This is a genomic window from Campylobacter sp. BCW_6873 (assembly GCF_001762365.1).
Classification (GTDB): Bacteria; Campylobacterota; Campylobacteria; order Campylobacterales; family Campylobacteraceae; genus Campylobacter_D; species Campylobacter_D jejuni.
The window spans coordinates 1-48,997 of sequence record NZ_MJWS01000080.1 but is presented as its reverse complement, the minus strand read 5'-3'; the positions used below and the strand labels follow the sequence as shown (position 1 = coordinate 48,997).

At 30.0% G+C, this 48,997-nt stretch carries 44 protein-coding genes and 6 pseudogenes; 24 read left to right on the top strand and 26 right to left on the bottom strand.

Annotated elements, in window-relative coordinates; genetic code table 11:
* A partial coding sequence (locus AJ932_RS08055; protein ID WP_261660108.1) for a cache domain-containing protein occupies positions 1 to 1,110 on the bottom strand: 1,110 nt, incomplete at its 3' end.
* A gap of 223 nt (positions 1,111 to 1,333) precedes the next feature.
* Between AJ932_RS08055 and AJ932_RS08050 the strand changes: the two genes are divergently transcribed.
* The 4 genes from AJ932_RS08050 (at position 1,334) to AJ932_RS08035 (ending at position 4,203) form a co-directional block, all read left to right on the top strand.
* On the top strand, positions 1,334 to 1,759 hold the full coding sequence (locus AJ932_RS08050) for a MerR family transcriptional regulator (RefSeq protein WP_070210380.1): 426 nt from the start codon (positions 1,334 to 1,336) through the stop codon (positions 1,757 to 1,759).
* A 126-nt stretch (positions 1,760 to 1,885) separates the two neighbouring features.
* Positions 1,886 to 2,863: an aldo/keto reductase gene (locus AJ932_RS08045; protein WP_070233908.1), complete on the top strand. Its 978-nt coding sequence runs from the start codon at positions 1,886 to 1,888 to the stop codon at positions 2,861 to 2,863.
* A gap of 58 nt (positions 2,864 to 2,921) precedes the next feature.
* Positions 2,922 to 3,341 (top strand): cupin domain-containing protein, encoded by a 420-nt coding sequence (locus AJ932_RS08040; RefSeq protein WP_070247970.1) that lies wholly within the window; start codon positions 2,922 to 2,924, stop codon positions 3,339 to 3,341.
* 106 nt (positions 3,342 to 3,447) lie between these two features.
* On the top strand, positions 3,448 to 4,203 hold the full coding sequence (locus AJ932_RS08035; protein ID WP_070278715.1) for a carboxymuconolactone decarboxylase family protein: 756 nt from the start codon (positions 3,448 to 3,450) through the stop codon (positions 4,201 to 4,203).
* 76 nt (positions 4,204 to 4,279) lie between these two features.
* Here the strand turns inward: AJ932_RS08035 and AJ932_RS08030 are convergent.
* The 10 genes and pseudogenes from AJ932_RS08030 to AJ932_RS08000 all read right to left on the bottom strand — a co-directional run bounded on the left by AJ932_RS08030 (position 4,280) and on the right by AJ932_RS08000 (position 13,096).
* A pseudogene (locus AJ932_RS08030) lies at positions 4,280 to 5,762 on the bottom strand (N-6 DNA methylase).
* Positions 5,762 to 6,832 (bottom strand): Fic family protein, encoded by a 1,071-nt coding sequence (locus AJ932_RS08025; protein ID WP_070278713.1) that lies wholly within the window; start codon positions 6,830 to 6,832, stop codon positions 5,762 to 5,764. Before AJ932_RS08025 ends, AJ932_RS08030 begins: the two are co-directional and overlap by 1 nt.
* A gap of 120 nt (positions 6,833 to 6,952) precedes the next feature.
* On the bottom strand, positions 6,953 to 7,204 hold the full coding sequence (locus tag AJ932_RS11050; RefSeq protein WP_096738697.1) for a restriction endonuclease subunit S: 252 nt from the start codon (positions 7,202 to 7,204) through the stop codon (positions 6,953 to 6,955).
* 90 nt (positions 7,205 to 7,294) lie between these two features.
* The gene (locus tag AJ932_RS11045) at positions 7,295 to 7,435 is read right to left on the bottom strand and encodes a hypothetical protein (protein WP_374220174.1); all 141 of its coding nucleotides are present in this window, start codon (positions 7,433 to 7,435) and stop codon (positions 7,295 to 7,297) included.
* An 88-nt stretch (positions 7,436 to 7,523) separates the two neighbouring features.
* Positions 7,524 to 7,850, bottom strand: a complete 327-nt coding sequence (locus AJ932_RS11040; protein ID WP_002862198.1) for a restriction endonuclease subunit S — start codon at positions 7,848 to 7,850, stop codon at positions 7,524 to 7,526.
* A gap of 9 nt (positions 7,851 to 7,859) precedes the next feature.
* On the bottom strand, positions 7,860 to 8,063 hold the full coding sequence (locus AJ932_RS10570; RefSeq protein ID WP_173403810.1) for a hypothetical protein: 204 nt from the start codon (positions 8,061 to 8,063) through the stop codon (positions 7,860 to 7,862).
* Positions 8,042 to 8,395, bottom strand: coding sequence for a restriction endonuclease subunit S (locus tag AJ932_RS08015; protein ID WP_214283696.1), 354 nt, complete (start codon positions 8,393 to 8,395; stop codon positions 8,042 to 8,044). Before AJ932_RS08015 ends, AJ932_RS10570 begins: the two co-directional genes overlap by 22 nt.
* Positions 8,396 to 8,397: 2 nt before the next feature.
* A complete protein-coding gene (locus AJ932_RS08010) occupies positions 8,398 to 9,816 on the bottom strand; it encodes a hypothetical protein (RefSeq protein WP_070233902.1) in 1,419 nt (472 codons plus the stop codon).
* Positions 9,817 to 9,852: 36 nt separating this feature from the next.
* Entirely contained in the window at positions 9,853 to 12,156 is a 2,304-nt protein-coding gene (gene hsdR / locus AJ932_RS08005) for an EcoAI/FtnUII family type I restriction enzme subunit R (protein WP_070278711.1), read from the bottom strand.
* Between the two features lie 61 nt (positions 12,157 to 12,217).
* Complete coding sequence (locus tag AJ932_RS08000; protein ID WP_070274150.1) at positions 12,218 to 13,096, bottom strand: aminoglycoside 6-adenylyltransferase; 879 nt, start codon at positions 13,094 to 13,096, stop codon at positions 12,218 to 12,220.
* A gap of 442 nt (positions 13,097 to 13,538) precedes the next feature.
* On the opposite strand from AJ932_RS08000, the gene AJ932_RS07995 reads away from it, so the two are divergent.
* Positions 13,539 to 14,615: an NAD(P)-dependent alcohol dehydrogenase gene (locus tag AJ932_RS07995; protein ID WP_053872489.1), complete on the top strand. Its 1,077-nt coding sequence runs from the start codon at positions 13,539 to 13,541 to the stop codon at positions 14,613 to 14,615.
* A 1-nt stretch (position 14,616) separates the two neighbouring features.
* Here the strand turns inward: AJ932_RS07995 and AJ932_RS07990 are convergent, their stop codons facing one another.
* Positions 14,617 to 15,066: a lipocalin family protein gene (locus AJ932_RS07990; RefSeq protein WP_070278710.1), complete on the bottom strand. Its 450-nt coding sequence runs from the start codon at positions 15,064 to 15,066 to the stop codon at positions 14,617 to 14,619.
* Positions 15,054 to 15,400 (bottom strand): annotated as a pseudogene (gene rrpA / locus AJ932_RS07985) (MarR family transcription factor RrpA). The gene AJ932_RS07990 and the pseudogene rrpA overlap by 13 nt, the downstream one beginning before the upstream one ends.
* A 99-nt stretch (positions 15,401 to 15,499) precedes the next feature.
* On the opposite strand from rrpA, the gene AJ932_RS07980 reads away from it, so the two are divergent.
* Positions 15,500 to 16,078 (top strand): NAD(P)H-dependent oxidoreductase, encoded by a 579-nt coding sequence (locus AJ932_RS07980; RefSeq protein ID WP_002867872.1) that lies wholly within the window; start codon positions 15,500 to 15,502, stop codon positions 16,076 to 16,078.
* 32 nt (positions 16,079 to 16,110) lie between these two features.
* A complete protein-coding gene (locus AJ932_RS07975) occupies positions 16,111 to 17,007 on the top strand; it encodes a DMT family transporter (protein ID WP_070278709.1) in 897 nt (298 codons plus the stop codon).
* Here the strand turns inward: AJ932_RS07975 and AJ932_RS10370 are convergent.
* The 4 genes and pseudogenes from AJ932_RS10370 to tupA form a co-directional block, all read right to left on the bottom strand.
* A pseudogene (locus AJ932_RS10370) lies at positions 16,993 to 17,815 on the bottom strand (biotin-dependent carboxyltransferase family protein); the annotation flags it as partial. The gene AJ932_RS07975 and the pseudogene AJ932_RS10370 sit on opposite strands and share 15 nt — an antisense overlap.
* A pseudogene (locus tag AJ932_RS10565) lies at positions 17,801 to 18,520 on the bottom strand (5-oxoprolinase subunit B family protein); the annotation flags it as partial. The pseudogenes AJ932_RS10565 and AJ932_RS10370, both read right to left, overlap by 15 nt.
* A 9-nt stretch (positions 18,521 to 18,529) precedes the next feature.
* Positions 18,530 to 19,093, bottom strand: a pseudogene (locus tag AJ932_RS07960) (5-oxoprolinase subunit PxpA).
* A gap of 139 nt (positions 19,094 to 19,232) precedes the next feature.
* Positions 19,233 to 20,042, bottom strand: coding sequence for a tungstate ABC transporter substrate-binding protein TupA (gene tupA / locus AJ932_RS07955; RefSeq protein ID WP_002862184.1), 810 nt, complete (start codon positions 20,040 to 20,042; stop codon positions 19,233 to 19,235).
* A gap of 78 nt (positions 20,043 to 20,120) precedes the next feature.
* On the opposite strand from tupA, the gene tupB reads away from it, so the two are divergent.
* From tupB to AJ932_RS07920, 7 genes are all read left to right on the top strand, one after another.
* A complete protein-coding gene (gene tupB, locus AJ932_RS07950; RefSeq protein ID WP_002871132.1) occupies positions 20,121 to 20,807 on the top strand; it encodes a tungstate ABC transporter permease TupB in 687 nt (228 codons plus the stop codon).
* A 1-nt stretch (position 20,808) separates the two neighbouring features.
* A complete protein-coding gene (gene tupC / locus AJ932_RS07945) occupies positions 20,809 to 21,804 on the top strand; it encodes a tungstate ABC transporter ATP-binding protein TupC (protein WP_044778913.1) in 996 nt (331 codons plus the stop codon).
* 137 nt (positions 21,805 to 21,941) lie between these two features.
* The gene (gene acs / locus AJ932_RS07940) at positions 21,942 to 23,915 is read left to right on the top strand and encodes an acetate--CoA ligase (protein WP_070278708.1); all 1,974 of its coding nucleotides are present in this window, start codon (positions 21,942 to 21,944) and stop codon (positions 23,913 to 23,915) included.
* Between the two features lie 81 nt (positions 23,916 to 23,996).
* Positions 23,997 to 24,821, top strand: coding sequence for a UTP--glucose-1-phosphate uridylyltransferase GalU (gene galU / locus AJ932_RS07935; protein WP_002871129.1), 825 nt, complete (start codon positions 23,997 to 23,999; stop codon positions 24,819 to 24,821).
* Positions 24,815 to 26,035 carry a glucose-6-phosphate isomerase gene (locus AJ932_RS07930; RefSeq protein WP_070278707.1) on the top strand — a complete coding sequence of 407 codons (1,221 nt, stop codon included), beginning with the start codon at positions 24,815 to 24,817 and terminating at the stop codon, positions 26,033 to 26,035. The genes galU and AJ932_RS07930 overlap by 7 nt, the downstream gene beginning before the upstream one ends.
* Before the next feature lie 127 nt (positions 26,036 to 26,162).
* Complete coding sequence (locus AJ932_RS07925; protein ID WP_070243204.1) at positions 26,163 to 26,612, top strand: Dps family protein; 450 nt, start codon at positions 26,163 to 26,165, stop codon at positions 26,610 to 26,612.
* A gap of 65 nt (positions 26,613 to 26,677) precedes the next feature.
* On the top strand, positions 26,678 to 27,715 hold the full coding sequence (locus tag AJ932_RS07920; protein ID WP_070278706.1) for a DUF4143 domain-containing protein: 1,038 nt from the start codon (positions 26,678 to 26,680) through the stop codon (positions 27,713 to 27,715).
* On the opposite strand, the gene AJ932_RS07915 is transcribed toward AJ932_RS07920, so the two are convergent.
* Genes AJ932_RS07915 through coaE form a run of 3 tightly spaced genes read right to left on the bottom strand, consistent with a single transcriptional unit; the run spans position 27,712 to position 29,772 of the window.
* Positions 27,712 to 28,446 carry a glucosaminidase domain-containing protein gene (locus tag AJ932_RS07915; RefSeq protein ID WP_070278705.1) on the bottom strand — a complete coding sequence of 245 codons (735 nt, stop codon included), beginning with the start codon at positions 28,444 to 28,446 and terminating at the stop codon, positions 27,712 to 27,714. The two genes, AJ932_RS07920 and AJ932_RS07915, sit on opposite strands and share 4 nt — an antisense overlap.
* On the bottom strand, positions 28,421 to 29,170 hold the full coding sequence (gene dapF, locus AJ932_RS07910) for a diaminopimelate epimerase (protein WP_070278704.1): 750 nt from the start codon (positions 29,168 to 29,170) through the stop codon (positions 28,421 to 28,423). The genes AJ932_RS07915 and dapF overlap by 26 nt, the downstream gene beginning before the upstream one ends.
* Positions 29,167 to 29,772, bottom strand: a complete 606-nt coding sequence (coaE, locus tag AJ932_RS07905; protein WP_002909035.1) for a dephospho-CoA kinase — start codon at positions 29,770 to 29,772, stop codon at positions 29,167 to 29,169. Before coaE ends, dapF begins: the two co-directional genes overlap by 4 nt.
* 60 nt (positions 29,773 to 29,832) lie before the next feature.
* Here coaE and purM point away from each other — a divergent pair, with 60 nt between their 5' ends.
* Positions 29,833 to 30,822: a phosphoribosylformylglycinamidine cyclo-ligase gene (gene purM, locus AJ932_RS07900; protein WP_002862173.1), complete on the top strand. Its 990-nt coding sequence runs from the start codon at positions 29,833 to 29,835 to the stop codon at positions 30,820 to 30,822.
* Between the two features lie 20 nt (positions 30,823 to 30,842).
* Here purM and dcuC read toward each other — a convergent pair whose 3' ends face one another.
* Positions 30,843 to 32,297, bottom strand: a complete 1,455-nt coding sequence (gene dcuC / locus AJ932_RS07895; RefSeq protein ID WP_002881123.1) for a C4-dicarboxylate transporter DcuC — start codon at positions 32,295 to 32,297, stop codon at positions 30,843 to 30,845.
* A gap of 206 nt (positions 32,298 to 32,503) precedes the next feature.
* On the opposite strand from dcuC, the gene cas9 reads away from it, so the two are divergent.
* The 3 genes from cas9 to cas2 are packed head-to-tail and all read left to right on the top strand — an operon-like array spanning position 32,504 to position 36,778.
* Complete coding sequence (gene cas9, locus AJ932_RS07890; protein ID WP_070278702.1) at positions 32,504 to 35,467, top strand: type II CRISPR RNA-guided endonuclease Cas9; 2,964 nt, start codon at positions 32,504 to 32,506, stop codon at positions 35,465 to 35,467.
* The gene (gene cas1 / locus AJ932_RS07885) at positions 35,464 to 36,354 is read left to right on the top strand and encodes a type II CRISPR-associated endonuclease Cas1 (protein WP_002881128.1); all 891 of its coding nucleotides are present in this window, start codon (positions 35,464 to 35,466) and stop codon (positions 36,352 to 36,354) included. Before cas9 ends, cas1 begins: the two co-directional genes overlap by 4 nt.
* Positions 36,347 to 36,778 (top strand): CRISPR-associated endonuclease Cas2, encoded by a 432-nt coding sequence (cas2, locus tag AJ932_RS07880; protein ID WP_070278700.1) that lies wholly within the window; start codon positions 36,347 to 36,349, stop codon positions 36,776 to 36,778. Before cas1 ends, cas2 begins: the two co-directional genes overlap by 8 nt.
* A 481-nt stretch (positions 36,779 to 37,259) precedes the next feature.
* On the opposite strand, the gene AJ932_RS07875 is transcribed toward cas2, so the two are convergent.
* Genes AJ932_RS07875 through cueO form a run of 4 tightly spaced genes read right to left on the bottom strand, consistent with a single transcriptional unit; the run spans position 37,260 to position 40,665 of the window.
* Positions 37,260 to 38,450, bottom strand: a complete 1,191-nt coding sequence (locus AJ932_RS07875; protein ID WP_002881768.1) for a molybdopterin molybdotransferase MoeA — start codon at positions 38,448 to 38,450, stop codon at positions 37,260 to 37,262.
* A gap of 3 nt (positions 38,451 to 38,453) precedes the next feature.
* A complete protein-coding gene (locus tag AJ932_RS07870; RefSeq protein WP_002871117.1) occupies positions 38,454 to 38,900 on the bottom strand; it encodes a molybdopterin synthase catalytic subunit in 447 nt (148 codons plus the stop codon).
* Positions 38,901 to 39,122, bottom strand: a complete 222-nt coding sequence (locus AJ932_RS07865) for a MoaD/ThiS family protein (RefSeq protein ID WP_002779488.1) — start codon at positions 39,120 to 39,122, stop codon at positions 38,901 to 38,903.
* 1 nt (position 39,123) lies between these two features.
* Positions 39,124 to 40,665: a multicopper oxidase CueO gene (gene cueO / locus AJ932_RS07860; protein WP_002871116.1), complete on the bottom strand. Its 1,542-nt coding sequence runs from the start codon at positions 40,663 to 40,665 to the stop codon at positions 39,124 to 39,126.
* Between the two features lie 123 nt (positions 40,666 to 40,788).
* Here cueO and nspC point away from each other — a divergent pair, with 123 nt between their 5' ends.
* The 6 genes from nspC to AJ932_RS07825 all read left to right on the top strand — a co-directional run bounded on the left by nspC (position 40,789) and on the right by AJ932_RS07825 (position 47,491).
* Positions 40,789 to 41,937: a carboxynorspermidine decarboxylase gene (gene nspC, locus AJ932_RS07855; protein ID WP_002881767.1), complete on the top strand. Its 1,149-nt coding sequence runs from the start codon at positions 40,789 to 40,791 to the stop codon at positions 41,935 to 41,937.
* Positions 41,938 to 42,240: 303 nt separating this feature from the next.
* Positions 42,241 to 42,954: a molecular chaperone gene (locus AJ932_RS07850; protein WP_002851502.1), complete on the top strand. Its 714-nt coding sequence runs from the start codon at positions 42,241 to 42,243 to the stop codon at positions 42,952 to 42,954.
* Entirely contained in the window at positions 42,929 to 43,120 is a 192-nt protein-coding gene (locus AJ932_RS07845) for a twin-arginine translocation signal domain-containing protein (RefSeq protein ID WP_002851537.1), read from the top strand. Before AJ932_RS07850 ends, AJ932_RS07845 begins: the two co-directional genes overlap by 26 nt.
* Positions 43,120 to 45,924, top strand: a complete 2,805-nt coding sequence (locus tag AJ932_RS07835; protein ID WP_079889223.1) for a formate dehydrogenase subunit alpha — start codon at positions 43,120 to 43,122, stop codon at positions 45,922 to 45,924. The genes AJ932_RS07845 and AJ932_RS07835 overlap by 1 nt, the downstream gene beginning before the upstream one ends.
* Positions 45,921 to 46,562: a formate dehydrogenase FDH3 subunit beta gene (gene fdh3B, locus AJ932_RS07830; RefSeq protein WP_002851264.1), complete on the top strand. Its 642-nt coding sequence runs from the start codon at positions 45,921 to 45,923 to the stop codon at positions 46,560 to 46,562. The genes AJ932_RS07835 and fdh3B overlap by 4 nt, the downstream gene beginning before the upstream one ends.
* Positions 46,559 to 47,491, top strand: a complete 933-nt coding sequence (locus tag AJ932_RS07825) for a formate dehydrogenase subunit gamma (RefSeq protein WP_044778902.1) — start codon at positions 46,559 to 46,561, stop codon at positions 47,489 to 47,491. Before fdh3B ends, AJ932_RS07825 begins: the two co-directional genes overlap by 4 nt.
* 621 nt (positions 47,492 to 48,112) lie before the next feature.
* On the opposite strand, the pseudogene capC reads toward AJ932_RS07825, so the two are convergent.
* A pseudogene (capC, locus tag AJ932_RS07820) lies at positions 48,113 to 48,997 on the bottom strand (autotransporter adhesin CapC); the annotation flags it as partial.

The window sequence follows — 48,997 nt, the reverse complement described above, 5'->3', positions numbered from 1 at the left end:
TTCTTTAACAGCTTGATTGTCTTGTTCTAAACCTTTTTTAGTAGCAAGGATGTTTTCGTTGATAGCACTTGAGATTTGTCCAAATTCATCATTGCTTTTTACTTCTATAGTGGAAACATTTTTTGTTTTATGATTGATAAAGTCAAAGAATGAAGTTAAACCTGTTTGGATAGCTGCAAGTGGAGAGAGGTATTTTGATACGATGAAATAAAGGAGGATGACGCTAAATACTACTACAATAATGACAACAATGGCTTGAATAAATGCAGCTTTATGAATAGGTTTATTTATAATATCAGCGCTTTCGGTAATACAAGCTGTATAAGCAAAGACTTTAGTACAAGTTCCAAGTCTTTCTTGTCCTTTTAATCCATAGGTAAAAAAGTTATAATCTCCATTAGCCTTATATGCATTTAAAACAGGAGAATGATCAATAGACGGATTTAATAATTCTTTATTGGTTGCAGCAAATATTTTATTTTCTTCATCAAATAAAAAAGTATTTCCAGGAGTTTTTGCAACTAAATTTTGTAAATCTTCAGATGGCATATCTATACCTAACACCCCAATAAATTTACCATCTTTATAAATAGCTTTAGAATATGTTATCACATATTGTTTTGTTGCAGTATCTAAATATGTTGGTGTAATAAAAACATTATTCGTTTTTAACGCTCCTTGATACCATTCTTTTGCTTTTATATCCAAATTATCATATAAATTAGGCATTATTTTTTTGTTATCATTAGCTTGTTCGCTGAGTAAAACTTTTCCATTTGCTAAACCTAAATAAGTATTTAATGCGTCTGTACTATGGCGATAATATTTCAATATTGGACCAACATTGTTAATAATATTTTCTTCGGTATTTAAAGATTGATAAGGTAAATTTATTATATCTTTTTCTAAATTCTCAGTAAAAGATATATTTGTTGACCTAAAATTTTCAACAGTAGATTGCGTAACTTTAAGCAGGTCAGTTTGATTTTTAAGAGTACTTTCATGTAGTGAGGTTTTTGTAAAATAAAAACTTACAATACCTAGAATAATTAAGGCAAAAATTGCAATTAAATTTGCAATAAGAGAAAGCTTAAATTTTATACTATTCATTTTTTTCCTTTATTTGTATTTATTTTTAAATTTAAAATTAAATCTAGTATTATTTTATCAAAAAATATAAAATATTTCTTGACTTTTATCTTGAAAATTTAAAAATTTAATTATATTAATTGAAAATTATATGTATTTTTCTAAAAAGTAGCATTAATATAAAATAATAAAATATTTAGTTAAAAATTGAATTGTATGAAATTTATACTTATAAAGGATTAGAATGGCTTATACGATCATAGAGGTAGAAAGAAAAACAGGAGTTTCTAGTAGAACACTTAGGTTTTGGCTAGATAAAGGTTTATTTCCCTTTGTGGAAAAAGATAAAAATGGAGTGCGTTATTTTAGTGAAAAAGATTTAGAATGGGTGATTTGGGTGGATTGTTATAGACAAATTGGCATGAGTATCGAGGATCTTAAAAGATATATTTTTTTATGTGCTAAAGGAAAGAGTACTGCAAAAGAGAGATTAGAGATTATTTTAAAATTAAAAGAAAAAACACTAAAAGATATGAAAAAATTGGAGAGTATTATAAAAAAACTTGATTTTAAAATAGATTATTATGAAAAAATGGTTATGGAAAATAAAGATGAGCTAAATCCTTTAAGTAAAGATTATATTAAACGGAAAAAACGAGTAAAAATTTAAAAATATTTAATTTTATTCTTGACTTACACCAGATGTTAGGTTTTATACTTTTGATTAACATGATAGAAAAATGTTTTAATAATTAAGAACTATTAGTTTTTAATAAAAAATAAAAAAAGGATAAAAATGCAAAGAAGAAAATTAAGAAATTTGGAAGTAAGTGTCTTAGGACTTGGTTGTATGGGAATGAGCTTTGGTTATGGAGAAACTAAAGATGAAAAAGAGATGATAACACTCATTCATAGGGCAAAGGATCTTGGTATTGATTTTTTTGATACAGCCGAAGTTTATGGTCCTTTTATTAATGAAGAATTAGTAGGTAAAGCAATAAAATCTTTTAGAAATGAAGTGGTATTAGCAACAAAATTTGGTGTTAGAATTGAGGGTGCTAAGCAAATTGTTGATAGCACGCTTAATAAAATCAGAGAAAGTTTAGAAGGTAGTTTGAAGCGTTTGCAAACAGATTGTATAGATCTTTATTATCAACACAGAGTTGATACAAATGTTCCAGTTGAAGAAGTTGCTAATTTAATGGGTCAGTTTTATAAGGAAGGAAAAATTAAAGCTTGGGGTATGAGTGAAGCAGGAGTGCAAAGCATTAAAAAAGCTCATACAGTATTTCCGCTTAGTGCGGTTCAAAGTGAGTATTCTTTATGGTGGAGAGGACCAGAAAAAGAACTTTTAAAAGTTTTGGAAGAATTAAATATAGGTTTTGTTCCTTTTTCTCCTTTGGGAAAAGGATTTTTAGCAGGTAAATTTGATGCAAATTCTACTTTTGAAAATAATGACTTTAGATCACAAGTTCCACGTTTTAAAAGCGAGAATTTAAAAGCTAATTTGGATTTAGTTTATGCATTAGAAGATATAGCAAAAGCTAAAAATGCTACTTTAGCACAAATTGCTCTTGCTTGGGTTTTGGTGCAAAAAACATTTATTGTGCCTATTTTTGGAACAACAAATTTACGAAGGTTAGAAGAAAATATTAATGCTGTTAATACTCATTTTACTCAAGAAGAATTAAATCATTTAAAGAGTATTTTAGAAAAAATAATAATCAAAGGGGATCGGTATGCCGGTGAAGCAGCTCTTAGAGTTGGGAAATAAAAAGTTTGGTTTATTTCTTATTGTAATGGTTTTATGTAGTTTTGTTAAAGGAGTGTAAATGCAAGAACTTGAAAGTAAAGGAATTCATGGAAGTTTTAAAGGCGATAGTAAATTTTTTAGCAAAAATGTAAAAGTTTCTATGATGTTTAAATCAAATGAGTGGAGAAATTTTAGTGGGGCTTTGGTTGAATTTGAAGCCAGTGCTAGAAGTGCATGGCATACTCATCCTCAAGGACAAACCTTAATCGTAACAGAGGGCGAAATCATCACAAAAGTTCCAGGGCAAAAAGCCTTTATAGCTAAAAAAGGCGATGTGATAAGCTGTCCTATAGGAGTAAAGCATTTTCATGGTGCAACTAATACAAGTAGTGGAGCACACATAGCACTTACAGGCGAAAAAGAAGGTAAAAATGTAGAATGGCTTGAGCTTGTAAGCGATGAAGAATATGAAAATGCCTTAAAAGAAGCAAGAGAGTAAAGAAATTTGTAAATAAAACACAAAAATTTTATAAAAACTTTTATGTTTTTGGAGTATTTTAAATGCTCTTTTTTCACAAATTTTAAAAACCACAAAGGATAAAACCATGCAATTAAGACAAAAAGCAAGAGAAATTTTTGAAAAACTCTTAGGAGGAGCAAAAAAGGATCAACTTTTTGCAAGTGATAAAGAGTATTTTATCAATCATATAAATTTTACTTTTGATGAGAGCTTTATAAAAGCAAATTTGGATACACAAAAATATTTTTTAATCACTCTTGCTTCTACTTTAGCAGTAGGTGGAAAAATAGAGTTTAAAGCTTTACTTCAAGGTGTAATCAAGAACGATATAAGTCCTATTGTCATTAAAGAAGTGATTTATCAAGCTACGCCTTATGTGGGTTTTGCTAGAGTATGTGATTTTTTAAGCCTTTGCAATAAAGTGTTTAAAAAACTAAATATCGCCTTAGTTTTAACTCCACAAGGTACTACTACGCAAGAAAATCGCAAAATAAAAGGCAGGGAAATACAAAATGCTATTTTTAGTGAAGCCAATATCACTAAAATGATAGAAACTACACCAGAAGATAAAGCTTTTATAAATGATTTTTTGAGTGCGAATTGTTTTGGAGACTACTATACACGCATGGGACTTGATCTAAAAACTAGAGAGCTTTTAACCCTTGTATATCTTATCTCACTTGGCGGTCTAGATAATCAAGTAAAAGCCCATATACAAGGCAATCTTAATATGGGGCAAAGTAGAAAAGAGTTGCTAAATATCATTGCAGCTCTTATTCCTTATATCGGTTATCCAAGGGCTTTAAATGCTCTAAATTTGCTTGATGATATTAAAAAGTAGAATGCAAGCAATAAATATTTATTGTAAATTGAGCTTATAAGTTATTTGTAAATTAGTTTTATCAAAAAACTTGCAATCATTTTAGTATGCTTTTAAGCTCATTTAGATATTCTTGTTGTGTTTTTAGATTTTCTTCTAAAGAATTTAAAATCTCTTCACTAGTTCTTAGGATTTTTTCTTCTTTTACATTTGGATTTTTAGCACTTAAATCATAATTTCTTTCTTCAAGCTCTTTTTTGCTAACAAGCCAAGAATTAGCAGTGATTTTTCTTTCTTTGTAGCATTTTAGAAATTCTTTAAAATGTGCGTATTCTAAAGGCTTGTTTTTAGTAAGTTTATAAGGCGGTATAAGCTCGTAGTAATAAACTCCATCGCCTTCACAAATACATTTTTTACCTTTAGAGAAAAAAAGCACATTAGTCTTAACAGCACTATAAGGCAAAAATACCCCACTTGTCAAACTCAAAACGCATTCTAAATTAAAATCATCTAGTAAATCTTTTTTACACTCACAAAGGCATTTGAATTTTGAAAAAGCACACCTTCAGGCACGATGATCGCACATCTTCCGTTGTTTTTTAAAGATTTTAAAATGTGTTTAAAAACAAAAGTTCAGTAGCGTTTAATTTTATAGGAAAATTTTCTTGAATTTGTTCTTTTTCTTTACCTCCAAAAGGTGGATTTGCAAGTATTACTTCGTATTTTTCTTGTTCTGTTATATCTGTGATTTTTTTACTTAAAGTGTTTGTTTTTATGATATTTGGACTTGAAATTTCATGAAGTATCATATTCATAACGCCCATTGCGTAGCTAAGTGGAGTTTTTTCTTTACCAAAAAGAGCATCATTTTTTAAAAATTCAAGCTCTTCTACGCTTAAATTTGCTTTTTTGCCTTTGGTTCTGTCTTTATATAAAATATGTAAAAAACTCTCAACTAAAAATCCACAACTACCACAAGATGGATCATAAATTCTTTCTTTTGGTTTAGGATCTATTACTTCCACCATAGCCTTTATCAAAGGACGAGGGGTGTAAAATTCTCCACTATTTCCACCATCGCTACCCATATCTTTTAGAAGTTTTTCATAAACTTCACCTAAGGCAAATACTTCATCTTCTTTATTAAAACTAATCTCATCAATGATATTTATCACTTTTCTTAAAGTATGTCCATTTGCTATGCGGTTGTCTATAAACTCAAAAATTCCACCGATTTTATACTCTATACTTTTAAAATCATCATTATTTTTAAAATTTTTAAGATAAGGAAAAAGCTCTTTATTTACAAATTCAAGCAAATCTGATCCATTTAAAGCATTTTTTACATCAAGTTTGCCATCTTTTTTAGGCGCTGCCTAAATACTCCAGCTAAATTTTTCTTGCAAAATGCTTTTATAATCTTTGCCATCTAAAAACGCTAAATCTTTTAAATTTGTCTCATAATCATCTAAAAATTTTAAAAAAAGTATCCAGCTAATTTGTTCTGTATAGTGCATAGCACCGCTTATACCATCATCTCTTCTTAAAATATCTGTAATTTTATCTATTTTATTTTGTATTAAAAAATTCCTTTTTTGAAAAGTTTTAATAGTTCTATATTAATATAATAATTATTTCTACCCATTTTAATACACTCTAATACCCCTAAATTTTCACAAATTTTAAGATATTTTGAAGCACTTTGTCTAGAAATATTTAATGTTTTTATTAAAAATTCTATCTTTGTATAAGGATGAGAAAACAAAAGCTCCACAAAATCTTTACTATAAAAATTCGTTTTATTTTGTAAAATTTCGCTTACATTTAGCATCATTTTTTCTATCGTAATAATAGTTTCAATAGTTTTTACAGCGGTTTGCTCTATGCCTTTAAGTATGTATTCTATCCATTCTAAAATAGCTCCTTCATCACGCACTTTTTGCAAAAGCTTATAATATTCATCTTTATTTTTTACTATATAAGCACTAAGATATAAAATAGGAAAATCCAAAAGTCCTTTATATACTAAATAAAGTATATTTATAATCCTACCCGTTCTGCCATTGCCATCATAAAAAGGATGAATGCTTTCAAATTGATAATGTATAATTGCCATCTTTACTAAAAAATCAAATTCATCTAAACTATCATCGTTAATGTATAGTTCTAAATTTCCCATAAGTTCTTGTATATCATTAGGATTTTGGGGTGGTATGTGTTTGATTTCTCCTGTAATAGGATTTTTAAGCATAGTTCCACTTTGTTTTCTAAAACCTGCATTATTTCTTTCTAATCTTTTTTGAATTTCTAAAATATGTGCATTTCTTAATAACTGCTCTTTTTTTAATAACTCATATCCTTTTTTCAAAGCACTTTCATAATCTTTCACTTCTTTTGCTGCTCTTGTGAGTTTGTTTTCATCAACTCGTGATAAAAAAAGTTCATCATGTGTTGTGATGATATTTTCTATCTCACTCGAATCTTTTGCTTCTTGCAAAATCAAAGCATTGATTAAAATACTTGGATTTGGTATACTTTTACTAAGTCCATTTAACTCTGCTAATTTTCTAGAAGCTTTAATGATAAGACTATAAATATTTGCATTTAATTCTATATTTAAAGGCAATTTTTGAGGTATAAATTCTTTCATAATTTTCCAATATGTTAATTTTTTCTAAAAATTTTAACATTATAAAAAAATATGTTAAAAAAATCAAAAATTTTTAACATATCAAGCCAATGTGTTAAAATTTGGCAAATTTTTTAACATTTATAATCTTCCTTTAAAAGCTCTATCTAGCAATGATTTTTTAAGCTCTTGTAAATTTTTTATCTGTGCTTGATAATTTTGCTTTAAATCTTTTATATTTAAAGAAAGCTCATCTAAATGTGAAGCAATTTGCTTTTGTTCTTTCAATGGAGGCAGGGGGATTTGTAATTTAGAAAATTCTGTTTTATTTATAATAGGTAAAGTTGCCTGAGATGCGTTATTTTTAAGAATCTCTTGAAAATAATTACTCAAGCATAAAAAAATAAAAATTTTGGTAGAAATTTAGAATTTGGATAATAGCATTAATTTGTTGATTACAACTTCCATTAACTCCACTTAATCCTATTCCCTATAAGTGCCTATACAAACCACTAAAATCGTATCTTTTGGTATATTTCTTGCATTGTTAAAACCCAATTTTGATAAATTATCGCTAGCATATTTTATTATCATATCTCCATTTAAATCACTAGGTTTAAACAATGGATACATTTCTATAAAAATTCGGATTATTTTTGTTAGGCGTTGTTCCTGTAATTATTTCCCCTATATCACCCAGACTTTTCCATTCCTAACCCTGCGGGAGTTGATAATTTTTCTTAGTATTATCTTTTAAAGGATTAAAAGCTTTTTGTAAAGCACTTTGTATTAACTCATCTAAAATTCCCACTATCCTTTCTTGCTTTTTAAGTGATGGTAATGGGATTTCAATATTATCAAAATCACCTTTAGTTATATGTCTCATAACAGAACCATGGGTTTTTTCACTCATCTCTTCTAAAACATCTAAGATGCAAAAATAAAAATATTTTTTATTAATTTCTATTTTGTAAAATACAACTTTAGAGATATGTTGATTTAAAATAGCTTTATCATTATTCCATATAAATATACCCAAACTTGCAGATCAAGAAATAAGCAAATCTCCATTATTAATTTCAAATTTAGGATTGTATTCTTTAGAATAATAGTTAAAATTTTTATTTGTTCCTGTAAGATTTTGAATTCTAACAATAGGTAAGCCTTTTACATCCCAATCAATAGGCTTAAAAGCCATACCATTTATAAAAGTTGCACAATTTTTTAATTTTACTTTTGTAAATTTTGACATATATTATTTTCCATCATAATTTCTTTATAACTTTCTATAGCTTGTTGTGAATAATACTTACTCATCATGAAAGTAACAAATATAATAAAAACACAAATAGCTAAAATAGAATAAAGCAAAGTTCCTTTTTTAAATAATTTTGCTGAAGAATTTTTTAAGCCATTCTCTGTAATAAATTCTTTAGTGGTAGAAATAAAATTTTCCTTAATGTCTTTTATTTTTACCCAAGGTATAATTCCATTTTCCCAATATTCTTTTTTATTTCTTGATGGTGTTTCACCGCTTGAAATTTCAGCAATATCACCAAGCTTTTTAACTTCCCAATAATTCATCATTAACTAAAGCGAGTATTTAAAATATTTTTTTTTGACTCTTCATCAATATCTTTTCCGAAAAAAGCATATAAATTTTGACTTTTTTCCATATCTTCACATATTTTAATCAAATTAGAATTTTTTAATTTTTTCTTAAATATTCCAATCATTTTTAAAAATTGTTCTCTTGCTATTTTACTAAATTCTAACTTTCTATTTATCTCATCTTCTAAAATTGATTGTATAGCTAATTTAATTTGATTTTCTGTAAAATTTTCCATAAGAAACAAATAAATTTCATTAGCCTCCCATGAAATTCCACATCCATTACCCAAAAATACATTAGTTATAGTTAAAACATACTCATATTCTATATTTTTTGGAATATCAAATTTTTTACCAACCAAATTCTCTATTTTTTTAGCATAATATGGCTCTTTATAAAAATTATCATATGCATTGTGCGCATTGATAAGATTTTCCAACTCTTTTTTTAGTTCTACAATTTTATGTTCTTTACATAAATAAGACATTCCATCATCAACATTTTTTAATAACTCTTTTCCCTTAGCACTTCTATTATTGTCACCATTTGCAGAATATTCCGCAATTTTAATACCAATTTTATACTTTATTTCATCTTTTAAATTGTTCCATATATATGGATATAAAGCATCTATATTATCAATAACAAAATTAGCAGTATTTTCATCAGTATAAATACCAAATAAACCTAATGCTAAAGCATTAATTTTTTTATCGGATTGATTTTCTATAAATGCTCCAATTTCTATAATCTCTAATTCAGATAAAGAGTTTTTTTTAATATTTCCTAGAAATTTTTTCACTTTTATTGCTATTTCTGACTCTTTAGAACAAATTACTTCATCTATGCAAGTTTGCAAATGCGATAGCATATCATAAGCATTCAAAGCATTGTTATTTGGGTGTGCTGCACTCATTTCATTTCGCATCTCTCTAATATAATTTAATTTTTTATAACCAGTCTCACTCAACAAATCAATTTCTTTGGCACCTTTTAATAAATCAAAATCCGTTAATTTACTCAAATCTTCATCTGATTTAATTTGTCGTTTATTATTCTCATTTAAAGAAGATTGCTCTAAAAAATAAGAGATATCATATTGTATTATTTTATTTCTGATATTTAGTATAGTTTCATTCCATAAATAGTTTAACGCAGCATCAAATAAACCAACAGAAATGGAAGCCATGAATTTTGAAATATAGTTTGCTTGTTGTAATTTATGTTTCTCAATGCGAGATAAAATATTTTCAAGATTAACTATAACTATTATTCTGTCATTATAATTTTGAAATACATCTATTGGTATACCTAATTTTTGAACCAATTCATTTAATGAATCAGAATATTTCTCAAGTTGTTTATTATGCAATTCAACTACATTTTTTGCCATAAAATCTCCTTTGTTTTTAGAAATATTTAATTATAATTATTTTAAATAAATCTCCCTTTGTAAATCATCAAAACTTTGTTTTAGAATTTCTAAGCCACCAAATTCATCGGCCAATTCTCTTACATTGCCTAAAGAACTAAGCTCTATAAGCGGTTTTAAGCCATCATCAAAATCTTTTATGCCGTATTCTTGATATCTATTTAGTAAAAATTCTATGAATTTTATAGCTTTTTCTTTTTGAAAGCGTTTCAAAAACTCACTATTTTCTACTTGCAAAACACGCTCTTGCCTTGTTTTTATCTCGGCATTAAAGCTTAAATGCGCTAAAACATCGTATATATCACAATCTTTTTGAAAAATTTCTCTTAGATCTTTTAAAGCATCTTCATCTACTCCATCATTTGCAAGGGCTTTTAAAAATCTTTCTCTATTTTTTTGATCACTCCAAATTTCACGCAATTTTGCTTCATCATCATAATACTCACCAAGCTTTCCTATCAAAAATTCCAAAAACTCCTTAGTGCTAAGTGGCTTACCTTGTGCTCCTACATAAGTAGTTGTGATATCTAAAACCTTAAGTTTTGTGCCTTTTAAGTGTATGGTTGCGCTCTTTTTTTCTTTGCTTTCTTCTTTTGTTTGTTTTATATGCTCTTTAGTGATTTTTTCTTTTTCATCTTGCTCTTTTAATTCTTCTATTTTTTCACCATCCCATTTTGGATCATAAAAAAGCTTAGTCGCACCGACAAAATCAAGTATGGTAAAAAAGTCTTTGCCTTCATAAACCCTAGTGCCACGCCCGATGATTTGCTTAAATTCCACCATAGAACCTATATTTGCTAGCAATACTATATTTCGTACATTTTTTGCATCAACTCCAGTTGTGAGCATTTTAGAGCTAGTAAGTATGACAGGATAGCTTTTGTCATTATCTTGAAACAATTTTAGATAATCAAGCCCTATTTTACCTTCATCACTCGTAACTCTTACACAATAATCATCTCTTTTAACGCTTTTATATTTATCTATAGCTCTTTTTACCTCGTTTGCATGAGCTTGATTTGCACAAAAAATTATAGTTTTATCCATGGGATTTATAAGCTCTAAAATTTTCTTAGCGATAAAGTCATTATAGTTTGGTAAAAAGATATTTCTTTCAAACTCACTTTGTTTATAAAAGCCTTTTTCAAGCTCACCTTGTATCAAATCATCAGGATTATAGGTATAACCATCACTCAAAGTTGTTTTTATGAGTTTGACTTTATAAGGGGTTAAAAATCCATCTTCAATACCACTTTTAAGACTATAATCATAAACACTCTCACCAAAATACTCATAAGTGTCTATGTTTTCTTCTTTTTTTGGAGTAGCGGTTAAACCAAGCTGAGTCGCATAGGAAAAATATTCAAGCACAGCTCTCCAGCTTCCTTCTTCGTTTGCTCCACCTCTGTGGCACTCATCTATGATGATAAGATCAAAAAAATCTTTTGGGTATTGAAGATAAAATTTGCTCTCTTGTTCTTCTTGGGTGTTTTCTTGTTCTTTTGAATTTGCGGCTAAGCTTTGATAAATTCCAAAGAAAACATTTGCATTTGTTATGATTTTTCCATCATTTTTCTTTATTTCTTCGGCACTAATTGCCTTACAATCACTTTCTATAGGATTAAATTCTCCTAAGGCTTGATCTCTTAAGCTCACTCTATCACATAAAAATAGTATTTTAGGCTTTTGATCTTTGTTTTCTTTATTCCATCTTGCCTCTAACAAACGATAGCACAAATTAAAAGCTATGGTTGTTTTTCCTGTGCCTGTAGCAAGAGTGAGTAAAATTCTATTTTTGTTATTTATAATAGCTTCTATGACTTTGTCTATGGCTATTTTTTGATAATACCTTAATTCTTTTTGCGGAATATACATAACATTTTGAGTTAAAAGCCTGTATTGCCATTCTTTGACATTGCCATAAATCCTATCAAAAAGTTCTTTAGGACTTGGGAATTTATCTATATATTTACCACTATGACTTCTTATATCGTATTCATAAATTTTTTCTCCATTGCTACTATATACAAAAGGCACATTTAAAATTTTTGCATATTCTATGCCTTGAGATAAACCATCTAAAGGATCTTTGCTAAATTTTTTAGCTTCTATTATAGTAAGGTTGTTTCCTTCATATCTAAGCAAATAATCTGCAAATTTTCTTTGTGCTCTTTTACCACCTAAAAGTTTCCTACCATCTGTAAAATAATAATTTCTTTTTATGTTTTCTTCATTCCATAAAGCTAATTTTAATTTCTCATCTATAATTTTAACCCTTGTATCCTGCTCTGAAAAATTCATTTTTAACCCTAAATTAATTTTAAAACAATAATAACATATTTTAATTTGAATAACGGTTACTTTACAATTTTCTTAAAATTTTGCAATATTTTTTTACATTTTTTCGATAAGAAAAAAGCTTAAAGTCATTCTTTTTTGCTACAAATTTGGTGTTTTTGTGAAATAAATTTTCAAGCTTTTTTCTTGTTTTTTCAATTTGTTCAAGTGAAGTAGTATTAAAAGAATTTAAGATAATTTTTATTTCTTTTTGCTTTAAAAAGTTTAGAATATCAGTATTTTGTTTACCTAGCCAAATTTCAAAACCAAATTTAAGCCCCACTTTAAAACTAAGCATATCAAAAAGTGTTTCACGCATAGAATTTAACAAATAATTTGACATTATAAATTGTTTTCTTAAAAGAGCTTTTTCTAATTTTGTAAAAGTAAAATAAAACTCATTGCATATTTCATCAAAATCTTTTTCTGTTGGTTTCTTAATGCAAAAAACATTCTCATTTTGAGTTTTCTTAAATCTTTGATCTTTATCTATAAGCGCTTTGCTTAAAGGTTCAAATTTATAATAATGTTTCAATGATTTTAAGGGGATAAATTTAAAGTCTATTCTCACTCCATTTTTAAAAATCACCAAAAAACTCACCCAATTTTTAGGCAAATCAGCTTTATAGAATTCAAAGCTTTCAGGCGCTTGATAAAATAAAATTTTTCCAAAATTTTTAATAAATTTAGGTAATTTTGCTTTTTTGATATCTTTGCTTTTGTTTAGGTTTAATAATTTTCTCAAATTTTTAGATTTTAGAAAAAATGAAATATCATAATCTTGATATTTATCCTTTTTAGCTTTCTTATTTACTCTTGAACCTTCAAGTGTTATAAGACGAATTTGTTTATAAATAAAAGCAATATTTTTAATTTTTTCTAAAATTCTTTTTTTGCTTTGCATCTAAAAATTCCTTTTAAAAAAAATCTTAAAAGTTTTATATTTATATAATAATGATTTTTATCCATTTTGATATACTTTAAAAATATTAAATTTTTATAAATTTTTAATACTTTATTAAAAATTCTATCCTTGTTTAAGGATAAAAAAATAAAATCTCTAAGAAATCTTCGCTATAAAAATTTGTTTTATTTTATATATTCCATTCATTTAAATCGCCCCTTTATCACACAATTTCTTTATATTTAGAAGTAGCTTTGGTTGTATAAATTCTTTTATATTTTAAAATTTCTAAAGATTTTTAACATTATAAAAAAATACGTTAAAAAATCAAAAAAATTTTAACACATCAAGTATTTTTCTAATTTTTAAAAAATTATTTTCTCTCTTGACTTATAGCTACTCTAATGTTTTATAATTATAAAAAATCAAAAAAGGAGCAAAAATGCAATACAAAATTTTAGAAAACAATCGCATTGCAAGTAAAGGTTATGCAATGCTTAGCAAGGATGCGAAATTTACACCCTTTGAATTTAGCCGCCACGCTATTGGTGATAATGATATTTTGATTAAAATCCTATATGCAGGCATTTGTCATAGCGATATTCACACCGCAAGAAGCGAGTGGGGAGAAGCTACTTATCCTTGCGTGCCTGGGCATGAGATAGCAGGAGAAGTTATCGCTGTGGGTAAAAATGTGAGTAAATTTAAAGTAGGAGATTACGCAGGGGTTGGTTGTATGGTAAATTCATGTGGTGAGTGCGATGCTTGCAAACGCTCACAAGAGCAGTTTTGCGAAAATGGCAAAACCATCTTTACTTACAATAGTTGCGATGTATTTCATGGCAATGAAAACACTTATGGGGGCTACTCAAACAACATAGTTGTAAGTGAAAAATTTGCCATTTGTGTGCCAAAAAGTGCACCGATGGATAAGGTTGCACCTTTGCTTTGTGCGGGTATTACCACTTACTCGCCTTTAAAATTTTCTAAGATAAAAGAAGGCTCAAGCGTTGCTATAGCAGGCTTTGGCGGACTTGGTATGATGGCTGTAAAATACGCTGTTAAAATGGGTGCAAAGGTTAGCGTTTTTGCTAGAAATGAAAACAAAAAAGCCGATGCTTTGGCTATGGGTGTAAGCTCATTTTACACAAGCTGCGATAAAAACGCCGTAAAAGAACGCTTTGATTTAATCATCTCAACCATTCCAACGCCTTATAATCCTGCTGTTTATTTGGATTTACTTAAATTTGGTGGCGAAATGGCTATAGTTGGCTTACCTCCTGTGGAAGATAAGGTAAATATAGGCATAAACGAGCTTGTACATAAGGCAGGCAAAAAGGTTTATGGTTCGTTAATTGGCGGTATTGCTGAAACTCAAGAAATGCTTGATTTTTCTTTAAAACATGGAATTTATCCAGAAACCGAGCTTATTACCCCACAAGAAATCGATAAAGCTTATGAAAATCTAACCTCAGGAAAGGCTAAATTTCGCTATGTTATTGATATGACAAAAGAATAATTTAATACTTATCAAAAACTACATCGCTAATGTCAAATCCTCTTTGCTTAGCGATGTCTAAAAGCTCTTTTGTGCTTTTTTCATCTATTATATTTCTTGCTAAAATCCAAAGATATTTTTTATCAGGACTACCCACAATGGCAACTTTATACTCGCTATCAATAAAAATGATTTCATAATTTACTCTATTAAAAAGGTTCATAAAGATATTAAATCTCACTGCTAATTGTCTATTTGAAACGATTTTTGCCTTACCTTTTATGCTTGAAATTTCATTTTCTTTACTGCAAAAATTCTCAATCTCTACATAAGGAACACCATTTTTATATTTAAGCTCGTATTTTGCCTTTGAATTTAGGCAAGATTTTTGAAAAAAGGCGGGTTTTCTAGCCATTTCAAGCCATTCTCCCATATAATTTTGTAAAGAAAGTTCGCCAATTAATTCAAGCATTTTTTTCCTTTTTGTCTTTCTCGCCCCATTTGCACATAGCTTGTAAAATGGGAATTAAACTTTGTCCGCGTTTGGATAAGCTATATTCTACCTTGGGTGGAATTTGAGCGTATTCTTTTCTGATAATTAAACCATCATTTTCTAGTTCTCTTAAGGTATTGGTTAAAGTTTTAAAAGATATGGAGCTTAAAAAGCGTTTGAGTTCATTATAACGCACGATTTCATAGCGAAATAAGCAGTATAAAATACTCATTTTATATTTTCCATTAATTAATGCTAGAGTATAGTTAAATCCACATTCTTCGAAATTGCACTGAGAATTCTCTTTAGTCATTTAACATTCCTTTAGTATAGTATCTTACTTTATTTTCTGTATTGAAAATGATATTATGCTAAGTTATAATTGTATCATAAAATTTAAAAAAGGATAAAAATGAAAAATATACTCTTGCTTAATGGTGCTAAAGAATTTGGAAGTTCAAAAGGACAGCTTAATTTAACATTGCATAATCATGCTTTAGAAATTTTAAAAACATTAGGATACGAAGTAGATCAAACTCACATAGATCAAGGATATGATCCTAAAGAAGAGATACAAAAATTTATAAAAGCTGATGCTGTGATCTATCAAATGCCAGCTTGGTGGATGGGCGAGCCTTGGATAGTTAAAAAATATATCGATGAAGTGTTTGGTTTGGGTGCTGGAGTGCTTTTTAAAAATGATGGAAGAACTCATGAAAATCCTAGTAAAAACTACGGAAAAGGTGGTTTAGATCATGGTAAAAAATACATGTTTTCTCTCACTTGGAATGCACCTCTTGAAGCCTTTAATGATAAAAATGAATTTTTTGAAGGAAAGGGTGTAGATATGGTGTATTGGCATTTGCATAAGGCTCATGAATTTATAGGTATGAAAGCTTTACCAACTTTTATGTGTAATGATGTGGTAAAAAATCCTCAAGTGGAAAAATATCTAAACGAGTATGAACTACACTTGAAAAAAATTTTTTAAAAAATTTGACTTAAAAATTTCAAGGTGTAACATTGACTCGAACAAAGTATTTGTATATCTTGCTTGTTTTAGCTATGTTTTTATGGGGCTCATCTTGGCCTACTTCTAAGATTTTATCAGCTTATGCTGATACTTCTGTGATTACTTTTTGGCGTTTTTTCTTTGTTTTGCTAGGCTCTTTGATGGTATTAGGCTTTTTAAGAATTCCTTTAAGGCTTGAAAAATCTATTTTAAAATGGGTGCTGATAGCAGGAATTTTAAATGGGTTTTATACTTTTGTATTTTTTATTGCCATTAAGCATGGTTTAGCTGGAAAAGGCGGTGTTTTGGTTACAACTATGATTCCTATTTTTTCTTATTTTATATTTATGATAGCGATATTATTTCAAAAAGATAAAAAATCAACTCACAAGATCACAAAGAGTGAAATTTTAGGATTATTTTTAGGTTTATTATCTGGATTTTGTTTGTTAAATTTAGGGAGTTTAGAAGATTTATTTGGTAAATTTAATATTTTATTTTTAACTTGTTCTTTTATTTGGGCTTTGATAGCAGTGTTTAATCATAAAGCCAAAGGAGCTCACCCTTTGGCGATTAACTTTTATATTAATCTCATTTCTGTTTTAATGTTTTCTTGGGTATTGTTTGATGTAAAAAGTTATGAAATTTTTCATTTTGAATTTAAATTTTGGATCAGTATGTTTGTCGTTGCTTTTTTATCAACTATTATAGGTACTAGTATTTATTATTATGGGATTCACATTTTAGGGAGTGTTAAGGCAAATTCTTTTGTTTTAATCACTCCTGCTAGTGCTTTAATTTGCAGCTATTTTATACTAGATGAGGTGCCAAATGCACTTACCTTGTTAGGTTGTGCCTTGGCTATAGGTGCTATATATTTTATCAATATTTATGGCAAAAAAGCTTAGATCATTTTCTATAACCGTGGCTATTTTTGTATAGTCTCCTGTGCTTTGTCCTACTGCCATTAAAATGATAGGAATACCACTTTTTGGTACCTGTATGCTTCCAAAAACTGCAGGATCTGAAATAATATCTGTTGAGTTTTTATGCTCTATACTTTTGCTAGATTCTGTATAAATCACCATTCTATCACACTTTATAACTAGTATTTAAAAAAGCATCTATGCCTTTTTGAGTAAAAACATCTTTATTTGTTCCTAAAATAACGCGTATAATAGGATCTTTTGAGCTTTTAAAAATAGGATTTTCACATTCTCTAGCTTCTAAATTAAAAGGTATAAAAGTATTATGAGTATTTAAAATATCATCTTTTTGCAAAGCTCTTCCTTTAAAAATTCCAACTCTCATTTTAGCATCGCTGGATTTAGAGTTTAAAAAACTTTTTACTTCAAAGCTACCTGCTACGCATAAATACCCACGAAAACCTATTTTTGCTAAACCAAGTTCTAAAATATCGCCTTTATTTGCTTTATATACCTTGCAAGTTTTTATTTTTTGATTATTAAGCTTTGCCTCAAATTCAGCCCCACTTAAAACAAAATAATTCTCATCTAAAAATTTATATTTTCCACCCTTTAAATAAAGCTCAATTCCTGCTTCATCTTGTTTGTTTCCAAGTAAGATATTTGTCATTCTTAAGGCATCTTCATCCATAGCCCCACTTCTTGCTATGCCAAATTTAGCAAATTTTTTTCTACCAAAGTCTTGCAAACTCGAATTTATAAATGCTTCAATGATTTTATACTCATAAATTTCCTTTTGATAGATTTTTTAGCAACTTGCTCTTGGAACTCAAAAAATTCATCTTTTGAAATGGCTTTAAATTTTAAAAACATACCCGCTTTTAAAAGAGTGGAATTTTTTCATCTTCTTTATCAAAAAATTCCAAAGATGTTCTAGCAATGATTTACCAATCCCCTGGACTTGAAATAAGATAAACTCCTGTTTGTTTATTGGCTATACCTACACTTCCAGCTTCTATTTTTGCTCTAGGGCTTGAAAGGCGTGGGGTAAAAAGTTTTTTGTCCAAACCTCCAAGATAAGGAAAACCTGCCAAACCTAGCATAAAAACAAGATAGTAAGGCTTAGTGTGAAGAGATATAAGTTCTTCTTTTTAAATTTGATTGAAATTCTAAATCCAGTCCAAATTCTTCATCATAACAAAGTGGAACTTCTATACAAAGACTTGAGTTTTGCTCCGTAAGTTTAATATCCTTTTTAATTTTTTTCAAAAAATCAAGCAAAGAATTTAAAGAAAGTATACAAGGATTAAAGTATATAAGCAAGCTTGCATAAGTACTTATCAACTCATCAATACCATAAAATTTCACCTTCTTTTAGGGCTTTTTGTATCCTTTGTTTCGTGCTTAAAACATAAGCATTGATTTGAGGTGAAATTTCTTGTTTAATAAAAAGCAAAAGCAAAGCCTTGCTTCCACTAAAATGCACACTAAACATTGTTAAAACCTATATAAAATTTTCCAAAGCACAAATTTGAATTTGTTCTTTTTCTAAATTTTCTTTGATTTTTTTAACAAATTCTAAAGCTTTTACATTATCCCTATGAACGCAAATACTATCCGCTTTTAAATCAATTTCTTTGCCATTTATGCTTGTAACTTTGCCTTCTTTTATCATTTTTACAACGCGTTTATCGCTAAATTTTTATCAATAGCTGCTATATTATAAAGTGTGCCATAAGCTTTAAAATGCTGTATTTTCATACCTTTTGTCTTAGTAAAGCCAAAGCTCCTAGTTGATACAAGGCATGGTTTTTGACTTCTTCAAAGCTTATTTGCATATTGCGTCTTCCAAAACCCAAAAGATCAGGATAAGATGGGTGTGCTCCTATGCAAACACCATTTTGCTTGGCTAAATTTAAGGTCTTATCCATTACACAAGGATCACCCGCATGAAAGCCACAGGCGACATTTGCTGAGCTTACAAATTTTTAAAATTTTTTTCATCCATTCCCATTTTATAGGTGTCAAAACTTTCCTCTAAATCACTATTTAAATCTACTTTGAACATTATTTGACCTTGTATATTTAATTATTGATTTTATTGTATCTAAAGAAGAATTTTAAATAAGCTGAAAGTTTTGAAAAATAAATAAAAAAGTTACAATAAGTAAAAATAATATTTTAAGCAGGCTAAAACCTGCTTAATTTTAATCTTTCCTTGTTTTTGCATCAACTACGAATAAAGGTTTATAGAGCAGTTTAAATCCGCTAATAAAACTTAAAGTATCGTCACTTGTAAGCCAATTGATAAATTTTTTAGCTTCAGTATAATTAACATTTTTGCAATGTTTAGGATTTGTTGCTATAACAGAATAAAAATTTTTAAGGCTATCATTACCTTCATTTACAATGACTAAACTTGGATTTCCTTTTTCACTGGCTTCATATTTGATATAAGTGCCACGATCAGTTAAAATCACACCTTTTTTTTCTTCAGCGATTTTAATGCTTGCTAGCATACCTTGTCCACTTTGTTGATACCAGTTTTCTTTTTCAGGCACACCACCAAGATCTTTCCAAAGACTTTTTTCTTTATTATCAGTACCCGATTTATCGCCTCTTGAGATGAAAGTGAGTTTTTCATTTTTGATAAGTTCTAAACTTTCTTTTAAATTTTTGCCTTTAAATTTAGAAGCTATTGATTTATCCGCAATGATGATAAAATCATTATACATCACAGGGGTTCTATCCACGCCAAAACCTTTTTTTATAAATTCTTTTTCTGCTTTTGGAGAGTGTACAAAAAGTACATCAGCATTGCAATCTTCACCCATTTTTAAAGCCGCACCTGTTCCTACTGCAACCCATTTTAAGGTATTGCCGCTTTCTTGTTCATAAAGAGGCTTTAGAGCATCTAAAAGTCCTGTATTGTCAGTGCTTGTTGTGGTTGCCATTTTAAGTTCTGCTGCACTTGCACTTAAAGCTAAAGCAAGGGCTAAAGAAATGATTTTTTTCATTTTTTCTCCTTATAAATTTACATAAAAAAATATTTTAGCATAATTATGCTAAAATTACTTATTTTAAAAAGGATATTTTTGGATTATATTTTTGATGGTTTTAAACAAGCTTTATTTTTACTTTTTAATGCTGATGAAAGTGTAATTTCAGCTATAAAAACTACACTTTTAAGCTCAAGTATTTCTATAGTTTTAGCTTTGCTCATAGGTTTTCCTTTGGGATTTATCTTAGGCTTTTTTGATTTTAAATTTAAACGCTTTATAAAACTTATCATAGATACTAGCCTTTCTTTTCCAACAGTTGCGGTAGGACTTATACTTTATGCACTGATTTCAAGTCGAGGACCTTTGGGAGAATTTGGACTACTTTTTACTATAAAGGCTTTAATTTTAGGGCAGTTTATTTTAGCACTTCCTATAGTGATCGCACTTTTTTCAAATTTGATAGAAAATATGAATAAAAAACATTTTTTACTTATAAAATCTTTTCACTTAAGTCCTTTAAAACTTGTTTTAATGATGATTTATGAATTACGCTTTGCTTTGATTAGCGTCGTTGCACTAGCTTATGGACGCATTGTAGCAGAAGTAGGAGTAGCGATGATAGTGGGTGGAAATATTAAATACGACACTAGAACCATAACCACGGCTATTTCTCTTGAAACCAACAAAGGCGAATTTGCTAGTGGTATAGCTTTGGCTTTGGTTTTAATTCTCATTGCCTTTTGTTTAAATTTCATTACACACAAACTTAAAAGAACATAAAATGATAGAAATTTCTAATCTTTTTTTCAACTATCAAAACAAAGAAGTTTTAAAAATTAAAAATTTAAAACTTGATACAAGTAAAATTAGCATCTTAATGGGAACGAATGGAAGTGGAAAATCTACATTTTTAAGAATATTAAAATTTTTAGAAGGAGATTTTTCAAAAAATATTTCTTATTTTGGAAATTTTAAACTTAATAATAAACAAAAGCGTGAAATTTATTTGCTTTTTCCAGAGCCTATTTTGTTAAATCGTAGCGTAAGGGCAAATTTTTTATTTACTTTAAAAACTTATGGGATTAAAGAAGATATCGAAGAACGTATAAAAGAAAGTTTGATGTTTTTAAATTTAGATGAAAGTCTTTTAAGTAAATATCCTAATGAACTTTCATCAGGACAAAGTCAAAAAATAGCTTTTGCTATAGCTTTAAGCGTAAGAGCGAAGTATTATTTACTTGATGAACCGAGTGCTTTTTTGGATAAAAATACTACGCTTTTATTTAAAAAAGCTATTCTTAAAATGCACGAAAATTTCAATACAGGTTTTTTAATCGCAAGCCATGATAAACATTTTTTAGATTCTTTGGCTCAAAAAAAACTTTATTTACACAGTGGAGAAATTTTAGAATTTGAAAATACTAATGTTTTTGAGCTAGAAAATCAAGGTGTAAAATTTTGTAATTTTATAGATTTTAGTAATTGTAAAAAATATAAAGATTTTAAAAAACCTCCAAGTAAAATTGCGATTGATCCTTATAAAATTTCTTTTTTTAATTCTAAAAATATCCCAAAAAATAATTATGAGTTTATTTTAGAAAAATGTTATATTATAGCACTTAGAAGTAGGAAAAGTGATGTTTTTATAAGGGTAAGTTGTATGGATAAAATTTTAGAATTTGCTTTAGAAAAACAAGAATTTTTAAAATTCGATTTAAAATTATACAAAGAACTCAGTCTTTATTTTTATGAAGATGCAATATGTTTCTTAAATTAACATACATTATAAAATTTAAATAAAATATTACAAATATTCTCATTTTTTATAAAATTTATCTTAATTATTTTTTAAATTTGTATTTAATACAAATAAACTCTTATATAATGTTTAAAAATAATCATAAAGGAGTTTTTATGCTTAATCAAAATAATCAAGAGCTTTTTAAGCCAAGTAAAGAATTTTCTCGTAATGCTCGTATAAAAAATTTATGTGAATACTATGATTTATGCGATGAAGCCAAGGAAGATTTTGAAGGTTTTTGGAAAAGACAAGCACTTGAGAAGATCGAGTGGTTTTCGCCTTTTTCAAGAGTGCTAAATGAGGATAAAGCTCCATTTTATAAATGGTTTGAAGGTGGAACTTTAAATGTAAGCTATCAATGTCTTGATCGTCATATGAAAACAAGACGCAATAAAGCTGCTTTGATTTTTGAAGGTGAAATGGGGGATTATGAAGTTTATACTTATAGAAGATTATTGCATGAAACTTGCAAGGCAGCCAATTTGCTTAAAAAATTCGGAGTAAAAAAAGGCGATAGGGTTGTAATTTATATGCCTATGATTGCAGAAACAGCTATAGTAATGTTAGCTTGTGCAAGGATTGGGGCTATTCATAGTGTGGTATTTGGAGGGTTTTCTCCTGAAGCCTTAAGAGATAGAATTATAGATGCAGGAGCTAAACTTGTAGTAACGGCTGATGGTGCTTTTCGTCGTGGCAAACCTTATATGTTAAAACCTGCAGTAGATAAGGCTTTAAGTGAAGGGTGTGAAAGTGTAGAAAAAGTACTTATAGTTATACGCAATAATGAGCCTATAGAATATATTAAAGGAAGGGACTATGTTTATAACGAACTTGTGAAAAATGAATCTTATAAGTGTGAACCCGAAATCATGGATAGCGAGGATTTGTTGTTTTTGCTTTACACTTCAGGATCAACGGGCAAGCCAAAAGGAGTTATGCATGCAAGTGCAGGATATATACTTTGGGCACAAATGACTATGGAATGGGTTTTTGATATTAAAGATTATGATAATTATTGGTGTAGTGCTGATGTGGGTTGGATTACAGGACATACTTATGTAGTTTATGGGCCTTTAGCATGTGGAGCAACGACTATAATGCATGAAGGGACTCCTACTTATCCAAATTCTGGGCGTTGGTGGAGAATGATAGAAGAGTATCAAATAAGCAAATTCTACACTTCGCCAACTGCCATAAGAATGCTTCATGCTGATGCGCCTGATGAGCCAAGAAAATATGATTTAAGTACGCTTGAAGTGCTTGGAACGGTTGGAGAGCCTATAAATCCTAGTGCTTGGAAGTGGTTTTATGATGAAATAGGGGGAACTAAAAGTCCTATAGTCGATACTTGGTGGCAAACAGAAACAGGTGGACATATGATCACGCCTTTACCAGGCGCTACTCCTTTAAAACCAGGTTGTGCCACCTTGCCTTTACCAGGAATTTTTGCAGAAGTTATTGATGAAGAAGGCAATAAAAAAGATGAGGGTGAAGATGGATTGCTTTGTATAACTAAACCCTGGCCTTCGATGATTCGTGGAATTTGGGGTAATGATGAACATTATATAGAAAGTTATTTTTCTCAAGCTAAAAAAGATGGAAAAGCTGTATATTTTAGTGGCGATGGTGCTTTTTACGATAAAAATGGTTATATTACCATCACAGGAAGAACAGATGATGTGGTTAATGTTGCAGGACATCGTATAGGAACAGCTGAAATTGAAAGCGCTATTGCTAAACATCCAAGTGTAGCAGAATCAGCTGTAGTGAGTATTTTGGATGCGATTAAGGGCGAGTCATTGTTTGCTTTTGTGGTTTTAAGTCCTGCATCCAGTTGTGATCTTGGCGGAGCTATAGAAACTTTAAAAGAACTTAATGACATTTTAAGAGTAGAGATAGGACCTATAGCTAAAATAGAAAAAATTCTTTATACTCCAGGTTTACCAAAAACTAGAAGTGGTAAAATAATGAGAAGAATTTTAAGAACTATAGCAAGAGGTGAAGAAATCAAACAAGATATTTCAACGCTCGAAGATTCTGGAGTAGTAGAAACCATTGTTAAATTAGCTAAGGCAGAGTTTGAATAACAAGCAAAAAGAACTTTGCCTTGTTGCATAAAAATTCATAAAAATAAGCTATAATGATAAAAAAAATAAAAGGAAATTTTTATGCTTCAAACTTGTATTTTCCCTGCGGCAGGTTATGGGACGAGATTTTTACCTGCAACAAAAACTTTACCTAAAGAGATGTTACCTATCTTAACCAAACCTTTGATCCATTATGGGGTTGATGAAGCTTTGGAAGCAGGAATGGAAAATATGGGATTTGTAACAGGACGTGGAAAAAGAGCTTTAGAGGATTATTTTGATATTTCTTATGAACTTGAGCATCAAATTTCAGGTACAAAAAAAGAATACTTACTTGATGAAATTCGCTCTTTGATCAATCGTTGCACCTTTACTTTTACAAGACAAAATCAAATGAAAGGCTTAGGTGATGCGGTTTTAAAAGGTAAACCTTTGGTTGGCGATGAAGCTTTTGGTGTAATTTTGGCTGATGATTTGTGTGTCAATGAAGAAGGCTTAAATGTTATGGCTCAAATGGTAAAAATTTATGAAAAATATCGCTGCACCATCATAGCTGTGATGGAAGTACCAAAAGAGCAAGTTTCAAACTATGGAGTAATTTCTGGAAATTTTGTAGAAGAAAATCTTATCATGGTTAATTCTATGATAGAAAAACCAAGTCCTGATGAAGCTCCAAGTAATCTTGCTATCATAGGAAGATATATTTTAACTCCTGATATTTTTGGAATTTTAGAAAATACTAAAGCAGGAAAAAATGGAGAAATTCAACTTACCGACGCACTTTTAACTCAAGCAACCAATGGTATGGTTTTAGCTTATAAATTTCAAGGGAAACGCTTTGATTGTGGAAGTGTAGAAGGCTTTGTAGAGGCTACAAATTATTTTTACGAGAAAAGTAAATGTTAAACAATACACTTTTTTTTAAACAAAGTGAAATTCACACTATAAGCTCTTATGCAAATCGTATTAATGATGAGGTAAAAAGTGGAGATATAGGGTATTATCATCTTATTGACACGAGCTTAAGCCTGATTGATGAGAGTTTGGCTTTTATCAAAGACAAAGAACACATAAAAAATATTGTTTTAGTGGGAATGGGTGGTTCAAGTTGCGGTGTAAAAGCCTTGCGTGATATGCTTTTTAATGAAAAAAGTAATCAAAGAGAACTTTTTATACTCGATAACACAAGTTCACATTCTTTTAATAAGACTTTAGAAAAAATCAAGCTTGAAGAAAGTTTGTTTTTAATCATCAGTAAAACAGGTAGCACTATAGAAGTTGTATCGCTTTTTAAACTTCTTATTGAACATTTTAAACTTGATATGCAAGAATTAAAAAAATACTTTGTTTTTATTACCGATAAGGATTCAAAACTTCATCAAGAAGGTGAAAATTTAGGTATTAAATGCTTTTTTATCCCTGCAAATGTAGGAGGTCGTTTTAGCATACTTTCAGCCGTGGGTATAGTTCCACTTTGTTTTTGTGGCTATAATGCCAAAGCTCTTTTAGAAGGAGCTAAAGCTTGTTTTGAAGATTTTTTTACTCGCAAAAAAGATGAAATTTTACAAAAGGCTTATCATTATTGCACACACAAAAATGCCAATATCAATGTGCTTTTTTCATATAGTGATGCTTTTAAAGGCTTTAACGAATGGTATATCCAGCTTATTGCTGAAAGTTTAGGTAAAAAGCAAGGCTATAAACGCATAGGTTTAACTCCTGTTGCACTCATTGGAGCAAGAGATCAGCATAGTTTTTTACAACTCATCATGGATGGACCTAAAAATAAAACTGTAACTTTTTTAAAAATCAAAGACGCTCAAAAAGCACCTATTATCCCTGATATTCATTTTAAATTTTTAGATTCTTTAAGTAATAAAGTCAATCTTCACGAACTTTTAAACGCCCAATGTGATGCAACTATGCATGCTTTAATCGCCGAAAATTTGAGTGTTGATGTGATAGAACTTGAAAAACTTGACGCTTGGCATGCGGGATATTTGATGTATTATTATGAACTTTTTACTTCAACTTGCGGTGTTATGCTAGGGATTAACACTTATGATCAACCTGGTGTGGAAGTTGGAAAGTTGATCTTAAAAAATATATTAATTTCTTAATCAAAATTCATTAAAAAAAGAGTATAATAATTTTAAGTTAAAATTATAATAAAAATTTTTAATTAATAATAATTATTATTTAAGAATTTTATACTATAATTTTAAAAATCAAAAAAAGGAGTCAATCATGTCAGTTACAAAACAATTATTACAAATGCAAGCAGATGCTCATCATCTATGGGTTAAATTTCATAATTATCACTGGAATGTAAAAGGTTTGCAATTTTTTTCTATACACGAGTACACAGAAAAAGCTTATGAAGAAATGGCAGAACTTTTTGATAGTTGTGCTGAAAGAGTTTTACAACTTGGCGAAAAAGCTATCATTTGCCAAAAAGTTTTAATGGAAAATGCAAAAAGTCCAAAAGTTGCAAAAGATTGCTTTACTCCGCTTGAAGTCATAGAACTGATCAAACAAGATTATGAATATCTTTTAGCAGAATTTAAAAAACTCAATGAAGCAGCAGAAAAAGAAAGTGATACCACAACAGTTGCTTTTGCGCAAGAAAATATCGCAAAATATGAAAAAAGTCTTTGGATGATAGGCGCTACTTTACAAGGTGCTTGCAAAATGTAATTTAAGGGGCTTTATGCCCCAATTATACTAACTAGGTTATAATATCCTTTTTTTAAAGGATAAAATTGAAAGTACTTAATTTTTTTTATGAAAACCATCCTAAATTTGAAGTAAGTTATGAAAGAAAAATTCAAATTTCAAAACTAAATATTATCATAAAAGGCCCACGATTTTGTGGTAAAAAAACGCTTATTTTTAATTTTTTATCCCAATTTAAAGCAAGTGAAATTTTGTTTTTAGATTTATATGATACACGTTTTGAAAAACAAAGTTTAGAAAGACTTTCTGATTTTCTGAATGAAAATTTACAAATTAAAATTCTTTGCCTTTATAATTTGGATTTTATCCCTAATTTAGAAAAAATTAAAATTCCCATCATCTTAAGTACAAATATAAAAGATTTAAATGTAAATGGGTTTGAAGAACTTGAACTTGATTATTTTGATTTTGAAGAATTTATTAGTGTAAGTAAGAAAAATTTACCTATAAATAATTTAGTAGGTCTTTTTTTGCAAAGTGGACGGAGTAAATTTGGAGAAAAAAACATACTTTTAAGACAAAGCTTTACTCTTTTAGAATTAGAAATTTTAAAGTATTTAGCTTTAAATTTGGGTCAGCAAATCAGTATTTCTAAGATATTTATAGAACTCAAAAAAAGATTAAAAACTTCAAAAGATAGTGTTTATCAAGCTATAAAAAAATTAGAAAATACTTATGTGATTTATACTTTAAAACATGATGAAAAAAAACTTCAAAAGATTTATTTTAAAGATTTTGGCCTAAGAAATAATCTTTGTATTTCAAAAGATTTTTCACATTTATTTGAAAATTTAGTTTTAAGCGAGTTGTTTAAATTTAAAGAAGAATTTTTTTATAACAAATACTTTAACTTTTATAGTCAAATATCTAAAGTTGCTTATATTTCAAGTCCAACTTTAGATATTGATTTGATTAAATTACGTGCTAAGAAAATTTTACCAAAGGCTTTAGAACTTGGAATTTTTCATGTGATTTTTATCACTCTTTCAAGCGAGGATAGTTTTTTTGAGCAAGGGATTAAATTTGAAATCATATCTTTTGATAAATTTTCACTTGGATTTTAGGCGTTGTTTGATTTTGTATCGTATTTTTCAAGGTTGTATCGTTTGATGATTTTTGTAATAAGATTGATATAATATCCCTTGCGTTCAGAATAAGAATCTAAAGTTTTAATAGCCTCTAGCCCTGTTATCTCTTTGCCTTCGCTTTCAAATTTAGCTCTTGCATCGCGAAACTTTTCATAAGCAAAATGACGATTTAAATTTAAAACATAAGAGTCAACACTATCTTGCAGACTATCAAAAATTTTAATTTTGTGTTTTTTATCTGGATGTCTTAAATCAGGAATTAAACCTTTCTCACCCCAAGTCCATTCTCCAAAAAGATTGTTTGCTTCTCTTGCGAAGCGACTGGTACCTGTAGCACTTTCAACTAAAGCTTGGGCTATACCCATGGATTTTGGAATTTTTTGAATACGTTTTTTATATTCTGCAAAATCATAAAGATTTTCAATACGATATTTGTTTTTTATCATGATAAGTTTTTCAAGATTTGTTTGGTTTGAAGTCCTAAAGCCTGTTTTGTAAGCATCTTTAAAAAAAGCTTCGATAAAGGCTCTTTCTTGTTCAATTTTTTTAAAGCTTTGATCAAACATTTCATTCATTTTTATAAAAAAAATTTGTCTTTTTTGATCTATATCAAGTTTGTAATATTCCTCTCCAAATCCATTCTTTAGATCATCAGCAGCAAAAAGTGGGATTAGAAAAAGACTAAGAAAAATTATAATTGGCTTCAAAACAATACTTTACCTTTCCTTCAAAAAACAATTCTTCATTTTTATATGCAAACCCTACCTCTTCACCACTTTTAGGAGTTATTTTAACTTTATTTTGTACTTTTTTATTTAAAAATGCCAGATAAAAACAAGCCCCCATTCCTGTGCCACAAGCTAAGGTTTCATCTTCAACTCCGCGTTCATAGGTGCGAACTTTTAAATGATTTTCATCTAAAATTTTTACAAAATTAACATTGGCATTATATTTTTGTCTCATTTTTTGATAAAGCATTGTATCAAATTCATCTAAATTTTGACAAAAATGTACTAGATGTGGAACTCCAGTGTCGCAAAGTTGCCAAGTTTTTCCTAATTCTTCAAAAGTATTTTGTACACTTTTTATTTTACCTAAAGATACTTCAACTTTATCTTGATTTACCTTTGCTTTTATTACTCCTGCACCGGTTAAAAAACTCATGTTAGGATTTATTTTGTTAATATGATGTGCAAAATGTGCCGCAGCCCTTGAGCCATTGCCACACATAGCAGCCCTTGAGCCATCGTTATTATAAAATTCCCATTCAAAGTCGTATTTTTCATGAGGCAATATCACGATAAAGCCATCCGCACCTATACCCTCATAACGATTACAAAGTTCTTTAGCTAAAGCACTTCTATCTTCTTTTCTATCAGCATTTGTGATGACAAAATCATTCCCACTTGCACAATATTTATAAAATTTCACATTTTTCCTTTAGAAATTTCTTGTATTACTTTAACACATTCTTGCCTAAAATCGGCATAAGAATTAGTATTTTTAATGATAAAATCTGCTTTTTTAAGTTTTTCTTCAATATCTATTTGAGAATCAAGTCTTGCTTTTGCAGCTTCTAAGCTGAGTTTATCTCTTTGCATGATTCTTTTAAGGCTTAATTCTTTAGGTGTGTAAATTACGATGACTTTGCCTAAATTTTCATAAGCACCGCTTTCAAAAAAAAGAGGAATTTCTACAAAAAAAGCTTTATTTTCTTTATCTAGAATTTGCATTTGTTCTAAAATTTTAGCTCGAATTTTAGGATGAGTGAAATTTTCTAAGGTTTTTTTAGCTTCTTTGTTGTTAAAAACAATTTCTCCAAGGATTTTTCTATCGATTTTCTTTTCTTTTGTGAGTAAATTTTTTAAGTTAAAGGGAGAAAAAATCTTTTCAAGTTCTAAAGCATTTTCATCTAAAATTTTATGAGCGATTTTGTCTGCACTAATGCTTTTAAAGCCTAAAGAATTCGCTATTTCTATAAAAGTGCTTTTGCCACAAGCAATTGAAGCGGTTACAAAAAAAGCATTTTTCATCTTATGCCTTATTAAAACTTTTTTCGTTAAAATACCTTTTTAGTTCTTAAAGGAAAATAAATGAAAATTTCATATGAAGATGCAGGCGTAAGTATAGATAATGGAAATGCCTTTGTAGAGGCTATAAAACCTTTGGTTAAAGAAACTTTTAATGATAATGTTGTAGGTGGAATTGGTTCTTTTGCTGGTGCTTTTAGAATGCCAAGTGGTTTTAAAAAGCCTGTGATTTTAGGTGCAACAGATGGGGTTGGTACCAAGCTTCGCTTGGCAATTGATGCTAAAAAATATGATACTATAGGGCAAGATTTAGTAGCAATGTGTGTGAATGATTTGATTTGTAATTTTGCTACGCCTTTGTTTTTCCTAGATTATTATGCTACAGCCAAGCTTGAAGTAGAAGTAGCAAAGGCTGTTGTATCAGGCATTGCCAAGGGATGTAAGATGGCAAATTGTGCATTAATTGGCGGAGAAACTGCTGAAATGCCTGGAATGTATGCAAAAGATGATTTTGATCTTGCGGGTTTTGCAGTGGGTATGGCTGAAGAAGATGAGATTGATAGAAGTAAATTTGTTAAAAATGGTGATATTTTATTGGCACTTCCTAGTTCAGGACTTCATTCAAATGGTTATTCTTTAGCTAGAAAAGTACTTTTTGAAAGTTTAAAATTAAAATTTGATGACAAGATAGAGGGTAAAAATTTAATTGATATTTTGTTAGAACCTACAAGGATTTATGTGCGTGATTTTCTTACACTAAAGCCTTATATCAGTGCTCTAGCACATATTACAGGGGGTGGTTTAGTAGAAAATTTACCACGCGTTTTACCTCGTGGTATGGGTGCAACTATACGCAAACATCATCTTAAAACTCCTGAAATTTTTTATACTATAGGACAGGCTGTAGAAGAAAGCGAAATGTATAGAAGCTTTAACATGGGAGCGGGTTTAGTAATGGTTGTAGATCCTTCTAATGTAAGTAAGGTTTTAGAAAATTCAGATGCCTTTATTATCGGCGAAATTTGCATTAATGAAGGTATTGTTTTAGAGTGAAAATAAAGCGTCAATACGCTTTATTTGTGTATTTTAAGTTCTATTTTTGTAGTGTTTTGTTCTTTTGGCAAAGGATTGGTTTGTGCTAGATAAAAGGCTACGAGTACATTTACAAGCATAGCGATAAGTAAAAGAGGAGTGGTTCGTTTTATAATATCCATTGGAGCTACTTTTGCAAATCCAGCTAAAGCTATGATTCCGCCTGCTATTGGTGAAGCTGCACGACCTAAACAAGATGCAATTTCTATAGGTAAAACTAGAGTAATAGGTGCAACGCCTAATTTTGTAGCTATATCAGGAGATAGTTTTCCAAAAGCATTAAAAGCAGCAATTCCACTTCCCATAATCACTGTGGCAAAATAAACTAAAAAGCTTAAAATAGCTATACTCAAAAGAATTCCAAACCATGCAAAATTTCCTGTTCCAAGATTTGAAACCGCGTTAGCAAGGATATTAACTCCACCAAGTGCTTTAATGCCTTCAGCAAATACTCCAGCGGCGATGATTATGCTTACGACTGAGATAAAAATTTCAGCCATAGCTTTTAAAATCACCATCATATCTTCGCCTAATTTTCTAGCATTTCTGTGTCTTGCAAATTCAACAAGAAAAACTAAAGAAATGCTTACAAAATTTGCTGTTACAACATCGAGCTTGATAGTAAAAAAATACGCTGTAAATAAAAATACAACAGGTAACCAAGGAAAGAGTATGTAAAAAGTAGGGCATTTAGGATCAATGATTTGCGGAATTTCAACTTCATCATTTAAAACACCTTTTTCTTTATCTCTTTTATCAATCCAAGCAAAATAAAAAGGAATCAAGATGGCAATAACTACAACATAGGCAATCACACTATAAATTTGGTAATTTAAAAAAAGCCCTACGACATTATCACTTTGTCCTACTATATCTGCCATATTGATTGAATTTCCATCTTTTGGACCATAATCAAGCGCAATTAAAGAAAGCACACATACAGCTGTAATAGGACGGATTTTAAGTGAGATTAAAACAGGATAAATACATGCTAACAAAAGCAAAAGCAATCCAGCATAGCTAGAAATGACGATTTTTAAAGCCATTCCAACAACAAAAGTTCCACTTAAAATCAAGTATTTATTTTTGATTTTTCCTAAGGGTTTATTTGCTAAAAAAGCAAGTTTTGCCGAAGCATTGATATGTTTCATATAGGCAGCAAAACCTGCCACACTCATGATAATAAGTCCTACTCCAGAAAGCTGACTTTTAAAAGTCGCTGTGATAAAAGCATAGCTATCAAGTAAAACATTCAAAAAGCTTGCATGTTCTCTGCTCGGGGCTTTTGGTATAGGTGCTCCTGTGATGTAAAAAGCAAAAATAAGCAAGATAATACCTGAAAGAAAAAATACAAAAATAGGATTGTATTTTTTGAGTATATAATAAGCAACAACAATTACCGCTAAAAGTGTAGAACATATCATAAAAATTGGCATGATTTCTCCTAAGGTTATTATTAGCTTTTATTTTATTTTAGCTAAAATTTAACTAATAAATATTTTTCATTTAAAATTTTACTTATTTTTTGCATTATAAAATTAATAATATGTATAGTTTGGTTACTGAAAGGTTTATGTTTGTATAAAAAATGATTTTTATATTATAATTATAAACAAATCATAAATATTAAAAAGGATCTAGTGTGGCAAGAATTTTGGCATTTGATATAGGAATAAGCTCTATTGGCTGGGCATTTAGCGAAAATGATGAGTTAAAAGATTGCGGAGTTAGGATTTTTACAAAGGCTGAAAATCCTAAAACAGGAGAATCCTTAGCCTTGCCAAGACGCCTTGCAAGAAGTGCTAGAAAACGCCTTGCTAGACGCAAAGCAAGGCTAAATCACTTAAAACATTTAATCGCAAATGAATTTAAGTTAAATTACGAAGATTATCAAAGCTTTGATGAAAATTTAGCTAAGGCTTATAAAGGCTCTTTAATTAGTCCTTATGAGTTAAGATTTAGAGCTTTAAACGAGCTTTTAAGTAAGCAAGATTTTGCAAGAGTGATTTTACATATTGCAAAAAGGCGTGGCTATGATGATATTAAAAATAATGGTGATGAAGAAAAAGGCGAGATTTTAAAAGCTATCAAGCAAAATGAAGAAAAATTAGTAAGTTATCAAAGTGTAGGCGAGTATCTTTATAAAGAGTATTTTCAAAAATTCAAAGAAAATTCCAAAGAATTTATAAATGTTAGAAATAAAAAAGAAAGTTATGAACGCTGCATAGCGCAAAGTTTTTTAAAAGACGAATTAAAGCTTATTTTTCAAAAACAAAGAAAATTTGGCTTTTCTTTCTCAAAGAAATTTGAAGAAGAAGTGCTTAGTGTAGCATTTTATAAAAGGGCTTTAAAAGATTTTTCTCATTTGGTGGGAAATTGTAGTTTTTTTACTGATGAAAAAAGAGCGCCAAAAAATTCGCCCTTAGCTTTTATGTTTGTAGCGCTTACAAGAATTATCAATCTTTTAAACAATCTTAAAAATACTGAAGGAATTTTATATACAAAAGATGATTTAAACACGCTTTTAAATGAAGTTTTAAAAAACGGCACTCTAACTTATAAACAAACAAAAAAGCTTTTGGGCTTAAGTAATGATTATGAGTTTAAAGGAGAAAAAGGAACTTATTTTATTGAGTTTCAAAAATACAAAGAATTTGTAAAAGCCCTAGGTGAGCATAATTTAAGCCAAGATGATTTAAATGAAATAGCAAAAGATATTACCCTTATAAAAGATGAGATTAAACTTAAAAAGGCTTTAGCAAAATATGATTTAAATCAAAATCAAATTGATAGCTTAAGCAAATTGGAATTTAAAGACCATTTAAATATAAGTTTTAAAGCCTTAAAACTTATCACTCCTTTAATGCTTGAAGGTAAAAAATACGATGAAGCTTGCAATGAGCTTAATTTAAAAGTAGCAATTAATGAAGATAAAAAAGACTTTTTACCCGCATTTAATGAAACTTATTACAAAGATGAAGTAACTAATCCTGTGGTTTTAAGGGCGATTAAAGAATATAGAAAGGTCTTAAATGCCTTGCTTAAAAAATACGGTAAAGTGCATAAAATAAACATTGAATTAGCAAGAGAAGTAGGTAAAAATCACAGTCAAAGAGCTAAAATAGAAAAAGAGCAAAACGAAAACTACAAGGCCAAAAAAGACGCCGAACTTGAATGTGAGAAACTAGGCTTAAAAATAAATAGTAAAAATATTTTAAAATTAAGATTATTTAAAGAACAAAAAGAATTTTGTGTTTATAGTGGGGAAAAGATTAAAATTAGTGATTTGCAAGATGAAAAAATGCTTGAAATTGACCATATTTACCCTTATTCTAGAAGTTTTGATGATTCTTATATGAATAAAGTTTTAGTTTTTACCAAGCAAAATCAAGAAAAACTTAATAAAACCCCCTTTGAAACCTTTGGCAATGATAGAGTAAAATGGCAGAAAATTGAAGTTTTAGCAAAAAATTTACCTACTAAAAAGCAAAAAAGAATTTTAGATAAAAACTACAAAGACAAAGAGCAAAAAGACTTTAAAGATAGAAATCTAAACGATACTCGCTACATCGCAAGGCTTGTTTTAAACTATACTAAAGATTATTTAGATTTTTTACCTTTAAGTGATGATGAAAATACAAAATTAAACGACACACAAAAAGGCTCAAAAGTGCATGTAGAAGCAAAAAGCGGTATGCTAACATCCACTTTAAGACACACTTGGGGCTTTAGCACTAAGGATAGAAATAACCATCTTCATCATGCCATCGATGCAGCAATTATTGCTTATGCAAACAACTCTATCGTAAAGGCTTTTTCAGATTTTAAAAAAGAGCAAGAAAGCAACACTGCAGAACTTTATGCAAAAAAAATTAGTGAATTAGATTATAAAAACAAAAGGAAGTTTTTTGAGCCTTTTAGTGGTTTTAGGCAAAAGCTTTTAGATAAAATTGATGAAATTTTTGTCTCAAAACCTGAGAGAAAAAAGCCAAGTGGAGCTTTACATGAAGAAACATTTAGAAAAGAAGAAGAATTCTATCAATCATACGGCGGAAAAGAAGGAGTTTTAAAAGCCCTAGAGCTTGGTAAAATCCGCAAAGTAAATGGTAAAATCGTTAGCAATGGTGATATGTTTAGAGTGGATATTTTTAAACACAAAAAGACAAATAAATTTTATGCTGTGCCAATTTATACCATGGATTTTGCTTTAAAAGTATTACCAAATAAAGCCGTGGTGCAAGGTAAAGATAAAAAGTCAGGTCTTATAAAAGATTGGATTTTAATGGATGAAAATTATGAGTTTTGCTTTTCTTTATACAAAGATAGTTTGATTTTAATTCAAACTAAAGATATGCAAGAGCCAGAACTTGTTTATTATGAAAGGCTGGATAGCTCAAATGCTAGCCTAACTGTTTCAAAACACGATAATAAATTTGAAACGCTAAGCAAAAATCAAAAAATATTGTTTAAAAATGCAAATGAAAAAGAAGTAATCGCAAAAAGCATAGGAATTCAAAATCTAAAAGTATTTGAAAAATATATAGTTTCAGCACTTGGAGAAGTGACAAAGGCTGAGTTTAGACAAAGAGAAGATTTTAAAAAATGAGTTACGATGAAGCTTTTAAAACACTACTTATTAGCTCTAATGCCAAGCTAAATTTAGAGCTAAATCATCTTGTGATTAAGCAAGATGAAAATGTAGCAAAATTGTTTTTAAAAGATATAAACATCATCGTTTTAGAAAGCTTGCAAGCAAGCCTGAGTTCCGCACTTTTTAACGCTTTTGCAAAGCATAAAATCATCTTGCTAACCTGTGATGAAACTCATAGTATAAATGGTGTTTTTACTCCTTTTTTAGGGCATTTTCAAAGTGCAAAAATCGCAAAAGAGCAAATGAATGTAAGTGCTCAAAAAAAGGCTATTTTATGGCAAAAAATCATTAAAAACAAAATCCTAAATCAAGCCTTTGTTTTGAAAAAACACAATAAAATAGAGCAAAGCAATGAGCTTGTAAATTTGGCTAAAAAAGTAACCTTAAATGATAGTAAAAATATTGAAGCTGTTGCGGCGGTGTTGTATTTTAAAACTTTGTTTGGTGCTTCTTTTTCAAGAGATGAGCTTTGCTTTGAAAATTCTGCTTTAAATTATGGCTATGCAATCATTAGGGCTTGTATTATTAGAGCAGTTTGTATCAGTGGACTTTTGCCTTGGCTTGGCATAAAGCACAATAATATTTATAATTCTTTTGCGCTTTGTGATGATTTGATAGAAGTGTTTAGGGCTAGTGTTGATGATTGTGTTTTAGAACTTGTGGGTGAAAGTGAGTTTTTAAACAAAGATGACAAAAGAGCGTTGATTGGTCATTTACAAAGCAAAATCAATTTTGATGGGCAAAATTATCCTTTAAATAGAGCGATAAATCATTATGTGGCAAATTTTAAAAATGCTTTATTGTATGAAGATGAACTAAAGATAGTGAAATTTGATGATTGAAGATAAATTTATGCGTGTGCTTTTGATGTTTGATGTGCCAACTAAAAGTAAAAAAGAGCAAAAACTAGCAAGTAAATTTAGAAACAATCTTATAAAATTAGGTTATTTTATGCTGCAATTTAGCGTTTATATGCGTATTTGCAAGGGTTTAAGTTCCGCAAAAAGTTCTATTGAAAATGTAAAAAAGATTTTGCCACCTTATGAAAATGTAAGGGCTTTAATCATCACTGAAAAGCAGTTTGATAAAATGGAGCTTTTGCTTGGTGGCATAGTTTTTAACGAAAAAGTTAATAACGAAACTAATTTAACGCTTTTTGATATAGATAGTCATGGAGAATTTAAATACAAAAATTCAAATAATGAAGAAATTCAAATAAACAAAAAACAAGAAAAATATCACCAGCAAAATTTATCTGAATTTTAAAAGCGGTTTTAGAGGATTGTAACCCCGCAGAGTCCCGCAAACTCTTTATTTTAGTCCCTTTTTAAATTTCTTATGAGATTATAGCAATTTTTGCTATTTTTATTAAAAAACCCTGAAATTTTCATTATCTGGTAAATATCTATTTTACCATAAAGAAATTTAAAAAGGGACTAAAACAAACTCACTTCTTATAACTACAGTTAAAATATTTTACCATAAAGAAATTTAAAAAGGGACTAAAACTAATGTGATATACACAAATACAACAGGAGGATTTTACCATAAAGAAATTTAAAAAGGGACTAAAACTTTATCATCATAGATACCACTAGAAATTCAATTTTACCATAAAGAAATTTAAAAAGGGACTAAAAACCCTAGTGGATTGAAACTCCGCTAGGGCTAATTACTCCACTAAAAGGAGGTTGCAAATTTGAAATTTATGGTTGATTAAAATCGAAATAAAATTATTTAAATAATTTCAAGGCATAAAGATAATATCCACTAAACTTTCATTTTCTAACATTTCACATTCTTTTGGCACCACCATAAGGGCAGCTTTATTGTTAAGATTGTTTATAATCGCACTAGAGCCTTCTTTTTTACCTTCAAGATTAGCTAAAATGCGTCCATTTTCAAACTTTATGTTACAAGCGACAAATTCCAAATAAGGTGTTTTTTTCTTGTAGCTTCCTTGTAAGAAGGCTTTGCAAATATAGTCTTTAGGCTGAAGTAACCAAGAGTTTAAAATCTCTCTTGCGTAAAGATTAAACATTACCATAGCCGAGTAAGGAAAACCTGGTAAGGCGATAATGAATTTTTCATTAGCCTTGGCTATTTTGATATGTCTACCTGGTTTTATGTCGGCTTTATCGATGATGATTTCGTATTCTTTGACAGCTTTTTTCAAAAAGTCAAAATCCCCCATAGAAACTCCGCCAGTTGTAACTAAAATATCACAACTTTGCAAAGCACTTTCAAGGGTAGAAAAAGTGGCTTTTTCATCATCTTTTAAAAGAGGAAAAACCCTTGTATCACAATTTAAATTTTTAGCTAAATTAGCTATGGCGATATGATTTGAAGAGCGGATTTGAGCGGGATTTTCTAAGGCTTCTCCTAGATCTTTGATCTCACTTCCACTACTTAAAACTCCTACAATAGGCTTTATAAACACACTAATGTGAAAAAATCCAAGTTCAGCCAAAAGAGCTATTTCGCTATAATTTAACCTTGTGCCTTTTTTGAGTAAAATTTCATCTTTTTTATAGTTTTCTCCTACCGCACGCACGGCAAAAGTTTGGGGAACTTTTTTTTCTATAAAAAGAGTATCATTTTCTACGCGTACATTTTCAACAGGGACTAAAGTATCGCTTCCTTCGCTCATGAGTGAGCCTGTAAAGGTTTTTACACAAGTACCATTTTGCACGCTAAATTGTGGCATAGTGCCCGCAGGTGTGAGGCCTAAAATTTTTAAAGTTTTATTTTGATCTTCAAATTTGATCGCATAACCATCCATAGCCGAAGTTGGAAATTCAGGCTGATTTTTAGGGGCTTTTATGTCTTGAGCTAAAATGCGTCCTAAACACTCTGTAAGAGCTATTTTTTCAATCTTTTCATAGGTTTTGATATGAGAATGTAAAATTTTTAAACTTTCTTCATAAGACATTAACATTTTTTATCCTTTTAAAAGTCCTGCACCGCAAAGTTTGGTTGATCTTTCTTTGGCATAAATTCTTTCTTTGTTTATCACATCATACTTCCAAATAGGTGCACTCGCTTTAAAATCTTCAACAAATTCATTAAGAAGTTTAAGTCCTAATTTTCTTTGTTTGCTTAAAATTCCTGCAAAATAAGAGCTTTCATGAACCGCCACATCGCCTATAGAGTGAGCAAAAAGCAAGCTAATACCATCAAAATCTACTCTTTTTTGCCACTCATTAAACCATTTTTTTAAAAGCGGTTCATAAATATCAAAACTAAGTGCCTCAATGCCTTCTTCTTCACGCACAATACCACAAAAAGTCAGTAAAGCACCGCAGTTTTTATCCTTGGCAAATTCATACCATTGGCTATAAATTTTAGGAATATCTAAAGAACCTTGATAAAGTGTAAAATGTTTCATTTAACCCCCACAAACTGGCGGTAAAAGTGCTATTTTATCACCATCTTTTAACTTAGTGTTTTCATCAAAAATGATTTCATCGTTTAAAGATACGGCACAAAGTTCTAGCCATTCTTTTAAACTCTCATCTTTTTGCAAAATTTCTTTTAATTCTTTTAAATTTTTTACCTCAAGTTCTAAATTTTCTTTATTTATGGGGCCTAAAAATTCCACTTTTACCATTTTATTCCTTTACTTCTAAATTTCCCATCATTCCTAAATCTTCATGTTCTAAAATATGACAATGATACATTCTAAGCCCTTTAAAATCTTGTTTCATTCTAAGTCTTAACTCTTCATTAGGACGCACATTTATAGTATCTCTTAAGGCTCTAAATTCGGATTTTTGAACTTTGCCATTGAGTTTTGATGAGATGAGTTCAAATTGCGTGCCATGTATATGGAAAGGATGATCCATGTGAGATTTATTTATCACTATCCAGTCTTCAACTACTCCAAGTTTGGAGCTTAAATCAATGCGTTTTAAATCATAGCTTTTGCCATTGATTAAAAACATAGACGCAAGAGCGATTTTTAATTCGCTTTCACTTTTTCCCATCATACCATGCATTTGCATATGATCTTCACTCATGATTATTTCTTTAAATTCCTTAGGTTCTTCTGAAGGTTTGAAAATTTTTAATTTTTTTGGAAGTTTTACATTTTCTTTTTTTAGGTTAATATTGGCTAGAAATAGGGTATTAGGTTCTTCTTTTACCATCATTTTATCCCTATCATAATAAGCACTTTCTAGCTTAAATTCCCCATCTTTTGGAGCGTCGATTAAAACTTCTACACGAGAAGCAGGACTTAAGAAAAGTTCTTCTTTATAAATAGCTTTTTCTATAAGTCCACCATCAGTACCAACAAGTATAAACTTAGCTCCTTGTATGCGTAAATTTAAATATCTTGCTGCAGTAGCATTATAAATGCGTATGCGTTCGTTTGTGGCGAGTTTGATTTTAGGTTTAAATTGTCCATTAATGAGTACAAATTCTCCTTCTCTACCATTTAGCCAATCATTTAGGTTATTGTTTGGAATTTGAGCGTTTTCATCAAGACGCAAATCGCTAATCATCAAATCTTTTTCTTTTAAATGACTTAAAGCATCTTTTTTTGCTTTGATCACAAAAGCCCCTGCTAAACCCATAAAAACTTGTTTAGAAGCCGTATAATGAGGATGTGGATGATACCAGTAAGTTCCTGCGCTATCTTGAGGAATTTCAAAACGATATATTCTTTCTTCTCCTGCTAAGATAGGATCATGTGGGCTTCCATCTTGATCAGGTGGCACAGGAACGCCATGCCAATGTATAGTTGTAGCTTCTTTGAGTTTGTTTTTGACTAAAATTTCAAGTTTATCTCCTTCAAAAACTTCTATTTTTGGAGCAGGCACGAGGCCATTGTAAGTATAAAATAAGGTTTTTTTACCTTTGATAAGCTCTATATGATTTTCTTTGATTTCTAGGGTAGCACGAAAAATATTTTTTTCTTTACTTTCATTTTTGAGTAAAGGCAAGGCTTTTAAAATTTCTCCTTGGGGGAATTGTTTTGGATCTAAAAGCTTTAAATTTTTTGGAGCAAAGTTTATAAAAGAAGTATCTAAGTCATGATTTATAGAATGATTTTTATGCATGGAGTGTATATCGTGCATAGGATTTGCATAGGCTACACCCATACTTGCTAGAGTGAGTGCATTAAATTTTAAAAAATTTCTTCTATTCATTAGTTTTTCCTTTTGCTTGATTTTTTATATTATAGTCATTATTTTTTTAGTTTTAGTAAATATTTATTTTGAAAATTTGGTTTAATTTTGTTATGATTTTAGCAATTTAATCAAGGAAAAATAATGTTTTATGAAAAAATTCAAACTCCAGCTTATATTTTAGAAGAAGATAAATTAAGAAAAAATTGTGAGCTTTTAGCAAGTGTTGGTGAAAAAAGTGGTGCTAAAGTGCTTTTAGCTTTAAAAGGTTTTGCTTTTTCAGGAGCGATGAAAATTGTCGGAGAATACCTAAAAGGTTGCACTTGTAGCGGACTTTGGGAAGCAAAATTTGCTAAAGAATACATGGATAAAGAAATTCATACTTATTCGCCTGCTTTTAAAGAAGATGAAATAGGTGAAATAGCCAGTTTATCTCATCACATAGTGTTTAATTCTTTAGCTCAATTTCATAAATTTCAAAGCAAAACACAAAAAAATTCCTTAGGTCTTCGTTGTAATGTTGAATTTTCTCTAGCCCCAAAAGAACTTTACAATCCTTGTGGAAGATACTCAAGACTTGGAATTCGTGCTAAAGATTTTGAAAATGTGGATTTAAATGCTATAGAAGGACTTCATTTTCACGCACTTTGTGAAGAAAGTGCTGATGCTCTAGAAGCTGTTTTAAAGGCTTTTGAAGAGAAATTTGGTAAATGGATAGGGCAAATGAAATGGGTGAATTTTGGAGGAGGACATCACATCACTAAAAAAGGCTATGATGTTGAAAAACTTATTGCTTTGTGTAAAAATTTCAGTGATAAATACGGTGTGCAAGTTTATCTTGAACCAGGCGAAGCGGTGGGTTGGCAAACAGGAAATTTGGTGGCTAGTGTAGTAGATATCATAGAAAATGAAAAACAAATTGCCATTTTAGATACTTCAAGCGAAGCACATATGCCAGATACTATCATCATGCCTTATACAAGTGAAGTTTTAAATGCTAGAATTTTAGCCACAAGAGAAAATGAAAAAATTTCAGACTTAAAAGAAAGCGAATTTTCCTATTTGCTTACTGGAAATACTTGTTTAGCGGGCGATGTAATGGGAGAATACGCCTTTGATAAAAAGCTTAAAATCGGCGATAAAATTGTTTTTTTAGATCAAATTCATTACACCATTGTGAAAAACACAACTTTTAATGGTATAAGACTTCCAAATCTCATGCTTTTAAATGTAAAAAATGAACTTCAAATGATAAGAGAATTTTCTTATAAGGATTATTCTTTAAGAAATTAGTATTATTTATAATTTGCATAAAATGTTAATTTTATTTGGAAGAGAATCAAAGATATAAATTTTATGCAAAGTATTTTATTTTTTCAAATATAAAATCAACTCAAATATCTAATTTTCAATATTTTGGTATGATTTTTTAATATTTTAAATCCTTGTGGAATTTTATTGAAATTCAGTGATTTTTAAATCAAATAGTATTAAGATAAATCGATTTAAAAATCGGCTTTAAAATGAATATTAGGTATATTTTGCATAATATTCATTCAAGCAAAATTTAAAGCTATTTTTGAAAATTTTGAATGCATGGGGGCTTTAATGGATTTGGAAAAATTAAGATTAGCTAGAAGTCTTTATTATCAATGTCTAGGAGAGCTTTTTGTTTTTTCATTTTCTGAAGAAAGATTGTCAAAATTACAAGAGTATTTAAAGACAATGCAAGAATGTTTATTTGATGAAAATTTAAAATCAAATTTTGATATCTTGCTTAAGCATTTAGATGATGAAAATTCTATACAAGCATTTTTTAAAGAATATGATTTGCTTTTTTTAAGTCTTAAAAATAGCATCCCAACGACTTTTTCTTACATAGAAGAAGGTTTTGAAAATTCAAATCCTTTACTTTGCGTGCGTCAAATTTTAGTCAAAAGTAAAATAAGACGCAATGAAAAATTTTTTAAAGAAAGTGAAGATAGTGTTGGATTTTGTTTATTGTTAATGAGTGAATTTTTAAGGCAAAATGAAGATGATTTAGCCAAAGAGCTTTTTGAAAAAGTGATCAATAAAAGCATTGATGAGTTTTTAGGCGATGTTTTCATGAATAAAAATGCGAATTTATATAAGGAAATTGCAAGTATTGCATCGGCTTTTATGGAATTTGAAAGACTTTGCTTTGAAGTGGAAAAACCTGCAAAAATAAATTCTAAAAAAGTGCAAAACGATCTATCGCGTTCAGAATTTTTAAGAAGAGAAGCAAATAAACAAAGGAGGACTCGTGAAAAATCGCAGGGAATTTCTTAAAAAATCCGCTTTTGCCTTAGGGGCTGCTGGAGTGCTTGGTAGCACAACTTTAGCTCTAGCTAAAGATGAAGAAAGAAAAGATTTGGTTAAAGGTAAAAGTAAGAAAAAAGAAGTGCTTTTTCAAAGAAGTGCTAATTGGGAAAATTATTATATAAAGGCTGAGTAATGTCAAGTGTAGGTGAAAATATCAAGCTTACGCGTCGTTCTTTTCTTAAAATGGCAGCACTTTCAAGCCTAGCAACACCGTTGCTTGCTAGAAGTGAAACTTTAAGAGAAGCGAGTGCTGATGAGCTTAAAGAAGCTTATGAAGGTAGTAAAAAAGTAAAAACAGTTTGTACAGCCTGTTCTGTAGGCTGTGGGATTATTGCAGAAGTGCAAAATGGTGTTTGGGTGCGTCAAGAAATCGCTCAAGATCATCCTGTGAGTTCAGGTGGACATTGCTGCAAGGGATCTGATATGATCGATATGGTGCGTTCACATGTGCGTTTAAAATATCCTATGAAAAAAGAAAATGGAGAATGGAAACGCATAAGTTATGAGCAAGCTTTAAGTGAGATCGGAGAAAAACTAGCTGCTTATCGTAAAGAAAATCCTGAAAGTGTTATGTTTTTAGGTTCTGCAAAACTTAATAATGAACAAGCTTATTATATAAGAAAATTTGCAGCATTTTTTGGAACGAACAATGTAGATCATCAAGCTAGAATTTGACACAGCGCAACAGTCGCCGGTGTGGCGAATACATTTGGTTATGGCGCTATGACAAACCATCTTGGAGACATCCAAAGAAGTAAATGTATCATTATCATTGGAGCAAATCCAGCAGTAAATCACCCTGTGGGTTTTAGACATTTCTTAAAAGCAAAAGAAAAAGGTGCAAAGCTTATCGTTGTAGATCCTAGATTTACAAAAAGTGCAGCAAAAGCGGATATTTATGCAAGAATTCGTCCAGGAACTGACATTGCTTTCATGTATGGAATGCTAAAAATCATCTTTGATGAAGGTTTAGAAGATACAAAATATCTTGATGAAAGAGTTTTTGGAATTGATAAAATTCGCGAAGAAGCAGCAAAATGGACAGCCGAAGAAGTAGAAAATGTTACGGGAATTTCTAAAGAACTTTTGGTGCAAATCACTCACGAAGTAGCTAAAAACAAACCAACTACGCTTATTTGGGCTATGGGTTTAACTCAACATACTGTAGGAACTTCAAATACACGTTTAGCACCTATTGTGCAAATGGTACTTGGAAATATAGGTAAATTTGGTGGCGGAGTTAATATCTTACGCGGACACGATAATGTTCAAGGTGCTTCGGATATGGCTTGTTTGAGTGAAAATTTACCTGGTTATTATCCTTTAAATGAAGCGACTTGGAGATACTATGCCAAAATTTGGGGTGTGGATTATGAATGGCTTTTAGGAAATTTTGTAAGTAAAGATTGGATGCATAAAACCGGACTTTCACTTGCTAGATGGTGGGCAGCAGCTTTAAATGGAAAAGATGGAAATGATGCTATCGATAATGCAGGAACGCCTTTAAAAGCTTTAGTAGTTATGGGAAATGGTATCACTTCAACCGCACAACAAGTAAAAGTTAAAGAAGGTTTGGAAGCTTTAGAGCTTTTAGTTTTGGCTGATCCTTTTGTAAATGAAGCAGGGATTATCGCAGAAAGAAAAGATGGGATTTATCTTTTACCTGCAGCAACACAGTTTGAAACAAGCGGAAGTGTAACAGCTACAAATCGTAGTGGACAATGGAGATTTAAGGTTGTAGATCCACTTTATGAAAGCATGGAAGATCAAGAAATTTTATTTGAGCTTTCTAAAAAATTAGGTTTTTATGAAGACTTTACCAAGACTTTACGCGATGAAAAAGGTGAGATCGTTTGGCCTGAAAATGCAACAAGAGAAATTGCAAAAGCAGTTAGAAGTATAGGGCTTAATGGTTGGAGTCCTGAAAGGCTTAAAAAACATACTTTATACTGGGATAAATTTGATGAGGTAACTTTAGAAGGAAAAGACGAAGTTGCTGGCGAGTATTACGGGCTTCCTTGGCCTTGTTGGAGTGATAAGCATCCAGGTTCTCCTGTGCTTTATAATACCGACATTGAAGTAGCAAAAGGTGGTATGGGCTTTAGAAACAATTTTGGACTTGAGTATGAAGGAGAGAGTTTACTTGCTAAAAATGCGCCTTTAAATTCGCCTATTGATACAGGTTATCCACAAATTACTAAAGATAATATAGAAAAAGTTTTAGGCATTACTTTAAGTGCTCAAGAAAAAGAAAAAATGGGATCAACTTGGTCTTATGATGATAGCAATATCATAGCAACTAAATGTATAGAAAAAGGCATAGTTCCTTATGGAAATGCTAAAGCTAGAGCTGTAGTTTGGACTTTTAAAGATAAAATTCCACTCCACCGTGAGCCTTTACATTCTCCAAGAAACGATTTGGTGCAAAAATATCCAAGTTTTGAAGATCAAAAAGCGCTTTACCGCGTGGATACTAAATTTGTTTCTGTGCAACAAGCTAAGGATTATTCTAAAGAATTCCCGCTTAATCTTGTTACCGCAAGACTTGTGAATTTAAATGGTGCAGGTATGGAAAATAGAGCGTCTATGTATCTAACGCGTTTAACACCTGAAATGTTTTGTGAGATCAATCCTGAATTAGCAAAAGAGCAAGACATTAAAGCAGGAGATATGATTTGGGTGCATTCTCCAGAAGGCACTAAAATTCATGTAAGAGCGAAGGTTAATCCAGGTGTAGCAAAAGATATGATTTTCTTGCCTTTCCATTTTACAGGAGTTATGCAAGGCGTGGATTTAACGCACAATTTCCCAGAAGGAACTAAGCCTTATGCAAGCGGAGAAAGTGCTAACACGGTAACAAATTATGGTTATGATATCATGTGTCAGATTCCAGAGACTAAAGGTGGGCTTTGTAGAATCAGTAAGGATGGAAAATGAGTAAGGTAAATTTTGCAAATTTGGAAAAAGAACGCTTGAAATTCTTTTGTGATAATGAGCGTTGTATTGATTGTAATGGTTGTGCGGTAGCTTGTGATGAAGCACATGAGCTTCCTATTCATATTCGCCGCCGCCGTGTAATTACTTTAAATGAAGGAATTCAAGGAAAAGAAGTTTCAACTTCTATTTCTTGTATGCATTGTGATGATGCTCCTTGTTCTATCGTTTGTCCTGTGGATTGTTTTTACATCCGTGCTGATGGTATTGTTTTGCACGATAAAGAAATTTGCATAGGTTGTGGATATTGTCTTTATGCTTGTCCTTTTGGTGCACCACAATTTCCAAAAGATAGTGTTTTTGGAAATAAAGGCATTATGGATAAATGTACTATGTGTGCAGGTGGCCCTGAAGCAACGAATTCAGAAAAAGAAAGAGAACTTTATGGTCAAAATCGTATCGCAGAAGGAAAAGTTCCTGTATGTGCTGCGATGTGTTCGACAAAAGCACTTTTAGTAGGTGAAAGTTCTAAAATAGAAGAGATTTATCATAATAGACTTATGAATAGAAATTATGGTATTCCAAATCCTTCAGAAAGTTTGGAGTGGAAGATTGCTTACACAGGAAAGGAACGCTTATGAGAAAAGTATTTGTAACGCTTTTGTTAAGCGTGGTAAGTTTATTTGCTTATGGTAGCGAGAGAATGGGACAAGATACTCAAATTTGGGATTTTCATCGTATTACAAATATCCCAAATTATGATACTTTTGGCAAACTTTGGACAACTTTGCAAGGTGAATATATAGCTACTATAGCTTTAATCGCTATTATTGCGGTATTGTCTGCATTTGCTTTGCATTATATGGTTATAGGACCTAAGCAATTTTCACACGATGGAAAGAAAATTTATGCTTTTACATTATTTGAAAGACTTTTTCATTTTATCGCGGCAATTTCTTGGGTGATTTTAGTGCCAACTGGTTTTGTGATGATGTTTGGGGCGACTTTTGGAGGTGGACTTTTTGTAAGAGTTTGTAAAAATTTACATGCTTTTGCAACGGTTTTATTTATCATCTCTATAATCCCTATGTTTTTATGGTGGATTAAAAGAATGCTTCCTGCAAGTTATGATATCAGATGGATGATGATAGTAGGTGGTTATTTAAGCAAAGTAAAACGTCCTGTACCTGCAGGTAAGTTTAATTTTGGTCAAAAATCTTGGTATTATATAGCTGTATTTGGTGGATTTTTGATGATAATTACAGGTGGATTTATGTATTTTCTTGATTTTAATTCCACGGCAATTCAAGGTCTTTTTGGTTTAACTCAAATTGAACTTTTAAGAATTTCAGCTATAGTGCATAATTTCTTGGGTATAGTGTGTGCAGTGTTTTTTGGCGTGCATATTTATATGGCAGTATTTGCAATCAAAGGCAGTATCCATTCTATGATTAGTGGTTATAAAGAAGAAGAAGAGGTTTATATTTTACATTCTTATTGGTATAAAGAATTAAGCAATAAAAAGCAAATTGAACCTAGTTTTTCTTATGATCCTAATGTGAAAATTTAATTTTTTATCAATCTCTCTTAGTTTAAGAGAGATTTTTAAATTTAAATATTTATAAAATTCTTATACTTAAATTCGATATTTTATATTAAGGACTTTTTTTCATTAATAAAATAAGTTTAATTAAATTAGATTTTTATTTTGGGGTGAGATTTGATCTAGGCTAAACTCTCTACCAAAGCCTAGTAAGAATTTGTGTTTAAAGATTGACTAAGTAAGGTTTTAACATATTTTATTGTTTGATTAAATTAGCTATAAGAATAAGAGCAATTAAAGCAATTATAAATATTGTTCTTTAATCATTCTAATCTCCATAAACACTAGGTTTTTTAAACTTTAGCATTTTTTATCTTTTTTTATTAAGGAATATTATTAATTTTTAAGATGTTTTTAAATTTAGTCAAAGTAAAAGTGATTAAAAATATTTTAAAATAAATTTATTTCTAATTTAATTTCTTAAAAACATTTACATTTTAATCTACACTGCGTAGTAAAAAAGCGTGTTTGTTATATCTCTTTTAATCCTATGCACGGCAGAGATTGCCGTACTATATAGGTTAAAACTTTTAAATTCTTGTGTTTTAACAAGAATTTCGTTGTAAAGAATTCTCAAAAAGTTTAAGATTAAAATTTATACTTAAGTCCTACTTGACCACTTAAGTAAGTTTCATTTTTATTATCTACTTTACCTGCTAGTATTTGTTTAGCACCAAAGCCAAGATTCATACTGAGTTGATTTGTAAAATCTACATTACCCCCTACGATAATTTGTCCGTATGTTTTTTTCTTGTTGTTAGCTTCTACGCTAGTAAAGAAAGCATTATTTACAGCTAGGTTAGCTGTGTAATCATCACCACTATTGATAACAAATTGTTCTATTTTTGGAGTTACAAAAATATAAGAGTTTTCATTCATATATTTTCTAAATTCAGCACCCACTTCAACACTTACAGAATTGTTTTTCATAGAATCAATATCTTTAGCAATAGCACCATTTTCTGTATGAGATGGAGTATAACTAAAATAATAATTTATCCCTGCAAAAGGTTTAATAAATAAAGTATTATCACTAAAGTCAAACACACGACCTACATTAGCACTAAATCCTAAGAATTTGCTTGTATAATCTGAGTTATATGCACCATCTGTTTGAATATTGTCTTGTTTAGTTGGAGAAACTTGAGCATAAGCTTTAAGATTAAGTTCCCATTGTGGAGCTATATTGATAGTAGAATACATACCTAATTGGAAGTTATCGCTTTTTTGTTCTAAATTATTGTCTTTGATTTTAGCATTTGCATAAGTAAAATAAGTACCCCATAAAACATTATCATTAGCTTGTTTATCTACCCCTACGGTAGCACCATACATTGCACCACTATCTCCATCGATAATGTTAGCACCACCAAAAGCATTAGCCCAAATACTATTGGTATATTCATTTACATAGCTTGGTCTCATATCACTATCTAAAGCAGCAAATTTAAGGCCATTCATTTTAGAAGCATA

Bases quoted from the DNA above. Each gene is read 5' to 3' on its own strand.
- dcuC (WP_002881123.1), bottom strand. From the start codon at position 32,297: ATGCCAATTTTTATGATATGTTCTACACTTTTAGCGGTAATTGTTGTT.
- AJ932_RS07930 (WP_070278707.1), top strand. From the start codon at position 24,815: ATGTTAAACAATACACTTTTTTTTAAACAAAGTGAAATTCACACTATA.
- AJ932_RS07980 (WP_002867872.1), top strand. From the start codon at position 15,500: ATGAAAAATATACTCTTGCTTAATGGTGCTAAAGAATTTGGAAGTTCA.
- coaE (WP_002909035.1), bottom strand. From the start codon at position 29,772: ATGAAAAATGCTTTTTTTGTAACCGCTTCAATTGCTTGTGGCAAAAGC.
- AJ932_RS07990 (WP_070278710.1), bottom strand. From the start codon at position 15,066: ATGCTTGAATTAATTGGCGAACTTTCTTTACAAAATTATATGGGAGAA.
- AJ932_RS08050 (WP_070210380.1), top strand. From the start codon at position 1,334: ATGGCTTATACGATCATAGAGGTAGAAAGAAAAACAGGAGTTTCTAGT.
- AJ932_RS08025 (WP_070278713.1), bottom strand. From the start codon at position 6,832: ATGAAAGAATTTATACCTCAAAAATTGCCTTTAAATATAGAATTAAAT.
- acs (WP_070278708.1), top strand. From the start codon at position 21,942: ATGCTTAATCAAAATAATCAAGAGCTTTTTAAGCCAAGTAAAGAATTT.
- fdh3B (WP_002851264.1), top strand. From the start codon at position 45,921: ATGAGTAAGGTAAATTTTGCAAATTTGGAAAAAGAACGCTTGAAATTC.
- cueO (WP_002871116.1), bottom strand. From the start codon at position 40,665: ATGAATAGAAGAAATTTTTTAAAATTTAATGCACTCACTCTAGCAAGT.
- AJ932_RS08045 (WP_070233908.1), top strand. From the start codon at position 1,886: ATGCAAAGAAGAAAATTAAGAAATTTGGAAGTAAGTGTCTTAGGACTT.
- purM (WP_002862173.1), top strand. From the start codon at position 29,833: ATGAAAATTTCATATGAAGATGCAGGCGTAAGTATAGATAATGGAAAT.
- AJ932_RS07870 (WP_002871117.1), bottom strand. From the start codon at position 38,900: ATGAAACATTTTACACTTTATCAAGGTTCTTTAGATATTCCTAAAATT.
- AJ932_RS07865 (WP_002779488.1), bottom strand. From the start codon at position 39,122: ATGGTAAAAGTGGAATTTTTAGGCCCCATAAATAAAGAAAATTTAGAA.
- AJ932_RS08040 (WP_070247970.1), top strand. From the start codon at position 2,922: ATGCAAGAACTTGAAAGTAAAGGAATTCATGGAAGTTTTAAAGGCGAT.
- AJ932_RS07825 (WP_044778902.1), top strand. From the start codon at position 46,559: ATGAGAAAAGTATTTGTAACGCTTTTGTTAAGCGTGGTAAGTTTATTT.
- nspC (WP_002881767.1), top strand. From the start codon at position 40,789: ATGTTTTATGAAAAAATTCAAACTCCAGCTTATATTTTAGAAGAAGAT.
- hsdR (WP_070278711.1), bottom strand. From the start codon at position 12,156: ATGAATTTTTCAGAGCAGGATACAAGGGTTAAAATTATAGATGAGAAA.
- AJ932_RS07925 (WP_070243204.1), top strand. From the start codon at position 26,163: ATGTCAGTTACAAAACAATTATTACAAATGCAAGCAGATGCTCATCAT.
- AJ932_RS07995 (WP_053872489.1), top strand. From the start codon at position 13,539: ATGCAATACAAAATTTTAGAAAACAATCGCATTGCAAGTAAAGGTTAT.
- AJ932_RS07875 (WP_002881768.1), bottom strand. From the start codon at position 38,450: ATGTTAATGTCTTATGAAGAAAGTTTAAAAATTTTACATTCTCATATC.
- AJ932_RS08000 (WP_070274150.1), bottom strand. From the start codon at position 13,096: ATGCAAAGCAAAAAAAGAATTTTAGAAAAAATTAAAAATATTGCTTTT.
- AJ932_RS07850 (WP_002851502.1), top strand. From the start codon at position 42,241: ATGGGGGCTTTAATGGATTTGGAAAAATTAAGATTAGCTAGAAGTCTT.
- cas2 (WP_070278700.1), top strand. From the start codon at position 36,347: ATGATTGAAGATAAATTTATGCGTGTGCTTTTGATGTTTGATGTGCCA.
- tupA (WP_002862184.1), bottom strand. From the start codon at position 20,042: ATGAAAAAAATCATTTCTTTAGCCCTTGCTTTAGCTTTAAGTGCAAGT.
- AJ932_RS08010 (WP_070233902.1), bottom strand. From the start codon at position 9,816: ATGGCAAAAAATGTAGTTGAATTGCATAATAAACAACTTGAGAAATAT.
- cas1 (WP_002881128.1), top strand. From the start codon at position 35,464: ATGAGTTACGATGAAGCTTTTAAAACACTACTTATTAGCTCTAATGCC.
- tupC (WP_044778913.1), top strand. From the start codon at position 20,809: ATGATAGAAATTTCTAATCTTTTTTTCAACTATCAAAACAAAGAAGTT.
- AJ932_RS08015 (WP_214283696.1), bottom strand. From the start codon at position 8,395: ATGAATTATTGGGAAGTTAAAAAGCTTGGTGATATTGCTGAAATTTCA.
- AJ932_RS10570 (WP_173403810.1), bottom strand. From the start codon at position 8,063: ATGTCAAAATTTACAAAAGTAAAATTAAAAAATTGTGCAACTTTTATA.
- galU (WP_002871129.1), top strand. From the start codon at position 23,997: ATGCTTCAAACTTGTATTTTCCCTGCGGCAGGTTATGGGACGAGATTT.
- AJ932_RS08035 (WP_070278715.1), top strand. From the start codon at position 3,448: ATGCAATTAAGACAAAAAGCAAGAGAAATTTTTGAAAAACTCTTAGGA.